This window comes from Streptomyces chattanoogensis, from assembly GCF_001294335.1.
In the GTDB taxonomy this organism is placed as follows: Bacteria; Actinomycetota; Actinomycetes; order Streptomycetales; family Streptomycetaceae; genus Streptomyces; species Streptomyces chattanoogensis.
Genome location: NZ_LGKG01000002.1, coordinates 57016 through 114306 on the forward strand (window position 1 = coordinate 57016; position 57291 = coordinate 114306).

At 68.9% G+C, this 57291-nt stretch carries 53 protein-coding genes and 3 pseudogenes (2 of these 56 cut by a window edge); 33 read left to right on the plus strand and 23 right to left on the minus strand.

Annotation, left to right across the window (positions count from 1 at the left end):
- Positions 1-52 carry the beginning of an SDR family oxidoreductase gene (locus ADL29_RS03560; RefSeq protein ID WP_053922300.1) on the minus strand. Its footprint begins 665 nt before the window's first position, so 52 of the gene's 717 nt are visible here — the first part of the coding sequence; it begins with the start codon at positions 50-52; its stop codon lies beyond the left edge, outside the window.
- 155 nt (positions 53-207) lie between these two features.
- Between ADL29_RS03560 and ADL29_RS03565 the strand changes: the two genes are divergently transcribed.
- Complete coding sequence (locus tag ADL29_RS03565) at positions 208-1254, plus strand: Lrp/AsnC family transcriptional regulator (protein ID WP_053922301.1); 1047 nt, start codon at positions 208-210, stop codon at positions 1252-1254.
- 186 nt (positions 1255-1440) lie between these two features.
- On the opposite strand, the gene ADL29_RS45915 is transcribed toward ADL29_RS03565, so the two are convergent.
- The 3 genes from ADL29_RS45915 to ADL29_RS03575 all read right to left on the minus strand — a co-directional run bounded on the left by ADL29_RS45915 (position 1441) and on the right by ADL29_RS03575 (position 3740).
- Complete coding sequence (locus ADL29_RS45915; protein WP_281181746.1) at positions 1441-1563, minus strand: hypothetical protein; 123 nt, start codon at positions 1561-1563, stop codon at positions 1441-1443.
- Between the two features lie 335 nt (positions 1564-1898).
- Positions 1899-2783: an aldo/keto reductase gene (locus ADL29_RS03570; RefSeq protein ID WP_053922302.1), complete on the minus strand. Its 885-nt coding sequence runs from the start codon at positions 2781-2783 to the stop codon at positions 1899-1901.
- Between the two features lie 15 nt (positions 2784-2798).
- Positions 2799-3740, minus strand: coding sequence for an NAD-dependent epimerase/dehydratase family protein (locus ADL29_RS03575; RefSeq protein ID WP_053922303.1), 942 nt, complete (start codon positions 3738-3740; stop codon positions 2799-2801).
- 70 nt (positions 3741-3810) lie between these two features.
- Here ADL29_RS03575 and ADL29_RS03580 point away from each other — a divergent pair, with 70 nt between their 5' ends.
- The 3 genes and pseudogenes from ADL29_RS03580 to ADL29_RS44850 form a co-directional block, all read left to right on the plus strand.
- Entirely contained in the window at positions 3811-4806 is a 996-nt protein-coding gene (locus ADL29_RS03580) for a LysR family transcriptional regulator (protein ID WP_078970708.1), read from the plus strand.
- Between the two features lie 702 nt (positions 4807-5508).
- A complete protein-coding gene (locus ADL29_RS44845) occupies positions 5509-6234 on the plus strand; it encodes a transposase (protein ID WP_425424194.1) in 726 nt (241 codons plus the stop codon).
- Positions 6117-6875: pseudogene (locus ADL29_RS44850) on the plus strand (ISL3 family transposase); the annotation flags it as partial. The gene ADL29_RS44845 and the pseudogene ADL29_RS44850, both read left to right, overlap by 118 nt.
- On the opposite strand, the gene ADL29_RS03590 reads toward ADL29_RS44850, so the two are convergent.
- From ADL29_RS03590 to ADL29_RS40430, 4 genes and pseudogenes are all read right to left on the minus strand, one after another.
- A complete protein-coding gene (locus ADL29_RS03590; protein WP_053922305.1) occupies positions 6861-7466 on the minus strand; it encodes a hypothetical protein in 606 nt (201 codons plus the stop codon). The pseudogene ADL29_RS44850 and the gene ADL29_RS03590 sit on opposite strands and share 15 nt — an antisense overlap.
- Before the next feature lie 171 nt (positions 7467-7637).
- Positions 7638-9614 (minus strand): hypothetical protein, encoded by a 1977-nt coding sequence (locus ADL29_RS03595; RefSeq protein ID WP_053922306.1) that lies wholly within the window; start codon positions 9612-9614, stop codon positions 7638-7640.
- Between the two features lie 691 nt (positions 9615-10305).
- Positions 10306-10866 carry an SMI1/KNR4 family protein gene (locus tag ADL29_RS03600; protein ID WP_078970709.1) on the minus strand — a complete coding sequence of 187 codons (561 nt, stop codon included), beginning with the start codon at positions 10864-10866 and terminating at the stop codon, positions 10306-10308.
- Positions 10867-10948: 82 nt separating this feature from the next.
- Positions 10949-11086: pseudogene (locus tag ADL29_RS40430) on the minus strand (IS21-like element helper ATPase IstB); the annotation flags it as partial.
- Positions 11087-11348: 262 nt separating this feature from the next.
- Between ADL29_RS40430 and ADL29_RS03605 the strand changes: the two are divergent.
- A complete protein-coding gene (locus ADL29_RS03605; RefSeq protein ID WP_053922391.1) occupies positions 11349-11822 on the plus strand; it encodes a hypothetical protein in 474 nt (157 codons plus the stop codon).
- Positions 11823-12539: 717 nt separating this feature from the next.
- On the opposite strand, the gene eno is transcribed toward ADL29_RS03605, so the two are convergent.
- Positions 12540-13847 (minus strand): phosphopyruvate hydratase, encoded by a 1308-nt coding sequence (gene eno, locus ADL29_RS03610; RefSeq protein ID WP_053922308.1) that lies wholly within the window; start codon positions 13845-13847, stop codon positions 12540-12542.
- Positions 13848-14010: 163 nt separating this feature from the next.
- Here eno and ADL29_RS03615 point away from each other — a divergent pair, with 163 nt between their 5' ends.
- Complete coding sequence (locus ADL29_RS03615; protein ID WP_046930253.1) at positions 14011-14433, plus strand: MarR family winged helix-turn-helix transcriptional regulator; 423 nt, start codon at positions 14011-14013, stop codon at positions 14431-14433.
- 1011 nt (positions 14434-15444) lie between these two features.
- Positions 15445-15573: a hypothetical protein gene (locus ADL29_RS45925; RefSeq protein WP_281181747.1), complete on the plus strand. Its 129-nt coding sequence runs from the start codon at positions 15445-15447 to the stop codon at positions 15571-15573.
- Positions 15574-15678: 105 nt separating this feature from the next.
- On the opposite strand, the gene ADL29_RS03630 is transcribed toward ADL29_RS45925, so the two are convergent.
- Positions 15679-16551 carry a helix-turn-helix transcriptional regulator gene (locus ADL29_RS03630; protein ID WP_053922311.1) on the minus strand — a complete coding sequence of 291 codons (873 nt, stop codon included), beginning with the start codon at positions 16549-16551 and terminating at the stop codon, positions 15679-15681.
- 172 nt (positions 16552-16723) lie between these two features.
- On the opposite strand from ADL29_RS03630, the gene ADL29_RS03635 reads away from it, so the two are divergent.
- A complete protein-coding gene (locus ADL29_RS03635) occupies positions 16724-17641 on the plus strand; it encodes an NAD(P)-dependent oxidoreductase (protein WP_078970710.1) in 918 nt (305 codons plus the stop codon).
- A gap of 870 nt (positions 17642-18511) precedes the next feature.
- Here the strand turns inward: ADL29_RS03635 and ADL29_RS03640 are convergent.
- Entirely contained in the window at positions 18512-19510 is a 999-nt protein-coding gene (locus ADL29_RS03640; protein ID WP_053922313.1) for an NAD(P)H-dependent flavin oxidoreductase, read from the minus strand.
- A gap of 129 nt (positions 19511-19639) precedes the next feature.
- Here ADL29_RS03640 and ADL29_RS03645 point away from each other — a divergent pair, with 129 nt between their 5' ends.
- The 6 genes and pseudogenes from ADL29_RS03645 (at position 19640) to ADL29_RS03660 (ending at position 22985) form a co-directional block, all read left to right on the plus strand.
- On the plus strand, positions 19640-20044 hold the full coding sequence (locus tag ADL29_RS03645) for a winged helix-turn-helix transcriptional regulator (protein ID WP_078970711.1): 405 nt from the start codon (positions 19640-19642) through the stop codon (positions 20042-20044).
- 459 nt (positions 20045-20503) lie between these two features.
- A complete protein-coding gene (locus ADL29_RS03650; RefSeq protein WP_053922392.1) occupies positions 20504-20953 on the plus strand; it encodes a hypothetical protein in 450 nt (149 codons plus the stop codon).
- Between the two features lie 452 nt (positions 20954-21405).
- Positions 21406-21534 carry a hypothetical protein gene (locus tag ADL29_RS45930; protein ID WP_281181748.1) on the plus strand — a complete coding sequence of 43 codons (129 nt, stop codon included), beginning with the start codon at positions 21406-21408 and terminating at the stop codon, positions 21532-21534.
- 197 nt (positions 21535-21731) lie between these two features.
- On the plus strand, positions 21732-22079 hold the full coding sequence (locus ADL29_RS03655; RefSeq protein ID WP_053922393.1) for a DUF1330 domain-containing protein: 348 nt from the start codon (positions 21732-21734) through the stop codon (positions 22077-22079).
- A gap of 132 nt (positions 22080-22211) precedes the next feature.
- Positions 22212-22349 (plus strand): annotated as a pseudogene (locus tag ADL29_RS44860) (IS630 family transposase); the annotation flags it as partial.
- A 159-nt stretch (positions 22350-22508) separates the two neighbouring features.
- Entirely contained in the window at positions 22509-22985 is a 477-nt protein-coding gene (locus tag ADL29_RS03660) for a GNAT family N-acetyltransferase (RefSeq protein ID WP_157878366.1), read from the plus strand.
- A gap of 171 nt (positions 22986-23156) precedes the next feature.
- Here the strand turns inward: ADL29_RS03660 and ADL29_RS03665 are convergent, their stop codons facing one another.
- The 3 genes from ADL29_RS03665 to tap form a co-directional block, all read right to left on the minus strand.
- Positions 23157-23456, minus strand: a complete 300-nt coding sequence (locus tag ADL29_RS03665; RefSeq protein ID WP_157878367.1) for a hypothetical protein — start codon at positions 23454-23456, stop codon at positions 23157-23159.
- Positions 23457-23571: 115 nt separating this feature from the next.
- A complete protein-coding gene (tpg, locus tag ADL29_RS03670; RefSeq protein ID WP_053922317.1) occupies positions 23572-24162 on the minus strand; it encodes a telomere-protecting terminal protein Tpg in 591 nt (196 codons plus the stop codon).
- 3 nt (positions 24163-24165) lie between these two features.
- A complete protein-coding gene (gene tap / locus ADL29_RS03675; protein WP_053922318.1) occupies positions 24166-26370 on the minus strand; it encodes a telomere-associated protein Tap in 2205 nt (734 codons plus the stop codon).
- A 483-nt stretch (positions 26371-26853) separates the two neighbouring features.
- On the opposite strand from tap, the gene ADL29_RS03680 reads away from it, so the two are divergent.
- A complete protein-coding gene (locus ADL29_RS03680; protein ID WP_053922319.1) occupies positions 26854-30006 on the plus strand; it encodes an AfsR/SARP family transcriptional regulator in 3153 nt (1050 codons plus the stop codon).
- Positions 30007-30212: 206 nt separating this feature from the next.
- Entirely contained in the window at positions 30213-30371 is a 159-nt protein-coding gene (locus ADL29_RS43290) for a hypothetical protein (RefSeq protein ID WP_157878368.1), read from the plus strand.
- Here the strand turns inward: ADL29_RS43290 and ADL29_RS03685 are convergent.
- Complete coding sequence (locus ADL29_RS03685) at positions 30346-31572, minus strand: cytochrome P450 (RefSeq protein WP_053922320.1); 1227 nt, start codon at positions 31570-31572, stop codon at positions 30346-30348. The genes ADL29_RS43290 and ADL29_RS03685 overlap by 26 nt on opposite strands.
- A 96-nt stretch (positions 31573-31668) precedes the next feature.
- Entirely contained in the window at positions 31669-31974 is a 306-nt protein-coding gene (locus tag ADL29_RS40445) for a GNAT family N-acetyltransferase (protein ID WP_342671134.1), read from the minus strand.
- 493 nt (positions 31975-32467) lie between these two features.
- Here ADL29_RS40445 and ADL29_RS03695 point away from each other — a divergent pair, with 493 nt between their 5' ends.
- Complete coding sequence (locus ADL29_RS03695; RefSeq protein ID WP_157878369.1) at positions 32468-33745, plus strand: glycosyltransferase; 1278 nt, start codon at positions 32468-32470, stop codon at positions 33743-33745.
- Between the two features lie 234 nt (positions 33746-33979).
- On the opposite strand, the gene ADL29_RS03700 is transcribed toward ADL29_RS03695, so the two are convergent.
- The gene (locus ADL29_RS03700; protein ID WP_211274245.1) at positions 33980-35254 is read right to left on the minus strand and encodes an MFS transporter; all 1275 of its coding nucleotides are present in this window, start codon (positions 35252-35254) and stop codon (positions 33980-33982) included.
- 53 nt (positions 35255-35307) lie between these two features.
- Positions 35308-35820 (minus strand): winged helix-turn-helix domain-containing protein, encoded by a 513-nt coding sequence (locus ADL29_RS03705; protein WP_053922324.1) that lies wholly within the window; start codon positions 35818-35820, stop codon positions 35308-35310.
- 239 nt (positions 35821-36059) lie between these two features.
- Here ADL29_RS03705 and ADL29_RS03710 point away from each other — a divergent pair, with 239 nt between their 5' ends.
- From ADL29_RS03710 to ADL29_RS03740, 7 genes are all read left to right on the plus strand, one after another.
- A complete protein-coding gene (locus ADL29_RS03710; protein WP_053922325.1) occupies positions 36060-36569 on the plus strand; it encodes a DinB family protein in 510 nt (169 codons plus the stop codon).
- Between the two features lie 984 nt (positions 36570-37553).
- Positions 37554-38072, plus strand: a complete 519-nt coding sequence (locus ADL29_RS03715) for an RNA polymerase sigma factor (RefSeq protein WP_157878370.1) — start codon at positions 37554-37556, stop codon at positions 38070-38072.
- Positions 38073-38077: 5 nt separating this feature from the next.
- On the plus strand, positions 38078-39805 hold the full coding sequence (locus ADL29_RS03720; protein ID WP_157878371.1) for an IclR family transcriptional regulator domain-containing protein: 1728 nt from the start codon (positions 38078-38080) through the stop codon (positions 39803-39805).
- Between the two features lie 444 nt (positions 39806-40249).
- Positions 40250-40738, plus strand: a complete 489-nt coding sequence (locus tag ADL29_RS03725) for a hypothetical protein (RefSeq protein WP_053922328.1) — start codon at positions 40250-40252, stop codon at positions 40736-40738.
- Between the two features lie 22 nt (positions 40739-40760).
- Positions 40761-41210, plus strand: coding sequence for a hypothetical protein (locus tag ADL29_RS03730; protein WP_157878372.1), 450 nt, complete (start codon positions 40761-40763; stop codon positions 41208-41210).
- 12 nt (positions 41211-41222) lie between these two features.
- A complete protein-coding gene (cseB, locus tag ADL29_RS03735; protein WP_053922330.1) occupies positions 41223-41897 on the plus strand; it encodes a two-component system response regulator CseB in 675 nt (224 codons plus the stop codon).
- Positions 41898-41899: 2 nt separating this feature from the next.
- The gene (locus tag ADL29_RS03740) at positions 41900-43135 is read left to right on the plus strand and encodes a sensor histidine kinase (protein WP_053922331.1); all 1236 of its coding nucleotides are present in this window, start codon (positions 41900-41902) and stop codon (positions 43133-43135) included.
- 62 nt (positions 43136-43197) lie between these two features.
- Here ADL29_RS03740 and ADL29_RS03745 read toward each other — a convergent pair whose 3' ends face one another.
- The 3 genes from ADL29_RS03745 to ADL29_RS03755 form a co-directional block, all read right to left on the minus strand.
- Positions 43198-44442 carry an MAB_1171c family putative transporter gene (locus ADL29_RS03745; RefSeq protein WP_211274241.1) on the minus strand — a complete coding sequence of 415 codons (1245 nt, stop codon included), beginning with the start codon at positions 44440-44442 and terminating at the stop codon, positions 43198-43200.
- A 27-nt stretch (positions 44443-44469) separates the two neighbouring features.
- The gene (locus ADL29_RS42340; RefSeq protein WP_107094884.1) at positions 44470-45003 is read right to left on the minus strand and encodes a M48 family metalloprotease; all 534 of its coding nucleotides are present in this window, start codon (positions 45001-45003) and stop codon (positions 44470-44472) included.
- A gap of 210 nt (positions 45004-45213) precedes the next feature.
- On the minus strand, positions 45214-45651 hold the full coding sequence (locus ADL29_RS03755; protein WP_053922332.1) for a helix-turn-helix domain-containing protein: 438 nt from the start codon (positions 45649-45651) through the stop codon (positions 45214-45216).
- A gap of 819 nt (positions 45652-46470) precedes the next feature.
- Here ADL29_RS03755 and ADL29_RS03760 point away from each other — a divergent pair.
- Entirely contained in the window at positions 46471-47352 is an 882-nt protein-coding gene (locus tag ADL29_RS03760) for a ParB/RepB/Spo0J family partition protein (protein ID WP_053922333.1), read from the plus strand.
- Between the two features lie 154 nt (positions 47353-47506).
- Here ADL29_RS03760 and ADL29_RS40450 read toward each other — a convergent pair whose 3' ends face one another.
- Positions 47507-48043, minus strand: a complete 537-nt coding sequence (locus ADL29_RS40450) for a CGNR zinc finger domain-containing protein (protein ID WP_078970713.1) — start codon at positions 48041-48043, stop codon at positions 47507-47509.
- Between the two features lie 162 nt (positions 48044-48205).
- Between ADL29_RS40450 and ADL29_RS03765 the strand changes: the two genes are divergently transcribed.
- From ADL29_RS03765 to ADL29_RS03785, 7 genes are all read left to right on the plus strand, one after another.
- Positions 48206-48922 carry an iron-containing redox enzyme family protein gene (locus tag ADL29_RS03765; protein ID WP_209004392.1) on the plus strand — a complete coding sequence of 239 codons (717 nt, stop codon included), beginning with the start codon at positions 48206-48208 and terminating at the stop codon, positions 48920-48922.
- Positions 48923-48962: 40 nt separating this feature from the next.
- Entirely contained in the window at positions 48963-49907 is a 945-nt protein-coding gene (locus tag ADL29_RS03770) for an EamA family transporter (protein WP_053922334.1), read from the plus strand.
- Positions 49908-49945: 38 nt separating this feature from the next.
- A complete protein-coding gene (locus tag ADL29_RS03775) occupies positions 49946-50524 on the plus strand; it encodes a nitroreductase family protein (RefSeq protein ID WP_053922335.1) in 579 nt (192 codons plus the stop codon).
- A 39-nt stretch (positions 50525-50563) separates the two neighbouring features.
- The gene (locus tag ADL29_RS43295) at positions 50564-50782 is read left to right on the plus strand and encodes a hypothetical protein (protein ID WP_157878373.1); all 219 of its coding nucleotides are present in this window, start codon (positions 50564-50566) and stop codon (positions 50780-50782) included.
- Positions 50783-50988: 206 nt separating this feature from the next.
- Positions 50989-51126: a hypothetical protein gene (locus tag ADL29_RS43300; protein ID WP_157878374.1), complete on the plus strand. Its 138-nt coding sequence runs from the start codon at positions 50989-50991 to the stop codon at positions 51124-51126.
- A gap of 257 nt (positions 51127-51383) precedes the next feature.
- Positions 51384-54473, plus strand: coding sequence for a lantibiotic dehydratase (locus ADL29_RS03780; protein WP_169795182.1), 3090 nt, complete (start codon positions 51384-51386; stop codon positions 54471-54473).
- Positions 54470-55885 carry a lanthionine synthetase C family protein gene (locus ADL29_RS03785; RefSeq protein ID WP_053922337.1) on the plus strand — a complete coding sequence of 472 codons (1416 nt, stop codon included), beginning with the start codon at positions 54470-54472 and terminating at the stop codon, positions 55883-55885. Before ADL29_RS03780 ends, ADL29_RS03785 begins: the two co-directional genes overlap by 4 nt.
- Positions 55886-55998: 113 nt before the next feature.
- Here ADL29_RS03785 and ADL29_RS03790 read toward each other — a convergent pair whose 3' ends face one another.
- A complete protein-coding gene (locus ADL29_RS03790; protein ID WP_053922395.1) occupies positions 55999-56472 on the minus strand; it encodes a nuclear transport factor 2 family protein in 474 nt (157 codons plus the stop codon).
- 487 nt (positions 56473-56959) lie between these two features.
- Here ADL29_RS03790 and ADL29_RS42345 point away from each other — a divergent pair, with 487 nt between their 5' ends.
- A protein-coding gene (locus ADL29_RS42345) for an RDD family protein (RefSeq protein WP_157878375.1) crosses the window boundary here: on the plus strand, positions 56960-57291 show its beginning. It continues 337 nt past the right edge of the window; only the first 332 of its 669 coding nucleotides appear in the window; its start codon is at positions 56960-56962; its stop codon lies beyond the right edge, outside the window.

Genomic DNA, 57291 nt, shown 5'->3' on the forward strand with positions numbered 1-57291 from the left:
CCCCGATGATGAGTGCGGTCGGCGTGTGCTGATCTGTGCCGGTCGATGGCATACGGCGTCATCTCCGTTCTTTCGCGGCGAACTCACTTCGTGCACCGGGATGCCGTGGTCAGCGTGCTGCTGTGGCTCTTCAGCAGTGCCTTGCAAGTCTGTTCGCCGCGCTGTTTCCGGAGCGAGTCGAAGAGCCCCCTTTGTAGGATTCCCCTCATGAGAGGCATATCAGTGGGTGAATCCGGCGTTGTGCAACCCGATGATGTGCGAATCATTCGCGCTCTGCAGATCGCTCCGCGGGCTTCATTTGCCTCGATAGCGAACGTGCTCGGCCTCACGGAAGGCTCCGTCAACCGCCGCTACCGGCGCCTGCGCGCCGACGGCGTCGTCCGCGTCGCGGGCATCGTGAATCCAGGCGCGCTGGGCCAGAGCAGGTGGCTGGTACGACTGCGCTGCCGCCCCGGCAGCGTCTCAGCAATCGCCGACGCACTCGCCAAGCGCGATGACGTCAACTGGGTCGCCTTGAGCGCAGCTGGCTGCGAAATTACCTGCGCGACTCAGTCACGGACGCGTGAGCAGCGCGAAGACCTGCTCGGTCAACGGCTGCCGCGCACCGCGGCGGTACTCGACATCAATGCCTTCGCCATGCTCCGTCAGTTCATGGGAGGCCGCGGCCACTACTGGGCCGCTCTGCAAGGCACCCTGTCTCCGGAGCAGGAGGCCATGCTGGGCAGTGAAGGTTCGCCTTTCACTGAAGCCCCAGTGGTCACCCGCGATCCTGTGCGCCTCACCGCAGAGGACGAGAAGATCCTCGGCTCTCTCGCTGCAGACGGTCGCGCCAGTCTCGTCGACCTCGCTGCAGCGGCGGACTCCACTCCAGGGCGGGTATCACGCCGCCTTCACGCTTTGCTCGAGCGTCGCGTCGTCCACATCGACGTCGAGATCGCGGCAGCCGCTCTGGGCTATCACGCTCGGGCGAACCTGTGGCTGCGAGTGCATCCGTCGGCAGTGAAGAGTGTCGGACGCACGCTTGCGCAGGAACCCGAGATCGCCTTTGCTGCGGCCGTGTCCGGGCCCTACAACATCCATGCCGTCGCGCACTGCCGCGACCTCGACGAACTGTTCGAGTTCACGACGGGCCGCATCGGGTCCCTGGCCGACCTGCAGAGCATGGAAGTCTCACCTGTGCTGCAGCACGTCAAGCAGGCTGGCACGCTGCTGTCTGGCGATCGCCTCGTCGACACACGACGTACTCGAGCGTGAACACCTCGGCACACCCGGCCTGAACCGAACATGGCGGCGGCCGCGTGCCCTGCGGGACGTCGGCCTACGTTGCTGACGCCACCATGGTTCACGGTTCGTATCGGCTCCACCCCAGCTGAAGCGGATGTGGGAGAAGGGGGTCGCCATCAAGACCTGAGGCACCATCACACCGGCAGCCAGGAACGGTCACGCCAGCGGGGTGAGCGCGGCGGCCGCATCGCACTCCGTGCCGGCCGAGGCCCCGGGACGGCGCAGCTCGGTCAGCGCCTCGTCCAGGTCCAGTGGGGTGTGGACCGGTACCAACGACACAGCCCCTGTGTGTGTTCGCCGGCCTCGTGAGGCAGGCCACCGGCCCGGCAGCCGACAGCACGGACCGACTCCACTTCCTGGCGGGCACACCGGCACGCTGCAGGGGCGAGTCCACCTGCTGCCCGACGCCCGGGCCCGCCCCTGGCCGTGGCCCGGGCCCTGCGGACCACACCAGGCTGACGGGGCGACAGGGCGACAGGGCGACAGGGCGACAGCCCCATGGTCATCCCCAGGGCGGCAGCGGCAGGCGATGCCGCCGGCTCTCGGTCGGCATGGGCATCGTGACGGCTGCGACAGGTCCCGAGGAGTTCAGCAACGAGGCCGCGGCATTCGGTTCAGCTCGGCAGGGCCGCCTCGAGCTGCGTCAGTTCCGCCGTGCTCAGTTTGAGCTGCACCGCCTGGGCCGAGTCCCGGACGGAGGCCGGGCGGCTGGCTCCGGGTACCGGGATCACCACCGGGGAGCGGGCCAGCAGCCAGGCCAGGGCGATCTGTTGCGGGCTGACGCCCCGTTCGGCGGCGATGCGGTGGAAGGCGGTGCCTGCCGAAGCCGCGCCGGAGGGGCCGTCGAGGGAGCTGCGGGAGATGCCGCCGAGCGGGCTCCAGGGCAGGAAGGCCAGGCCCAGTTCGGTGCTCAGCTGCAGCTCGGGCTCACTGTCGCGGACCGCCGGCGAGTACTGGTTCTGCACGGAGACGAACCCGTCCCCCAGGATCGCGTGCGCCTCGCGGATCTGGGCACAGGTGACGTTGGAGATCCCGGCGGCGCGGATCGTGCCGGCGTCGAGCAGGTCGCGCAGGGCGCCGACGGACTCCGCCCAGGGCACGGCCGGGTCCGGCTTGTGCAGCTGGTACAGGCCGATGGCCTCGACGCCCAGGCGGTTCGCGGAGGCCTCGGCGGCGCGCTTGAGGTGCTCGGGGCTGCCGGTGACGGTCCAGCTGCCGTCGCCGGGGCGGCCGCGGCCGCCTTTGGTGGCGACCAGGACGCCGGAGGTGTCGCCGCCGTAGCGGGCCAGGGCGCGGGCGATCAGGAGCTCGTTGTGGCCTGCCTCGTCGGCGTGCCAGTGGTAGCTGTCGGCGGTGTCGATGAGCGTGACGCCGGCGTCGAGGGCGGCGTGGACGGTGGCGATGGCTTGCTGTTCGTCCGGGCGGTGCTCGATGGACAGTGGCATGGCGCCCAGGCCGATGGCGCTGACGGTGGTGTCGGCGATGGTGCGGTACTGCATGGCGGTTCGTGCTCCTCAGGCGGCGGGGGCGGCGGATGCGGTGAGGGCTTCGGCGACGGCGCCGGGCAGCCAGTCGGCAGTACGGGAGAAGGTGAAACCCAGTTGTTTCGCACGGGTGTTGCTCATGGCGTAGTGGCGGTCGAAGGAGAATGGCGAGGCGGTCCCGCCCTCGGCGACGGTCTGGTAGGCGGGCTCGCGGCCGGTCCCCGCGGCGACGATCGCGGCCAGGTCGCGCACGTCGAGCAGGCCGTCGGAGCAGGCGTTGACCGGACCGGTGAAGTCGGTGGCGGTGGCTGCCCACAGCAGCAGGTCCGCCAGCTCCTCGTGGTGGATGAACACCGTCGGCAGCGCCTCGGCGTGCACGGCGATGTCGTCGCCCTGGGTGATGCGCTCGGTGTAGTGCGCGAGCCGGCCGGTGAACTCCTGCGCGCCGCCGCCCAGCACGTGGGCGCTGCGCACGGAGGCGAACTCGAAGCCGTCAGCCCGGGTGAAGAGGGCCTCCGCCTGGCGCTTGCCTTCGGCGTAGTGCGCCTTGAGGTACGCCTCGTCGTGCCAGGGCAGATCCGTCGACACCAGCCAGGTGGCCGGGTCCACGGTCTCCTCCGGCACCGGGGTGCCCGCCGGCACGGTCGCGAGCGCGGCGGTCGCCGGGTCGTAGACCTCGATCGTGGAGGTCATGACGTAGCGCCGGGTGCGGCCGGCGAAGGCGCGGGCGGCGATCGCGGCCTGCACCGGGGTGTAGCAGACCTGATCGACGACCGCGTCGAAGGTGCGCGAGCCGAGCGCGGCGACGAGAGCGGCCTCGTCGTTGCGATCGACAACGAGGTGCTCGACACCGGTGGGCGGCCGGGCGGAGCCGCGGTTGAGGACAGTTACCTGATGGCCGACCGCCTGCAGGCGCTCGACCAGGAGCTTTCCAAAGTAACGGCTTCCGCCGATGACGCAGATTCTTTGCATGCCCCCAGCCTGGACGCCTACTGTCACCAGCAGAAGTGGCGGCTTACTGGAAGCGTATGAAGGAATACTGTTGATCGACGTGCAACGGCTCCGCGTCCTGCGGGCGGTGGCGGACCACGGCAGCTTCAGCAAGGCGGCCGCGGCTCTCCACCTCACCCCCTCCGCCGTCTCCCAGCACGTAGCGGTGCTCGAACGCAGCCTCGGTGCCCAGGTCGTGGCACGCAGCACGCGCGGGGTCACCCTCACTCAGGCCGGCCGGATCATGGTCGGAGCCGCCGAGTCCGTGGCAGCCGAGCTCGAACGGGCGAAGCAGCAGGTCGAGCGGCTCAGCACGGGGCGCGTACAGCTCACCGTCGCCACCTTCACCAGCGGCGGCAGGCACCTGCTGCCCGGCGCTCTTTCCCGGCTCATGGCAACCCATCCCAGCACCCTGATCCACGTCAGGGAGGGCGAGCCCGAGGACACCTTGCCCCTTGTCCGCCAAGGCGCCGTCGACCTCGCACTCGCCTACCACTTCGATGGCCCGCTGCCTGTCGGGCCGGGCTCGAACTCCGGCCTGCAGTGGACCGCACTCCTGGAAGATCCCCTGCACGTCGTCCTGCCCAAGAAGCATCGACTCGCCGACCGCGAGTCACTCGACATCACCGAACTGGCAGCCGAGCCCTGGGTGCTCGGCTGCCTCAAAACCGAGGCATACCTGCGCCGCTACGCCGAGCGCGCAGGCTTCGAACCGGAAGTGCGCGGTAGCACCACCGACTACTTCTTCGCCCGCTCGCTTGTCGCCGCGGGAATGGGAATCTCCCTGATCCCTTCCATCGCGCTCGTCCCGACTGTGCCGGGTCTGCACGCCGTCCCGATCGAGCCGCCGACTCCGACCCGGCACATCGGCGTTGCCACGATCGGCCGCCGACGCGACCCCTCCCACGTCACGACGTTCATCGAGGCCCTCCGCGAGCAGGCGCTGTATCCATCGGAGATCCCCGAACAACAACTGCCAGCGGCAGCGCAGCCACTGGCAGCCCAGCCACTGGCAGTCCCGCGTGACCAACCGCGCATCCAACTCTGACCGGCCCAGCGACATTCTCGGCTCTCCGGAGGCCCTGGATGGTCGCGAAGATGGAGTCCTGGTTCTCCCGCAGGCGCAGTAGCCGGTGGCGCCCGTCGCGCCCAGGACGCTGATACGGAAGGTGAGACGCTGCCACCCGGCCCGGGATGAGTAGCGGGAGACCCGGCCTTCGCGCTTGGGCAGGATGCGAGTGCCCGAACCCCAGAACGTGGCGTCGGTCTTCCCCTCCCCCACAGGGCGCGGCCGGCCAGAAACGGGCCGATGCCGAACGCGAGGGATTCGGCGGTCTCTTCCACCTGCTTACCGAACTTTGTCTGTGCTGTTGGCCGGGCCCGTTCAGTGTGCGTCCTGACGCCTCTCCCCGGCAGCAGACACCCACCGCAAGAGCTCTGGCCTGCGGCTAGTTTCGAACGAGCGCGCAGGTCAGGGTGTACTTGCCGGAGTGGCAGAAGCGGCACGCGACGCCCGGGCCGGGGTGTGCGGGGTTCGTTGATCTCCAAGAACAGCGTTTGGCGACCGGCTCCGGAGGCAGTTGGTGATCACCTGGCTCACGGATCTCGATGAGAAACGGTTCTGGATCAATTTCTGTGGAGCGCACACTCTGGGTGACTGTTGCTCTTGGTGTCAGCTCTGCGGAGGTCGCCCGAAAACAGCCGTCTACGACCACGACTTGGCTGACAGTGCTGGGCTGTGGACGAGGTCATGCTCCGTCTGGAGGAGTTGCTGTTCCTGTCGGCTCCGGAGGTTGCGGTGGTGTCGGCGTGTGGAGCCTGGTCGAACCGAGTGCACGGCTCCTACCTGCGGTTCCCTGCCGATCTACCCAGCGCGGGACGGTGCGTGGTGCTGGCTCTGCAAGTCCGACGGTTCGCCTGCACGGCTACTTCGTGCAAACGGCGGACGTTCGCCGAACAGATCCCGGGGCTGACCCGCCGATACAGCCGGCGGACCGAACGGCTGCGGTCGGCACTGGCCGAGGTCGGCCTCGCGCTCGCTGGCCGAGCCGGGGCCCGCATCGCAGATGTCTTCGGGATCTCGGTCAGCCGCGGCACTGTGTTGCGGCTGGTCGACGGCCTTCCAGAGCCACAGTCACGGACTCCGCGGGTAGTTGGTGTCGACGAATACGCGATGCGCAAGGGCCGGGTCTACGGGACTGTGCTGGTCGACGTGGAGACCGGCCGGCCAGTGGACCTGCTGCCTGATCGTGAAGCGGCAACGCTCGCAGCCTGGCTCAGCGAACGCCCAGGGATCGAGGTGATCTGCCGCGTCAGGAGCCCGCCAAGGCTGCTCAGGCGGCCGATGGATCGACCACAACACCGTGGCCGACAGGGCACCGGTTCGCCGACCGCACCCGCGAGAAACACGCAATCGTCCACGCACTGCTGGCCAAGGGCCACAGCAGACGAGCCATCGGCCGCCAGCTCCACATGACCCACCGGACGGTCAAACGCCTCGCCGACGCCGCAGCCCCGGAAGACCTCTTTCACGGGCAATGGCAAAACCGACCCACGAAGCTCGACGACTTCAAGCCCTACCTGCACGAACGATGGGCCGAGGGCTGCACGAACGCGTGGACCCTCTGGGAGGAGCTCAAGGCCCACGGATACGCCGGCGGATACGGAACCGTGCGCGCTTATGTCCGCCCCTTCCGCGGGTCTGCACCGACGGACGCTCGCCCACCAACTCCTCGGACGGTCACCAAGTGGATCCTGACCCGCCCCGAGGCTCTCCAGGAGAGTGACCGCCTCAAACTCAAGTCCGTCCTGGTGCACTGTCCTGAACTGGAGGCTCTGACCAGGCATTTCCGTGGCTTCGCGCAGATTCTCACCCAGCTCCAGGGCAATCGGCTCCTCGAATGGATCACGGCGGTCCGCGCCGACGACTTGCCCAGCATGCGCACCTTCGTCAACGGCCTTGAACGTGATCTCGACGCTGTCATCGCGGGTCTCACCCTGCCCTGGAACTCGGGAATCGTCGAAGGCCATGTCAACCGGATCAAAATGATCAAGCGTCAAATGTACGGACGTGCAGGCTTTAACCTCCTGCGTAAACGGGTGCTACTCGCTGGCTGAGCCTCCATCGCCGTTCGCTCGGAGATCGCGAATTTTGAACGTTGCGGGTGAAGGGTGCTGATCGCATCCTTCTCCATGCAATTCATTCGGGAGCAGAGCCCATGCGATGGCCTCTCCTGGAGCGCAGTAAGTGGGATCCAGTTCGAAGGTAGCCAGGGTTCCGTTCGCTACCGGCGCCGTGAACTCTCCCCAGGGCCTGGTAGGCGTCGAACCGGACAGCTCCTGGCGATAGCCACGGCCGTCCAGCCAGACCTCGATGATGGTCCGGACGCTGAGTGCCGCGGCCGCGGCGGGGGCCCACCGCTCCTTGTCGAGCAGGGAATTGAAGAAGCCCGGGAGGGGATTGCCCAGCTCGTCGGCGGTATGACGTCGATTGTCCTCCACCGTGAAGCTGAGGTCAGAGCTGATCTCGACACTGATCCGGCCATGTGTGCCGTCAGCGTGGTGCAGCGCGTCCCACACCACCGTTTGCAGCACCTCAGTGGGGAGCTCAGGACTGTCTCGGCCGACCCGGAAGTACATCGCCGGACGGGCCCGCACGCTCTCTTCGAACGTGACCACCTGGATCTGATCAGCGGTGTAGTGCTCCACTCACCCTCCCCGTCTGCTTTCGTCAGCCAGGCCCGATCATGGCACCCACCACCGTCAAGCAGCACGGTGTCTACCCGACCGGTGGCGTCACTGGCTGTCATCAGTCACAGAAATTGATCCAGAACCGAAACTTCCAGAACCCGGCGCAACCTGCGGAACGTGCCGCCACGCTCAGTGGGGACGCGTCCGCCAGGCCCGGGCGAAGAGTTCGGGAAGGGGCCCGGCGACGGGCCGGGAGTAGACCTTGCGCCCGATGACCCGGACCCCGAGCAGCCCGGCCTTCCAGGTCTCCATCGGAGGGTAGAACTTGTCCCCGCCCGCCCAGTCGCCGGGCAGGAACACCCCCCGCCCGGCCCGGGCCCTGCGGTCGGCGACCACCAGACCGGCCTCGACGAGTCCGGCCGCAACGGCCTTGTGGTGCCCGGGAGTCCACTGGTTGAAGCGGCGGATACGGCGGTCGGTGGGCACGGGCAGGGCCAGCAGCTGCAGATACAACGTGGCGGCGTCCGTATCCAGACCGGTGGCGGCGACCGCCTCCTCGAGCACCTTTGGTGCGGACAGCCGCGGGTCGGTCTCGTAGCCGCCCGGTGGCAGCGACCCCTCGGTGATGCGCTGCACGATCCGCTCGAACTCGGGACCGCGCAGTCGGCGGACCAGCGCCAGATGCGAGTCCTCCGCGTCGACCACGGCCTCCAAGCGCCGCGAGCGCTCGTCGTCCCCATAGCGGCCGGGCCGGAAGTACACGCCGGGCGCCGCGCGCTCACCACGCCGGTCGAACCCTGCCTCGGACACGACGACCAGGCCGTCGTCGAGCGTGGGATGGGCAAGCGGCTCTGCGGCGTCCAAGTAGGGCAGGGCGCCGGGGAAGCCCGGCAGCAGTTCCGCCACGGTGCGGCCGCGCAGGCTGCGGCCGCGGGCGGAGAGCAGCAGCTCCGGGTGGGCCAGGCGTTCCCGCAGCAGCCGTACGGTCTCGGGGACACCCCGGCGTACGGGATCTCCTTCGGGAAGCTCTGCGTACACCCAGTCGACGGCGTCGCAGGCCACGGCGAGCAGCTCCCTGAAGCGGAAACCCTCGTCGCCCTCCCAGCCGCCGCCGCTGATGCTGTTCACCCGCAGCCGGGTGTCCGGGTCGCGGGTCAGCCGCGGCTCGCGCGCGGGATCGGCGAACACAGCGCACACGGCCGCCGGGGCCATCCGCACATCGCTGTGCTCGGCGGCGACGGCGAGCGTCGACTCCGGCACGGCGGGGCGTACGCCCTGTTGCCTGCGCCAGGCTTCGGCGACCCGCTCGGCGAGCGCCAGCTGCCCGCCCTCCTGCCACAGCTGCCCGGGGTCCGCGGGCAGCACGTCGGCCAGCAGATCGAGGCGCTCGGCCACCCGCATGCTCCCCAACTCCCGCTCACCGGCCTCGGCTTCGGACTGCTTGAGCCCCATCACCTTGCGCGCCTCGGCATTGAGGCCCCGGTACCCGTACTTCACATCGGGCATTCCGGCGAGCAGCAGCGCGGCACCGGCCCGGCTCAGCCCGGTCCGCTCGGCGAGCACCGCGGCCGCCGCGCGGTCCCAGGGCGCGGGCCCCTTCTCTCGTACGAGGTGCACGAGGCGCCGCAGCCGGTCAGGTGTGTCCCAACCGGCTGCAGGCACCGGCTCAGTGGCCGTGATCCGACCGGGTGCTGGCGGCTGCGCGGAGCCGGTGCGCAACTCGACGAAACGCTGCCCGTCCCGGCCGGCGCCGATCCCGTGCAGAGCGACCACCGCACCGTCGTGGGTCCGAGCGGCATGCGTGTCCTTGTCGGCGAGTTCGAGGACGCCCGTACGCATCCGGGCGCGAACCTCCGGGTCGGCAAAGGGAGTTTCTGCCCATACGTCCAGCATCGCCAGCTGGACCGCGCGCAGATGGTCCTGCACGTGGAAGGAGCTCGCCCGCAGGGCCACGGCGCCGCACCGGCCGATGAACCGGTACCAGTTCCAACCCCGGTACCGCGCGGGCGCCTCCTCGCCGCTCCCAGTCAAGTAGCCGCCGACCTCGGTGAACGCGGCGAGCGTGCCGGGCATCCAGTGTCCGGCACCTTCGATGAAACCGCTGAGGGCCTGGGTGATCCACTTCTCGTCGAAGGGCTGTGCGGGGCGTATCGGGGTGTGGGGCATGCGGCCATCCTGCCGGATCACGTGCCCGCCTTTCGCCGGTACCCGACGACCGTGTGGCCCGCGAACTGCGCGCGGGTTGGACCGCCAATGAGCAAGGTGCGGAAGGAAAGGAGCTGGGTGCGGCTCTTCTGGAGTGACGAGCCGAACAGTCAAACGCTACACGGACGCCGCCAAGCCGGAAGACCTCTTCACCGGTCAGCGCCAGGCCCGAGCCTCGGTCCTCGACGAGTACAAGACCTCCCTCGATGACCGCTGGAATGAGGGTGGCACGAATGCCTGGAAACTGTGGGAAGAGATCGTCCCGCTCGGCTATCAGGGCAGCTACCAGCGCGTTCGCGCCTACCTCCGCCAGAAGAGCACCTCGCCGCGGCCCGTGATGGCGCGGCCGCCCTCGCCCCGGGTCGTCGCCAGATGGATCCTTCGCCGCCCGGAAACCCTCACCGAAACCGAACACCTCCACCTGAAGAACGTCCGGGCCAACTACCCCGAGATCGCTGCACTCGCCAAGCACATCCAGACCTTCGCGACCATGCTCACCGAGCGCCAAGGCGAGCGGTTCGTTCTCGCCACCGGGATTGGTCACTCCCGAGCCGACCCGGTCACTCAGCGGGGCTGCATCACAGAAGCTGAGCCAGAACCTGAGAAACGACGGCACTGTTGCGTCCACGAACTTCGGACAGCCAGCCTCTCGTCAGAGTGGCTGGCCGTCGAAGGGGTCGCCGGATCCGGGCTTGAACATCGTGCCGAGGTCGTACTGCGCGATCCCGAAAGGTGGAAAATCGGCATCGGCAAGGACGCGGTAGAGGAACTCGGAGGTGGACATGTCGTACCGGTGCCATGCGCCGACGTCATTGGACCGCGCGAGGACGGGGTACTCGCCCGGCCGCTCGGCATCGATCAGCCAGAAGTACTCGTCGGCCCATTCGGTGGAGCCCCACTCAACCAGCCCCTTGCCGCCCGGCGCATAGGTCGCATAGTTCGCATAGGGCTCGACGGCGGAGACGTTTCCGAGGTTGCTGTCCTGGTCGACCGACAGGGAGACCCGCCACTGTGTCAGGAAGTCGAACGCGCGGCCTTCGTCACGCCCCAGAAAGTAGAGGGAATCACTGAAGACGCCGCCGCCGAACACCTCGTAGAGCTCCTTGTAGTCCGCCGGCAGCGGGACCCCCAGCTCTCCCTCGATCGCCGCCCAGTCGACGGAGATCCCGAGCGGCTCCCACCCGGTCAGTTCGATCACTCGCTGAACCCACATACAACAACCTTTTAGCACCGACTTCCGTCCCGATGGCCCTCACCCCCCTCGTCGCTCTGGTCAAGATCGGCAGCTATCGCACTCAGCCGACCTTGGCGGGTTCCTCAGCCCGGGCTCGTGTGCCGGCGAGGCGATAGGAGTCAGTGCCGGTCTCCATGATGGTGCGGTTGAAGGCGAGGCGGTCGACGACGGCCGCGCAGAGCCGGGGGTCGGTGAAGGAAGGCCTTGGTGGACGTCTCGGGTGAGGGCGTCCAGCTCGGGGCAGCCGGCGAGGACGGCCTTGAGCTTCAGGCGCTCGCTCTCCGGCAGGGCGTCGGGGTGCGTCAGGATCCAGCGGTTGCTCGCCGTCGCAGTATTGCCTCGGACCGGCGCTCAGTCGGTGAGATCACCGGTTTCGGACGGTCCACCTGGTGTGCCGCGGTCGACGGGGGCGCAGGAGCTTTGGGCTGGCATGTCGGATGCGGCCAGTAGCCTCAGACACCATGGGCATTCAAATCGATGTCGTGGTGGATTACCCGATCAACGATGAAGTGGAGAGGGTGCTCGGGCTGGCCGAGGCGGTCGGCGAGCCCGTCACTGTCACGTTCATGTGGGAGGGGCGTCAAGAGGCGGAACGCGCGGTGCTGGTGCCTGCGGCCACGCTGGCGCTCTGGGAGCACTGGGCCCCCACCGCCTACCCGATGAGTGGCGCTGGGGACGAGGACCGGGCTGTGGCGGAAGAGCAGGAACTGGCCCACCCAGCGGAATTCGGCGCGTTCACGCTCTTTCGTCGTCGCGTAGGAGGGCGCACGGCGGTTGCCCGCGAAGGCGTGGTGGTCGCCGAGCTCTTGCACCCCGACGAGGCGCACTGGCTCCAGGAGAAGGCCCGCAATGTCCGCCAAGGATTCATGGATCCGAAGCAGAAGGCGGCATTCGAGGAGTTCCTTGCCCGGCAGGCATCCCTCGGTGATCAGTGACGCGCCGACTCATGCGCCGTGGCTTTGTCATTGATCACCGGCTCTGGTCCGGATCGGGCAGCGACACGGTCAGCCACAGCAGAGTGTTCGGGCTGACCGGAGCCCCGAAGACGTCCGTCATCCGGGAGCCGGCCCGGCCTGCAAGGGATAAGACCGACCGGGAGCAGCGTCGATCGCAGCCGTTCGGTCCGCCGACCGAACCGACGCGTGAAGCCCGGCACCTGCTCGGCACCTGTCTTGTGCGGGCAGGACTTCTCCGCGCAGACGAATCGGCGCACCCGTAACGACACCACGACGAAGTTGCCGAACCTCCTCCACACCACCGCCCCGGGCGGCAGGCTGGTCTTCCACGTCTTCGCCGCCCTGGCGGAATTCATCCGGGAGCTGATCGTGGCGGGCACGAACGAGGGCCTGGCCACCGCACGGAACCCTCGGCCGGATCGGTGGCCGACCCACCGTCGTCAACGCCGACAGTCTGCGCGCTGCCCGCGACCTGCCGCCCAACCCCGAGAACGGCATCGAGACGATCGCGGCCCTCCTCGGCGTCAGCCGGGGCGCTCTGTCACCACGCGTCCGACCGCTGGTCTCTCCCATACCTAGACAGTCCGGAAAAGCACAGGTCACACGGGGTGAAGCCCAGGAAGATCTGCCTCCCGGCACGCGAGCGGGCCCCGATCGTGATCGGGGGCCCGCGTGGTCTCTACCTCTGCCTGCTGTTCACGCCCGACGCAGTACGGAGCGGCCCGCGAAGCGCGCAGACTCGCCCAACTCCTCTTCGATGCGGATCAGTTGGTTGTACTTCGCCGTGCGGTCGGAGCGGGAGAGCGAGCCGGTCTTGATCTGACCGCAGCCGGTCGCCACCGCCAGATCCGCGATGGTGGTGTCCTCCGTCTCGCCCGAGCGGTGCGACATGACAGCCGTCCAGCCCGCCTGGTGGGCCGTGGCCACCGCGGCCAGCGCCTCGGTCAGGGTCCCGATCTGATTGACCTTGACCAGGACCGAGTTGCCGACGCCGGTGCGGATGCCCTCGCGCAGCAGCGTCTCGTTGGTGCAGAACACGTCGTCGCCGGTGAGCTGACAGCGGTCGCCGACGCGGGCGGTCAGCTCGCGCCAGCCGTCCAGGTCGTTCTCCGCCATCGGGTCCTCGATGGAGACAACCGGGTAGGCGTCGATGAGCTTGACCAGGTGGTCGGCGTGCTCGGAGGGGGCGCGGCGCACCCCCTCGCCCGCGTAGTCGTACACCCCGTCGCGGAAGAACTCCGACGACGCCGGGTCCATGACCAGGCCGATGTCCGTGCCGGGGCGGTAGCCGGTGCGCTCGATGGCGGTCATCACGAAGTCGAGCGCCTCCTCAGCGGTACGCAGCGCGGGCGCGAAGCCACCCTCGTCGCCGACCCCCGTGGAGTGCCCGGCGGCCAGCAGATCGCGGCGCAGGGTGTGGAAGACCTCGCTGCCCATACGGACGGCTTCGGCGAAGGTGTCCGCGCCCACGGGCGCAATCATGAACTCCTGGAAATCCAGCGGATTGTCGGCGTGGGCACCGCCGTTGACGATGTTCATCATCGGCAGCGGCAGGAGGCGGGCGTCGGCGCCGCCGAGGTAGCGGTAGAGGGGCTGACGGTGAGCCGCCGCGGCGGCCTTGGCGGCGGCGAGGGAGACGCCGAGGATCGCGTTGGCGCCGAGCCGGGACTTCGTGGCGGTGCCGTCGAGGGCGACCAGCGCCGCGTCGAGACCCGTCTGGTCCGCCCCGTCCCGGCCGCGCACGGACGCCGCGATCTCCCCGTTGACGTGGGCCACCGCACGGTCGACACCCTTGCCGTGCCAGCGCGCGGAGTCTCCGTCGCGCAGCTCCACGGCCTCCCGGGCGCCAGTGGAGGCGCCGGAGGGGACAGCCGCACGCCCCAGGGACCCGTCCGCCAGGACGACGTCGACCTCGACGGTGGGGTTGCCCCGGCTGTCGATGATCCGGCGGGCGGTGACGGTCTCGATGGTGGCGTTGACGGTTCCGACTGCCTTTGCGGACATGGGAGTTCCTTCCCGTTGTCGTATGCCGTGGCCCGGCTGCGACAACGCTGGCGCTGAGCCCGACGACACGAAACTCTACAGCAATGCTGCTCAGTTTTGCTGTACAGCATTGCTGCGCAGGTCAGGTTGCACAGCTTTGCTGGCCAACGGGGTAAAGTGCCCTATGCCCACCTCGGAAGCCGCCGCCATCGCCGCCGAACTGCGCACCGCGATGGGCAAGCTCACCCGACGCGTCAAACACGAGGACCGCATCCCGCTGGGCCAGGTCGCCGTGCTCGGCGCACTCGACCGCGACGGCGCCATGACCACCAGCGACCTCGCCGCCGATCAGCGCGTTCGCCCTCAGTCGATGGCCCGGGCGGTGGGGCTGCTCATGGAACAGAACCTGATCACGCGCCGGGCGCACCCCACGGACGGCCGCAAGTCACTGGTCGAGCTGTCGGACGCGGGCCGGGCCGCGCTCGAAGCGGAGCGCGGCCGCAGGGTCGGTTGGCTCGCGCAGGCCATCGAGGCCGAACTCACGGATGAGGAGCGGGCGTTGCTGGCAAGGAGCGCTGCCCTGCTGGAGCGGCTCGCCACACGCTAGACGAGTCATTCCGATGTGATCAGTGGTCGCAGGCCTGGCAATGCCAGAGAGTCTCGCGGTGGGTGCCCTTGCCCGCACGTCCGCTGACCGCCAAGCACCCGAACCGTCGGCCGTGAGGTCAACCCGTTCCGCCATCGCACCCTCGCTCCTATGCGATCCGTGTTGCCGAAGGGTGGATGTGCACCTTCCGATACCGGAAACGGAAGAGCGGCCACTGACACTTCACCTGACACTTCACCTGGCAGGACCACTGACCTTGTCGTGGCAGACGAAGATGCCCTCCGAGGCACGGCACGGCACGGCACGGGCAACTATCTGGCCGTGCTCGATCGCCGTTGGAGCATGACGCACCCAAGCCCCGCACCGCCCCTGGCTCCTCCTGACCGGCCGCACTGCAGCCACGGCAGTACCCCAGAGGATCCGGTCGGTTGCCGCAGCATCCACGTCCCCGGCCACACCACATGCCTCGCCCACCTGATAGACGCCGACCGCGAGGCCTACTTGGCCGGCCTGGCCCCGGCGCCGACATCGACCACCGCGGCACCCCTTTTACCCAACGCCTTCTCCGCGCCCTCTTCGCCGCGCTCCGCGACCCTCACCACCACAAACCCCCGCTTCGGCGACGCCCGTTTCAGCTCGGCGACCTCCCAGGACGCGGGCAGCCAGCCTGGGACCATTGGTGTGCGCCGGGCGGATGGTACTGACCGGGGCGGTGTTCGACGGCCCGATGACCCTCTGGTTCGCCGGGCGCCGCCTGGAATGCTGGCGTGCCCGCTGGTCGTCAACGGCCCAGTTGCGTCTGCGCTACGCCACGGTGGACTTCGCTCACGCGGTCTTCGAACACCCCCTCACGATCGCCGCGGAGGCAGACCCTCTCGTGCTTCCCGAGCCCTGGGCTGGCTCGCTGCCGCCAGGCTCGTCACCATCCTGCTGCTCATAGGCTTCGGACTGCCCCAGGGCTCCCCGGCGCAGCAAGCGACCGGCATCGTACCGCCCCCCGGAGGCGGCACGGTGACCTTCCACATACAAAAGGACGACCCTCGCCTCAAGCACCACCGCGCGGTCGCCACCAGATACGACAGGCTTGCCGGCCGCTGCCAAGCCGCCGTGCGGGTCGCCACCCTCAACGTATGGCTGTGACCAGCACTTTCAAAACACACTCCGGGTCCGTCCGAGGCCCGGGCCGATTGGGGGACCATCAGGAACAAGCCGAGCAGGACGCGGGCGACGAGGACGACAGCCGGGTCAAGTGACTGAGGGCACGGACGGCGCGTCCGTCAGGCTCAGCAGGAGCATGGCGTCGTGGTCCGGGGTGCCGGGCTCGGCCTGGTAGACGATCAGGCGGTGACCCTGGCTGCGGGCCACCGTGTAGGCCTCGTAGCTCAGGTCCATGCGCCCCACCGCCGAGTCCGCGAAGCACTTGCGGCCGTTGGTGCGTGCGCGCACGTCGTAGCGCTGCCAGAGCGTCGCGAAATCCTCGCTCTTGACGGTGAGCTCGCCGATCAGGGCGGTGAGCTCGGGCGCGTCGGGGTGAGCGCCGGCGACGGCCCGCAGATGGGCAACCGTCGCTGCGGCGACCTCTGCCCAGTTGCCGTAGAGGCGACGGGCCCGCGGGTGGAGGAAGGTGTAGCGAGCGGTGTTGCGCTGCCGGGGCGGCCACTCTTCGATGCCGGGCAGCAGCCTCATGCCGGGGGTATTGGCGGCCAGCAGGTCGTTCGACCGGCTGAGGAGGTACGCCGGGCAGGGCGCGACGATGTCCAGCATGCGCAGGACGCCACGGCGCGGCGTGCGGCCCGGAGGCGCGGTATCCGGCGGGGTGCCGGGGCCGGTGGTCGGGGACGCCGCGCGGGCGAGGGCGAACAGGTGCTGTCGCTCATCGTCGTCGAGACGGAGGACACCGGCGATGGCCTCCAGAACCGCGGGGCTCGGCCGGTTCTGCTTGCCCTGCTCCAGGCGCCGGTAGTACTCGATGCTCACCCCGGCCAGGAGCGCCACCTCCTCCCGGCGCAGACCCGCCGTGCGGCGCCGCCCCGTGGTCCTCGGCAGCCCCGCCTCCTGCGGGGACACACGAGCGCGGCGCGCGCGCAGGAACTCTCCCAACCCCGTGATGCTGTTCATGCCTTGAGTATGGCCTCCGGGGCCGTGGTGGTGCGGGCCCCTGCCAGGGCCCCCCTTCGGCGGGTCTGTCTCCCCCGGGGGCGCGCGCCGCAGACTTCTGCCGTACCGAGCAAGCGCCGTACGGCGTCTGCGGAAGAACGAGCGGTAGAACGAATGGACGGGAGAGCCGGAAATGGCGAGCGTTGCAGTGGTGGGCCTGGGCATCATGGGCCGTGGCATGGCCGAGAACCTGCTGCGGGACGGGCACGACGTCGTGGTGTGGAACCGCAGCCCGGAAGCATCCCGCGCCCTGGCGGAAGCAGGGGCCACGGTGGCGGAGAGCCCCGCGGCAGCGGCCGCCCGCGCAGAGGTGGTCTTCGAGGTGACGGCGGACGATGCATCGTCGCGCGAGGTGTGGCTGGGCTCTGACGGCATTGCGGCCGGGGCCGGGGCCACGGCGGTGCTGATCGCCTCGGCGACCCTGTCCGTGGGGTGGGTGGAAGAGCTCGCCCTGGCGTGCGCCGAGCGCGGGTCCGTCTTCTTCGACATGCCGCTCACCGGGGGTGCGGCCGGCGCCAGGACGGGCAACCTGGTGCTGCTCGCCGGCGGCGACCGGGAGAAGCTGCAGGCGCTCGCGCCGGTGCTCGGCTCGATCTCCAAAGAGGTCAAGCACTTCGGGCCCGCCGGGGCAGGCACCCGCTTCAAGCTCGTGCTCAACGCCCTCCAGGCGATTCACCTGGCCGGCTTCGGCGAGGCCCTGCAGCTCGCGGAGGCCGCCGGACTCGACACCGCCCAGGTCGGCGCCGCCCTGCTGGACCGCCCCGGCGGCGTCGTCACCGAGCTGGCCTGGAGCAGCTATCTCACCCCGCCCGAGCCGATCAACTTCTCGGCCGAGTGGGCCCACAAGGACCTGACGTACGCAGCCCACATGGCCGGCCGGCTTCCGCACCCGATGCTCGACGGCGTCCTGTCCCTGTTCTCCGCGGCGCTCGCCGAAGGCTGCGGCAAGGAGGACTGGAGCACGGTCAACCCGACGGCACCGCGCGGTGAGAGAGTGTTCCCCCGGTCGGATCAAGGTGCGGGGGGTGCGGTTTCCGGATCGCCGATTTGAGCCGGCAGGACTCCGGCGTGGCGTGTGCGGGAACTCACCAATGACGAAGGGGAGTTGAGCGAACCGTTCCTGGCGATAGGCAGGTTCGGCCACTGGTTCGCGGTGGAGCCTTCTGCCCTCCGGACACCCTCTTGTTCGGGGGAAGTGGAGTACGTAGCGGCTCTTGGTCCGGGGAAGCCGCCGCACTTCGTCACCCTCCATGTGCGCATCATGCGGGCGATCACGCGGTGCGTCGTGCCCGCGGTGCGTCGTGCCCGCGGTGCGTCGTGCCCGCGGTGCGTCGTGCCCGCGGTGCGTCGTGCCCGCGGTGACGTCATTGCTTGGCGTGTGACCGCGTGAGTCTGGTTCCGACCCTGGTCAGCATCTGGCCGAGGAGGTGGATGGCCAGCGCCCCTGTCGGCACCCTGCGGGTTACACCCGTCCAGTAGGCACGGTGAAGTTCTGAGAGTTGAGAGAGGCTGCAGGAAGGGTGAGTGGGGGGTGGAGAGGGAGGAGAGTGTGGAATTGTGAAGGATGTTGGTTATAGATGGTTTGTGAGGTGGTGTTGGGTGATAGGAGCGTCACCCGGCCAACGTCTTTGTGTCGTTTGCCAGTACGGCGGCCAGACAGGACGGAGGGAGACTTTCTGCCACGACCGCGGCCCGGCGAGCTTCTGAATCCGGAGTGCCGCAGGGCCCTGGCCACGGACGAGATCACATGAGACGGCAATGCCTATTTCGCCGAGGTGTTGCTCTCCGCGGTGGGCACTGCCGTGGTGCTCTGGCAGGGAGCCCCAGAGGCAGCGGGCCACGAGGGCGGTGGTGGGTCCGCCGGCGATCTCGCTGTGCGGCTCGCCGCTGCAGCGACGTGGTGTGCGGGGAGCCGACGGCGTCAGGGGGTCCGCGTCCGCCTCATGAGGGCCGCGGCATCCGCGGCGATGTCCGCCACGATGCGGCCGGCCGGGGCGACGTCGTGGACGAGCCCGGCGCTCTGGCCCGCGTAGAGGGCGAGAGCCTCCAGGTCGCCCGACATGCCGGGCACGGGGACCATGTCGTCGTAACGCGACCAGGCCCGTCCGTCGGCGGTCCGGGCCACCACGGCGCCTTCGCCGGGTCGGTTCGGCGCGACTGGACGGGCCGCGGCCTCCCAGGCGCGGAGCGTGGAGTTGCGCAGCGCACGATGCGGGGCGTTGGGCCAGCCGCCGTCGAAGCACCGGGTGTGCACTGCGTCCTGCGGCGCTGCCTGGATCACGGCTTGACGGTAGACCTCGTGCGTGGCCGCCTCGGATGCCGTCAGGAATCGGGTGCCCAGCCATCCGGCCTGGGCCCCGAGAGCCAGTGCCGCGGCGAGCCCGCGCCCGTCGGCGATGCCGCCGGCCGCGATGACGGGCACCGGGTGCACAGCGTCCACGACCGCGGGCACGAGCGCCATCGTGGTGACCTCCCCGCGGACGTGGCCGCCTGCTTCACACCCTTGGGCCACGATCACGTCCACGCCTGCGGCAGCGGCGCGTTCGGCCTCGGCGACGGAACCGACCGTGTGGAGGTGCAGGGCATCGGCCGAGTGTGTGCGTTCGGCGACGGCTGAGGGGTCGCCCCAGAACGTCGAGATGACCGGCACGCTTTCCGCCAGGCAGGCGTCGAGAAGCTCGTCGACCGGGAAGTCCAGCACCAGGTTCGCGGCGAAGGGCCTCGGTGTCATCCGCCGAACCTGCCGGATCCGGTGCACCGCCTCCTCGGCGGTGACCCAGGTCAGAGCGAGGGTGCCGAGTCCTCCCGCGTTGGCCACCGCAGCCACCAGCTCCGTGGTGACCGCGGACCCGATGGGTGCCTGCACCACGGGTACCTCGATGCCCAGTTGCCGGCACAGAGGTGTGGTCAACGTCGTCATGCTGCCCTCCTCAGGCGAGCTGTTTCGTATCAGGCGAGGTGTTTCGGAATCCGAATCACGCGGCGATGGTAATGTTTCGGAATCCGAAACGCCAGGGGCGTGGGTCTGCAGATGCGCAGGAGGAGCGCGATGGTCACACCGACACCAGGACGGCCGGTGCGTGGCTCGACCACCGGACGCCCTCTCATGGCCGCGCTCGATCTGTTCGGCCGGCGATGGAGCCTGCGCGTGGTGTGGGAACTCCACGAAGGCGCCCTGGGGTTCCGTGCCCTGCGCCGATGCTGCGGCGACATGTCCTCCAGCGTGCTGCGTCAGCGCCTCGTCGAGCTGAACGAGGCACGTCTGGTGCACCAGACCCCCGAGGGCCACTACGCCCTCACCACGCTGGGGCGACAAGCCCACACAGCGCTCCGCCCCCTCGTCGACTGGTCCGCCACCTGGGCCAACGAACTGGCCGAGCACTCCTCTGAGCACCCCTCCGAGCACTCCTCTGACCACGGCGCCGCTGCTGCTGATGCCCCGGATATCCCCTGAGCCCTTGGCCAACGGGCGGCGGTCCGTGATCTGATGGTGGCGGCCTGGGAGACGGGTGCCCGACTCCTACTGGGTCAGCGTGTCCGTCGCGGCGCAGTGCAGTGCCGTCATGACGCGGTCCGCCCACCAGCCCTCCGACGACATCGTCCGCGAAATCACCGACGGCATCGGCACGACCGGAGCACGCCCCGGGACTTTCGGTGAAATCGGCGTTGCCGCCCACCGATCGAGCGCCGCAAGTGGCACTCCCGCGCACGTGGCAAACCTTCTTGGCGCCCGAACTTGGGCTTTCCAGCGGAGGGCAGCGAGCGTTGATACACATTCATGGAAATGCCGAATTGCTCACGCTCCCTACGTGGTTGCAGTGCGAACGACTGGGCTGGCCCACCCACAGCAAGTGAACGAGTTGTTTACAACGTCTAGTTGACAACACCTCACGCGATGCTTCATCTTGATCTCATGCCACTGACTCCCGATCAGCACACGGATCCCTTCACACCCCCGCAGCCGGACCAAGCACGAGCGCACCGCGTGTATGCGTCGTTGTTTCGTATCGCCGAGCGGCACGCGGCCACCGATGAGCAACGTCGCCGGCAGGCTCACCCCTCGCTCGTTGGGCCGCACGAGGCCGTGAGGCTCGTGTCGTTCCTGCTCAGCGGAGCCGCAAAGCTCGATGGCGGCGAACCAGAGGTGGACCAAGCCGACATCACCGCCGCTTTGAGCCTCGTCCCGCTGGTCCGCGGGGAGATGGACGAACTGGAAACCGGACTTCTCCGGATGGCTCGGGGCCGCGGCATGACCTGGCAGGAGATCGCTTTCGGTCTCGGGCTCGGCACTCCGCAAGCCGCCAGGCAGCGATACGAACGACTGGCCAGCCGTGCCGCATCCGACGTCGAAGGCTCTGGGTAAGCGACCTTGTTCGGATCCGCTCACCGGTCCGGGGGGGGCGGCCAGGCGCAGGCAGGCGTCCTCGCGCCTCGCCGCCGCTGAACATCGGGCGCTGCCCGCCCAGATGCCCGAGGAGTGGGCCATCCCGGAAGGCGACCGGGCGGCGCGCCTTGCAAGAGTGGGACTGCCGCGATTGCCGCTCTTCACGCCCAGGCCGCAGGACGGGACCGACCCGTGATGGTGCCCAACCTGGCAGGCGACCACGAGCGCGGTCTGCTCAAGGAAGGACAACGCCTCTACGGCCTGGGCTTTGGGGGTCTACGGCCTGGGCTTTGGGGGCACGGCAAGAACAGCGGCGTCGTCGGCGTGACCCCCGGCAACGGCCGCGTTCGGTGCCTCCTCCCCGCACCGATCACCGTCGACGACCTGCCGGAGGCCCTCAGGCACCACAACGCGGACTGCACAAACCGGCAGTGTCCCTCTTCAGCTCCGCCGTTGCCCAGTCCGTCGAAACCACCTGGCACCGGCCTGCGGCGCTGCAGATCCTGCGGCAGATCGAGGAGCCGCCGGAGGAGTGCGACAGTCGGTCTGGATCGAACTGATCCGAGAGGGCTCTGTCTGACGTGGGGATCCGCGCCGTCACACAACTGCGTTGGCGCAGGCGCGCCGGTCCGTGTGCAGGCAGAGGAGGCAGGTCCGCGGCTGCGGACCGAACCACTTACCTGACAGGTCATCGACCCCGGCGCATCCGCATGCCATGATCGTCGGCACACAGAGGCCGACCGACCGGAAGGACGCCATGCCCGCCTACGCCATAGCACATCTGCAGGAGGCCGCCCCGCACCCGGAGCTCGCCGAGTACATGGAGCGCATCACCGCCACCTTCGAACCGTACGGTGGCCGCTTCCTCGTGCATGCCGCGCAGCACGAGGTGAAGGAGGGCAGCTGGCCCGGGCACGTGGTGGTGATCGGCTTCCCCGGGATCACCGAGGCGCGTGCCTGGTGGGACTCCCCCGCCTATCAGGACATCGCGCCGCTACGCTCACGGCACATCAAGGGCGACATCATCCTGGTCGAAGGCGTCTCCGAGAACTACGACTCGAGCTCCACCGCACAGGCAATGCGGGAAGCCCTGCCCGGTGAGTAAGCCCCGGCGCCGGGCTCAGTAACGCCGAGTCCGCCGTCGGCTCGCGGGAAACCCCCGCCCGTGTGCCGTCTTCACGTCCACGGCGAACTCACCGTCCGGACACAGCCGCCGCACCTGCCGGCAACTGACACCAGCTTCTCCTCGCGCGGCTGCCGGGACCTGCTGATCGCAGTCCACCAGCAGTTCGGCGGCCCGATCGTGCTCCTCCGGGACAACCTCAACGTCCACAAGGCCGCCGGATTACGGGAGTTCGCCGTATCCCGGGACTGGCCAGTACCGCAGCGACCTCAGAGTCGGCTGCCTCGCCGAGATACCGGCCTGGGTTGGCACGAGCACGCCTGAACGTGCGCTGGCCCAGGTCCGAAGTGTGTGGCGACGGCGACGGCGACGGCGACGGCGACGGCGACGGCGACGGCCCAAGATAGCTACATGATCCAGATTCGCGCCGCTTCTCCAGACGACGTTGCCCTGCTCGCAGCCCTCAACCACGTCGTTCATGACTTGCACCAACGACATCGTCCCGACCTGTTCCTTGACTGTCCCGAGAGGGATGCCGTCGAAGCCTTCTTCCGCGCTCAGATAGCCGATCCATCAGTCACCGTGCTCCTCGCCGACGGAACGGAAGGCAAAGCCCTCGGATACGCCCTCGCCCGAGTCAAAAACCGGCCCGGCAGTGCTCTGATGCACTCAGACGTGATCATGTCTCTGGATCAGATCGCCGTAGCCCCCGATGCCGCCCGTAGTGGTATCGGCGCGGGACTGCTCGAAGCCGTACGTGAAGTGGGGCGCGCGGCAGGCTGCCGACGCCTCGTCACGGACGTCTGGTACTTCAACGAGGGCGCGCGTGCGTTCTACGAAGCCGCAGGCTTCAGTCCAATGAACGTGCTCTTGGATCAGCCGCTCTGAGTCGGGGCTTGCCTGGCCCGTACCAGGACCGGGCAAGGGTGACCGAGCGAGTGGACCTCGCCAGAAACCGACCGATCAGACGACAAGGCACTCGCCCCGTTCCCTCAACGCGCCGATGTGCTCGTGGACTTCGGCCCGGAGGCCGGCCGAGTACATCCTTCCCGGAGCTGATCACCTGCCCGTCAGCTCGACGGCCGGGAGGCGGAACAACGCGCGGGCGGCGAGCGGGTGCACCGCGAGGTGGGTACCCGTCTCGTGCTTGGGCTGCACCACATACGCCGGGTGCTGGTGGAGGCCGCCCACGACGATCTCCGTACGCCAGGCATCGCCTCCCGCCGCGTGCTCAGGGATGAGCACGCCGGCGATGGGCCCGTCGAGGGAGACGATCAGCGTGAGATACGGGGACGGCAGCTCGCGGTGGAGGGCGGGCGCCCCATCACGGCCCAGCGACGCGGCCACCGGACCCGCCAAGTCTCATCGATCGCTTGGCTGGTTACGTACCCCCGCCCCCCGACAGACAGTGCGCTCAGCCGGCAACTACGGCCGTCTGGCCCGGCCGGCACACGCCCTGCGACACCCCTCACCTTTAGTACGAGACGTCAATGTAGTCGATGTCGGTGAATTCGACGTCCAGGCCCGTGGCGCGGCGTCCGTGGTCCTGGAAATACGATTCCTTGAGGCCTTCGGCGATGACTTCGTTGAGTGGCTGGTCGCCGATGCCCTGCTGTGCGTCGAAGAGACGGCGGGCGTACTCCGGGGGGAGGTGGACGGTGATCCGGCGTGTGCGGCCGTCGTCGGTGGTGCCGATCGGGGCGGTGTAGCCGAATCGGGCGCGGGTCTCGACGGTGATGCCGGTGCTGGTCGCGGCCTTCTTGCGGGCCCGCTGTCGCACGCGGGGCTGCCAGCGGGTCCGTACGGCGGCCTCGATCCGGTCGGCGATCGCTTTGGGTGGGTGTTTGCGCTCGCCCGTGCGGTAGCGCTCCACGGAGCGCTGGGTGATGCCGAGTTCCCGGGCGACGGCCTTGGTGGTCCTGAGCTGCTTCACCAGGAAGTTGATGCGGCCTTTGAGGGTCTTGGGCGGCTCGTGGGTGAACACCTCCTGGCCGGCGCGTTCGATGGCATCGTTGACCTGGGCGTCGTCGGCGTCCGCGTTGCCCGGACGGATCCGTCGCACCATCGGTTACTCCCCTTCCTCCAGTACGGCGTCGCCGCCCTTGATGTGGCGGGCCGGGTTGTAGCCCTGCTCCATCAGGTCGACCGCCCAGGCAGTCTCCTGGACGCCTTCGACCTTGCACAAACCCGGGGTCGGGCCGAGACGGAAGGAGCCCGGAAGCGGCTTGCCTGAGGTGGTGTAGGGCAGGAAGTCCAGCGGGGAGGGGCCGGGACTGGCGTAGACGACGCAGTCGGACAGTACCGCGAGGGGGAACTGGCCGGTCGCCTTGGCTACGTTGAGCATTTTGCGGTGCATGTTCACGCGTGCCTTGGAGATGACCGCCGCCCGGATGTCGGGGCGCCAGGTGGGGCGTTGCAGGGCCGGCCACCGGTCGCCGTCGCGGTAGTTGCGGCCCTGCGGGCGTTCGCGGAGCTTGCCCACACCGCCCTTGACGGTCGCCTTGATCGCTGCGAGGACGGCCGCCAGGCCCGGGTCGGCCTGCTTGTGGTGCTCCATCGCGGCGAGGAACTGCCGGTCGTCCAGGTCCTTGCGCACGCCCAGGTCGGCCATCGTGTCGACGTAGGCGTTCTTGAGGCGCTCGTGCCAAGGGTCCAGGTAGGCGCCGGTCTCGCGGCGCAGGTACGCCTCGATCGGCCGGACGTCATGGCCGAGCTCGACGGCGTAGGCGACGGTGTGGGTCTGGTACCAGGCCGGGCCCTCGGGGCGCAGGCCGGACGGTGTGAAGGGCGACGGGAGGCGCGGGTCCAGCTCGATGCCGGAGAGGTCCACCAGCCAGGAACCGGGGATCTTCTTGTCGAACACCGGCCGCACGACGCGCTCGGGGCCGGACAGGCCGACGACCAGGCGTGCGGCGGCCGCGAGGAAGGCGGTGTTGATGTCCAGGCCGATGGCGAAGGGCCGCAGGCACTCCTCGTCGGAGAGCAGCCTGGGGTCGCGTACCCACTGGTAGGCCTCCTCATCGAGGAAGCCGCCCTGCCAGGCACTCTCCACGACCACCGGGTGTTCCGGCGTGGCCTCCGGCGGCGCCGGGTCGACGGGGTGCTTGCCCAGGGAGCCGGGCGCGGGGTGGGGGTCCTGGGCCCACTCGCCGGTTGCCGGGTCCTTCAAGGCCCGGGTCGGCGGGCGCAGGGCGGTCATCAGCTCCAGTCCGGTGACGGCGGTGGAGCCACGCGGCGTGATCACCCGCTGGGCGTAGATGCCCAGGACACGGGCGAGTTCGGCCGGCGCCAGGCGTGCGGTGCCGGGCCACATGCGCTCGTCCAGGGCGTCCCAGGGCAGGATCGCCAGCTGCACGCACTGGCGCTGGTTGCCCTTGGCCTTGCGGTAGATCCGCGGCCAGGGCCCGAAACCGCGCTGGGTGAGCTCCCACTTCGCCCTGGTGATCTGCTTGACGACCGGGTGGTCGTCAGGGAGGCGCAGCGAGCGGCGGGCCTCGAGGCCCTCCAGGCGCTCGGGCAGCCCGAACTTCACGGCGGCCGCCTCGGTGAGCACGATCAGCGGGTCGGAGTCCTTGCCGTTGCGGTGCAGCCTGGCGGCGCCGATCCCGGACTCCTTGAGGGTCCAGTCGACCAGCTGCGGGATGGTGGTGGCCGGGCAGTCCAGCACGATGCCGTCCATGCCGTACGCGCTGCCGTCACCGTCCAGCACGGCCAGCGGGCCGTGCGGGAACCGCGCGTCGACGGCAAGGTGCACGGCCGGCCTCTGCTCCGGACGGCGCGACGCCGACGGCTTGGCGGCAGGCCTTGCCGGAGCGGAAACAGGCTGAGCGGAAACAGGCTGAGCGGAAAGAGCGGGAACGGACTGAAAGGGAACAGGCTGAGAGGGAACAGGCTGCTGCGGAGTCTGTGAAGCGGTCACCTCCTGGGACTCCGCAAGCGGCCCTGTGGACACAGACCGCTCCTCAGCGGGCACCCAGGTGAATGTCTCCGAAACCGGAGCAGGAACGGCCTCGGATACGCCGGGTTTGGGGTACTTCGCCGCCCAGCCGTCCAGCAGCCGCCGGTAGGCCGACAGGCGGGGTTCCCTCGGCTCGGAGCGCCCGTTCTCCCAGTTCTTGACCGTCTGCTCGGTCGTCGACATCGCCTTCGCCAGACGGGCCTGGGGGATCCCGGCCGCTTCACGCAGTCGGGCCCGTTCGGCCGGGGGTGGCAGCTGAGGCTCCTCCTCCAGCAGCGCGTCCACTGCCGCAAACAGCTCGTCCTCGGTTGGCACTTGCTTCCACCTCCGCCCCGGACACTAGCAGTTTTTAACCCCCTCTTTTAACCCCTCCTTTTAACCCCCTCGCGCGTTATTGTTTAACCCTTTCATTTAACCCTTTCGAAGGGTGTTCGGGTTTGGTGACGATGGCCTGAAAGCCACCACCCCACCGAAGGCCGCACCGCCGCACCGCTCGGCCGAGCCGCCTCAGGCAAGACCGAGTGACTGCAGGCAAAGCCGAGTGACTGCAGGCAAGGGTTCCGGCCAGCACGCGGACCGTGGTCGCCCGGGGGAGGAGAAGGGCGCCGGGCGACGGCCAGGAGACGGGAGTGTGGGCGGCTGTCAGCTGAAGGTGCGCCGGTAGGTGTGGGACTGACGCCGGCGATCCGCCCCCGTCGCGTACGGCTTCGAGCTCGGTGCACAGCTATCGGCCGGCGAGGCGCGTTGAGGCGCATTGATCCGAAGATGCCTGCCCAACTCCCATGGCAGAATCAGCGGGTGAAGATCGGGATGCTGGGCCCGTTGGAGGTTCGCAGGGACGACGGCGACTTGACCGACGTGCCGGGCGCGCGGCTGCGCGGACTGCTGATCGCCCTCGCGCTCAAGCCGGGTCACGTGGCCCCCAAGGCGTCGCTCGTCGACTGGATCTGGGGGGAGCACCCGCCCGCCGATGCGACGAACGCCCTGCAGCGCCTGGTTTCCCGACTGCGGAAGACGCTGCCGGACGGGGTGGTCGAGGGACAGACGGACGGCTACCGGTTGACGCTGGAGCCCGACGCCGTCGACGCCGTACGGTTCGAACGCCTCGTCACAGCGGGCCAGGCCTGCACCGAGGACAGTTCCCGGCGGGTGCGGCTGCTGCGCGAGGCCCTCGAGCTGTGGCGCGGTGCGGCCATGCAGGACGTCGGTCTGCAGGAGAGCGCCGCGTTGGACGCCGCGGGCATCCGGCTCGAGGGTTTGCGCCTGACCGCCACGGAGGAGCGGTTCGACGCGGAGGTCGCCCTCGGGCGCGGTACGGAGGTGGTCACGGAGCTGACCGACCTGGTGGCTGTGCACCCGCTGCGGGAACGGCTCGTCGCCGCGCTGATACGCGCCCTCGCCGCGGCCGGTCGCGACAGTGAGGCGCTGCTGGTGTACCAGCGCACGAGGGAGGCCCTGGCCGGTGAGCTGGGCGTCGACCCGTCGCCGGAGCTGGCGGCGTTGCATGTGGCGCTGCTGCGAGGCGAGTTGGGGCGGCGTGAGAAGACCCGGAAGACCAACCTGCGCGCCGAGCTGACCACCTTCGTCGGCAGGGGCTCCGATGTCGCCGCGGTCCGCGAGCTGATGGCGGAGCACCGGCTCACCACCGTGATCGGGCCGGGCGGCTCGGGGAAGACCAGGCTGGCCACGGAGACCGCGCGCACGGTGCTCGGCGATCTGCCGGACGGTGCCTGGCTGGTGGAGCTCGCCGCCATCGGCGCGGACGGCGACGTGGCCCAGTCGGCGCTCGCCGGGCTCGGTCTGCGGGACGCCCTGCTCGGCGGGGCCCCGAACGCGGAGCTGACAGACCGGCTCATCGCCGCGATCCGCGAGCGGGAGGCACTGCTGATCCTGGACAACTGCGAGCACGTGATCGAGTCGGCGGCGGTGTTCGCCCACCGGGTGCTCGGGGAGTGCCGGCGGCTGCGGATCCTGGCGACGAGCCGGGAACCGCTCGGCATCACCGGGGAGGCGCTGTGGCAGATCGAGCCGCTGGCTCTGCCGGAGGGGGACGCGGGCCCGGGCGAGATCGAGTCGTCACCCGCCGTCCAGCTGCTGCGGGACCGGGCCGGGGCGGTGCGCCGGGATCTCGCGGTCGACGCCCGGACGCTGGCGACGATGGTGCGCGTCTGCCGGGCGCTGGACGGGATGCCGCTGGCGATCGAGCTGGCCGCGGCCCGGTTGCGCACCATGTCCATCGACCAGCTGGCCCACCGGCTCGACGACCGGTTCCGCCTGCTGACCAGCGGCAGCCGCACCGCGCTGCCGCGGCACAAGACGCTGCGCGCGGTGGTCGACTGGAGCTGGGAGCTGCTCACCGACGCCGAACGGATGGTCCTGCGCAGGCTCTCGGTGTTCTCCGGCGGGGCGAGCCTGGAAGCGGCCGAACGGGTCTGCGCAGGCGGCGCCGTCGAAAGGGAGCAGGTGCTCGAGCTGCTCACCGCGCTGACCGAGAAGTCGCTGCTGCGCGCCGAGGGCGACAGCGCCCCGCGCTACCGCATGCTCGGCACGATCAAGGAGTACGCCGGGCACCGGCTCGCAGAGGCGGGCGAATCGGACCTGGCGCGCCACGCGCATCTCGCCTACTTCACCGAGCTCGCCGAGACCGCGGAGCCACGTCTTCGCCGCGCCGAGCAGCTGGAATGGCTGGCCCTGCTCGGGGCCGAGCACGACAACATCGGTTCCGCGATGCGTGGCGCGCTCGCGGCCGGCGAGGCGCAGGCGGCGATGCGGCTCGCGGCGGGCGCCGGCTGGTACTGGTGGCTCAGCGGCCACAAAACCGAGGGCATGGAGCTGATCACCGCGGCCACCAGGACGCCCGGCGAGGTGACCGACGACTTCCGGGCCACGGTGTACGCCCTGGTCGTGATGTTCGTGACCTCCGGGCCGGGCGACGAACGCCAGGCGGCGGAGTGGATCCACAAGGCGCACCGGTTCGGCCAGCGCAGCCTGCACAGCCGGCGCCGCCACCCGCTGATGGGGTTCGTCGCCCCGCTGGAACGCATGCTGCAGGCGCCGGAAGCGGTCCTGCCCGCGTTCGAACCGCTGCTGGACGACGAGGACCCCTGGGCGCGCGCACTGGCCCGGCTGCACCTGGGCAAGATGCGGATCGTGCTCGGCCAGGGCGGGCGGGACGCGGACGTGTACCTGGAGAGGGCGCTCGCCGAGTTCCGGGCGCTCGGCGAGCGGTTCGGGATCTCGTTCGCCCTGAGCGAGCTGGCGGACCGGATCGCCGTGCGCGGCGAGTTCGCCCGTGCGTGCGAGCACTACGAAGAGGCGATCGCGGTCGTCACCGAGGTCGGTGCCACCGAGGACGTCATCCGCATGCGGTCGCGGCAGGCGCAGCTGTACTGGCTGCTGGGCGACGAGGACGCCTGCGCGGCCGCCACCGCCGAGGCACAGCGGTGCGCGGAGCGGGTCACCTGGCCGGGCGCGCTGGCCCTGCTGGCCCTCTCGAAGGCGGCACTCGCCCGCTGGGGCGGCAACGCCGAGGAAGCGCACCGCCAACTCGGCGTCGCGACGGCCATATTGGGCGACGAAGCGGAGCGCGCGATCATCCGCGCGGTGACACACGACCTGCTCGGCTACCTCGCCGACGATCTCGGCGAGGCTCGGGCGCACCGCGCGGCGGCCTGCGCGGCCGCGTCCGAGGCGGGCCACGCGCCGCTGATCGCGCAGGTGCTCGTCGGGGTCGCGGACCAGGCACTGCGCCGCGACGAGCACGAGCAGGCCGCACGGCTGCTGGCGGCGAGCGCGGACGTGCGCGGGCTGCAGGACCGCTCCCACCCGGACGCGGCTCGGATCGAGCAGACCGCGCGCCGGTGCCTCGGCGACACGCGGTTCGCCGAGGCGGCTCGGGAGGGCACGCGAACCAGCTGGTCTCAGCTGGTCGAGGTCACGCTCGCGTCCTGAGCGTGGGGACCGCCCACACGTACCCGGGAGGCGAACCCGACGCACCGGACGACGGCCGCGACCGCGTCGCCGGTCGACGGGGCGCCCCGCCCGCCAGCAGCCCGTGCAGCGCCTCGATGATCGGGTGAAGGGCTGGTACTCCGCGAACTGCCGCCCGCCGGTCCCCCGTGCCGGCGGGCACCAATTCGCTGCTCAGGAACGGCGGCGTGATCAGCGGCACGGTGGCCATGCCCGCCGCCTCGGCGAACTCCGCGGTCTTCGCGATCGTCGCGGTCGTCGCGGTCGTCGCGGTCGTCGCCGTGTTCGCGGTCGTCGCCGTCTACGCGTCCAGCCCCACTTTTACCGGGCTGTTTCCGTCCAGGTGACCGGCAGTTCGTGGACGCCGTAGATGTTCATGTCGGTCCTGAGTTTCACCTCGCCTGCGGGGATCGCGAGCTGGAGGGTCGGGAAGCGACGCAGCAGTCCGTCGAAACCGGCACGCATCTCGATGCGGGCCAGTTGCTGGCCGAGGCATTGATGGATGCCGTGGCCGAAGGACGTGTGGCCGCGGGCCTTGCGGTGGACGTCCAGGGTGTCGGGGTTGTCGAACCGCTGGGGGTCGCGGTTGGCGGCCAGCAGGGAGACGACTACGGTCGATCCCTTGCGGATTGTCTCGCCGCCGAGTTCGAGGTCCTCCGCGGCGTAGCGGTAGAAGATGTCGGCGATGGACAGGTAGCGCATGAGTTCTTCGACGGCGTCGGGGAGCAGATCCGGGTTGGCGCGCAGTTCGGCGAGCTGATCGGGGTGCTCCAGGAACGCGAAGGTGCCCAGTGCCAGCATGTTGGCCGTGGTCTCGTGGCCGGCGAGCAGCAGCAGGAAGGCGATGCCGGTCAGCTCCTCGATGCTGAGGTCGTCATCGCGGGCCAGGTCGGACAGGATGTCCTCGCCGGGCTCGGCGCGTTTGCGGGTGACCAGTTCGGCGAGGTAGGTGCTTATTGCGCCGTAGGCGGCCATCTTCTCTTCGAACGACTGGTCCTTGACCATGATCTTGGCGGAGTTGACCTGGAAGGTCTCCCGGTCCTCGTAGGGGACACCGAGCAGTTCGCAGATCACCAGCGAGGGCACCGGCAGCGCGAACTCCTTGACCAGGTCGATCGGCGGGGCGAGGCGGGCCATCTCGTCCAGCTGCCGCTCGACGATGTCGCTGATGTGCTCCTCGAGCATTTTCATGCGCTTGACGGTGAAGGCGCCGGTGAGCTTGCGTCGCAGCCGGGTGTGGTCCGGCGGGTCCATGGCGACGAACAAGCCCGGTACCTGCGGGGACGGTTCGGTGAAGACGGGCATGCCGGGGGTCTCGTACGGCAGGTGGAGGACGCCGATGTCCTGGCGCGAGCTGAACCGGGTGTCGGCCATGAGCTGACGGACCGCGTCGTAGCCGGTGACGAGCCAGCCCGCGTGACCGTCGGGGAAGACCATGGGACTGACCGGGCGAGCCTCGCGCAGCCGGGTGATCTGGCTGGGCGGGTCGAAGGGGCCCGCATCGCGCTCCATGGGGAGGCCGTGCGGGACGGGAACCGTGTCACTCATCGGTTTTCCTTTCGTGGCGGTTGTTGCAGCCACCATCACCGACGGGCCTGACATACGACTGACACGGCTCTGACACCGACCATGCCGGAGCGGCGATCAGGCGAGCTCGACGCTGAGCTGGAAGCCGAGCTCGCTGAACCCGAGTCCTGCTGCCACCCTCCTGGAAGCCGGGATCCGGGCCCGCCACTGCGGCAGCAGGTTCCGCTCGAGCGCATGCCGCACCGCGGCGGACCCGGTCGCGCGCGCAAGCCCCTTGCCACGCCAAGCCGTTGCGGTCAGCACGCTCAGGTGCGCCGTCCGGCTCGGCCACGCGCGATAGCCAGCGGCAGCGACCACTTTCCCGTACGCCCGGGCAACGAACGCGGGAGAAGAGCCCCGCCCAGGAGCACGATGCCCGCCCATCCGGGCGGACAGATCCTCGACTCGGGAGAGGCCACGACGTCGACATCACCCAGGGCACCGAAGGAAACCGGCGCGGACGCCAGTTCCTCCCACACGCCCTGAACCCTGACCAGCAAGGGATCTTCCGGCATGTCCTGATCCTGCCAGGCCGCAGGACCGAACGCCCGCTATTCATCGGGCGAGCGCCTTCCACCTCATGCCGGATGGCCTTGAGCACACCACCCGCGACTCCAGTGACCCGAGGAGCAGCCTGCGCAAGGGCGGACCGCGGAACGCGTCCGTACGAAAGAGCCGGGGCGTCACATGCGGGACGCGGCGTCGTTGACCCGGTGACATCCGTTTGCGGCCCGGGAGCGTTCATGCGGTCTGCGCAGTGCGGCGGTGGCGCGGCAGCCGCCGTGCCGTTGCCTGGCGCTGCAGACGGCTCGGCGTGGCCGGGCCCTGGCTGATCGGCCGGTTCGGGAAGAGGGGTGCTGTGGTGAAGGTTTTGCTGGTGACCCATGGATCACGGGGCGACGTCCAGCCGTTTGTGGCGCTGGCCCGCGGTCTGATGGGGGCCGGGCACGAAGCGACGTTGATCGGGCCGTGTGCTTTCGCGGAGTTGGCCGGCCCGGCCGGGGTGCCCTACGTTCCGCTGGTGGACGGGCCGCTGGAACTCCGCGCCGATCCTGTGGTGATCAGGGCCAATGAGGACCGTCGCGGGCTTCGGGGCGTGGTGCGCGGGGTGCGGTGGTTCACGCGCCACCGGCCGCACTGCCGAAAGGTCCTGGACGACCTGATGACCAAGGTCAAAGGGCAGCCCCGCCCGGATGTCGTGGTGTTCGCGCCCTGGGTGCCGGCGCATCACTTCGCCGAGTGGCTGAACGTGCCTGCTGTGCCGGTGTGTTTCCAGCCCGGATGGGTTCCCACACCCGACTTCGTCAATCCGCTGGCGTCCGGGGGGCTGCCCTCTTCGATGAGCCGGGCCTCCTACGCCCTCGCCGAACTGCCCGTTCGCCTGCTGTACGGCTCGGCGGTGTCGCGTCTGCGACGGGAATCGCTGGGGTTGTCACCTCGCGGGAGCAAGCGCAGCATTCTCTCCCGGCCCGACGGAACGCCCGCCACCGTACTGCAGGCATTCGACCCCTGCGTACTGCCCGGCACTCCCCGCTATCCCCCCACCACGCACACCACAGGCTTCTGGCACCTGCCGACTTCCGGCGAATGGCACCTGCCCACGCGCCTCCGCGCCTTCCTCGACGCGGGCCCCAGACCGGTCTACATCGGATTCGGGAGCGCGACCGTCAGCAGGCCTGCCCACAAAAGCAAAGCCATTCTCGCGGCCGTACGCCAGGCAAGAGTCCGCGCCGTCATCTCCACCGGCTGGGGCCGCGTTCTCACCCCCGAAGGGGAACACGGCCCAGACACCGAAAACGTCTTCTTCATCGACCAGATTCCGCATGACAAGCTCTTCCCTCACATGGCTGCCATCGTCCACCACGGCAGCGCCGGCACCACCGCAACAGCCCTGAGAGCGGGCCGCCCCCAAGTCATCTGCCCTTTCACCTTCGACCAGCCGTTCTGGGGCCGGAGCATGCACGCCCTCGGTGTCGCGCCGGCACCTTTGGCCCAGTACCGCCTCACCGCGGGCCGCCTGGCCGAGGCGCTGCTCCGCGCGGTCAACGACCGCGAATTGGCCCAACGCGCTGAGCAGCTCGCACTCCGTACCGCCGACCGGGACGGAGTGGGCAATGCCGTCGAGGTGCTGGAAGCCGTTGTGAAGTCCTTCTAGAGGCTGGCTATGTGCGCCCCGGTTCGGTACACGGGCTTCGGGTTCGTAGGGCGGCTTCGGGTCTCCTCCCCGGCTGCGCGGCACCGTGTCGTCAGGGCGTCACGTCGCCGGGCGAGCCTTCAGTCGGCTTACGCACGGCTCGGCACGACGTCACAGCGCCATGGGCGTGGAGGACATGAATGTAGGGGCAGGAGGGAACAGACAGCTTTCGTTGTCCCTGCCAGTCGCGGTCGGTCAGGTGGTGAGGTCGCTGCCGGCCACCCGGTCACCTGCCCCAAGGCGCTGTTCCCGGCCACTGCGCAAGCGGTCCATCTCCCGCCACTCCGGCCGCAGTCCGGCAAGGTTCGTCGTGAGGAAGTACGCGGCCCCGCCGGCCAGCAGCACGGGCACGAGCCCGAAGGAGGCCACCGCCGCGCCGGCGATCAGTCCGCCGAGGGGGATACCAGCCCAGGCCAGCGAGTCGCCCAGCGCGTTGACCCGCCCCAGCAGCCGACGGGGCACCCGCTCGAAGGAGACCGCTCCCAGGATCGGGTTGAGGAAACCCGCCCCGAACCCGCTGATGGCGAACACGGCAACCACCGCCCACATCGGCGCGTGGGAGGCCAGGATCAGGAACCTCGGGGCCCCGGCGAGCAGGAACCCGCTGAAGAACACCAGCCGTCTCCGCATTCTGTGCGCGACCCCCGCAGCCACCAGGCTCCCGGCGATCGCCGCAACTCCCCCCACACTGCTGTTCACGCCGATGACGGCAGGCCCGTTGCCGGACTCTTTGGCCCACACAGGCACGAGCACCGTGGTGAACGCCGCCTCCAGCAGGTTGGTGATCCCGACCATGACGATGATGGTGAGGAGCAGCGGCTCGCTGCGCAGGAACGTGAAACCTTCGCCGAACCGCCGCCAGTAGCCCGGCTCCGGCCCGTCGTGTGGCGACGGGGCTTCCTCGGCTGCCCGTCCCATACCGCGGGGCAGCGTCAACGCGATGATCACCGATCCGAGCGCGAAGCATCCGGCGTTGAGGACAAGGCCCGTCAGGGGGCCGAGGAGCGCCACCATGGAACCGCCGACAGCAGGACCGATGGCGGAGGCGAGCCGCTCGGTCATGCCGGACAGACCGGTGGCTCGCTCCAGCGGTACCCGGCTGCGCTCGGCCGCCTCCGGGACCATGATTTCCTTGGCCAGGTCACCGGGGCCACGTACCGCACCGATCAATGCGACCAGCGCCAGCAGCAGCGGCAGGGACAACACGTCCAGGGCGTGGAGGAGGGGAACCGTACCGGCGGCGGTCGCGCTGGCAAGGTCGGTGGACCAGGAGATGGCCCGGGGGCCGACCCGGTCCACCAGTGGCCCGGTGAGTGCCTTGACCATGACGTAGGGGGCCATCTCGCAGAAGGCCACCAGTCCGGTCTGGGTGGCGCTGCCGGTGGTGGCGAGCACGAACCAGGGTAGGGCGATGGCCGAGATCCGGGTGCCGGTCAACGACACGGCCATCGCCGCGAGTAAGCCGATCATCGGCCGTAAGGTCCGCCTGTCGGATACCTCGCCGGCGCCCGCGATGTCTTCCGTCACGACGTCTCCGATCCTGTCACTTCGCCAGGGCCGGCATGGCCCGAAGACACGGAGAGTGCCCGCAGCTCGGGCAGGATGTGCGTGATGGCAGAGACCCGTTCGGCGCCTTCGGGAGCCTCGGCTGCTTCCCCGGGCGTGACCCGCCGGTAGCGGGTGACGACTGCCCTCAGCTCCTCGCGAAGAGCCGCAGCCTCCGGCGCGGCCTCAGGTTCCCGCGCGGCCAGGTCGGGGTCGTTGAAGCACGTTGACTGGTGGACCGAACGCCACCAACGCTCCCGAGCGTTGGCGCGCTCCGCATCCTCCTCGACGAAACCTGCCGCACCCAGCTGGCGCAGATGGTAGCTGGCCGTACCGGGATTGACACCCAGCCGCCCGGCGAGCCGGGTGGCCGTCGACGGGCCGTACTTCCGCAGCAGCCCGACCAGCTGCCCACGCACTGGGTGCGCCAAGGCACGCAGCCCCTTCGCATCCAGGACGGCGGCACCCCTCTCCGTGTCCCGACGTGCCAACTCTCCCTCGAATCAGTCACGTTGGGCATCCTAGAACGCCAACAACCCTTAACAAACGCTTGTTCGCGAAGGAGTGGTTGCCATGCGGGCGCGGTGCTTGCCTCTTTGCCGATCCTTGCCGTGGCTGGACCCAATGGTGACAGTGAGGTCTGAGGTCCGCGGCGTACGGTCCTCGTCCGGGGACGGTGGGTGAGGTGGATACTGGCCCTCCACGCAGGCACGGACGAGGAGCGCGACCAGTGGCCGACGACAATCGCATAGGACCGCCCAGCTTTGGCAGCGAACGCGAGATGTTGCGGGCCTTCCTCGACTACCACCGTGCGACCCTCGCCATGAAGTGCGAAGGGCTTACCGACGAGGAGCTGCGGCAACAGTCGATGCCGCCGTCGACGCTCTCGCTGCTCGGCCTGGTGCGGCACATGGCAGAGGTGGAGCGTGCCTGGTTCCGTCGCGTGTTCGAGGACAACGATGCGCCCATGGTCTGGTCCGACAAGATCGACTTCCAGGCGGCGTACGACGCCGGCGCTTCGACCAGGGACGAGGCGTTCGCAGCCTGGGAGAACGAGGTAGAGAGGTCGCGCCGCATCGAACGGGAGGCTGAATCCCTGGACTTGGCCGGATATCAGCCCAGATGGGGCGAGCAGGTATCGCTGCGCATGGTGATGGTGCATGTGCTGCTGGAGTACGGCCGCCACAACGGTCACGCGGACTTTCTGCGTGAGGGCGTCGATGGGACCGTGGGCGCCTGAGTCCGCACGGCCTCCTCCCCCCAAATGCTGACCGCTTCGAGAGAAGTGGTGGCGCACCTGGAAGACGGGAGTCCAACGCCGGTGTGAGAAACCAGTGTCGCCTCGGCCTCATCTGTGGCAACCGGCAGTGGAGTGGCAGTCGGCGTACTGCTGACTTCGGCTCGGCCGAGACCGACGCGCCTCCCATCAGCACCTGAACCGCCACTGCGGCCAACTCCCAAGCCGGTGTTGCCCGTCCCTCCCCCGCACGCCGGTAGGTGCCTAGGTTGTAGGGGGACCTCACAGCACGGTGCAGGTTCGGCTCGCCGCTGTGCTCGGAGACCTGTCGTCCGGAGTGCCCTCCTCTGAAGTTCCGTGGCCTGAAGTTCCGTGGTCTGAAGTGCCATTGCCTGGAAGGCCAAGCCATTGCCTGGTGGACCATTGCCTGGTCGGCCCGCCATGGCCCGTGCGAGAACGCGACGCGGCGAGGATTCACCCACCCGGGTGAACGTGGGGACGGTGGGGGGAGAAGTGCGCCTCAGGATTCGTCAGGGGGGCGAGGACGCGCACCGCGTCCGTGTCCGATAGATGGAGAGCCACTTACATGACGCCGTCCTTGGAGTGGACCGAACACCTCCCGGCCGCCGTGAGCGCGGTGCACGCGCTGGGCGCCCTGGTACGACACCTGTATGGGGACCGCGGCCCTGTCGGAGGGAAGGCCCGTCGGTCCCGAGCGGCCGAGGGACCGCGGGACTGCGAGTGCCGTTGCCGGTGTGTTGCCGGCGTTCCGACCGTGCGGGTGGATGTCGCGGCGGAGGTGGCGGCAGTGGCGGAAGTGGCAGAGGTACCGGTCACGGTGCGCGTCGCGGTCGTCGCCGGCCCCGCCGGGAGCTGCGCGACGGCAGGTGAGGAGCCGGGCCCGTGGTAGACGACGGTCTGTCCGGGGAGGCGGTCGCAGGGGGCGGGGACGTGGCGCAGCGGCTACTGGGCTGCTACCCGGCCTTCATGGAGGCGCAGCCTTACGCGCTGCGGCGGGCGTTTCGGTCGCTGTCGCTGGCTGCGTGTCAGGACGTCGCGCAGGAGGCCTATCTGCAGGTGGGGGTGAAGGCGGCCGCCGGGGATCTGGCGCCGGATACGAATGTGATGGCGTACCTGCGGCTGGCGGCCCGCAATCTCGCCGTCGACCGGTGTCGCGAGCAGCAGCGGGGCAGACAGCTGGTGCTGACGGGCGGCGATGCATCGGATCATGTGCCGGATCCGCGGGCGTTGGCGGATGAGGACCGGGCCGTTCTGCAGGAGTTGGTCATCCCGGCGATCGAGGAAATGCCGGCAAGCCTGCGGCGGCAGGTGGTGGCCCTGCAGAGCCGGGGGCGGAGCGATGTGGAGATCGCGACCGAGCTCGGCATACCCGCGCATCGTCTCCACAACCTGCGAAACAAGGCGGTTGCACATCTAAGACGCAATCTCGCTGGGCATATTCGGGACGGGCACCGGAAGAAGAAGCACGGGGAGAGGGACAGGTGACGGATGTGAGCAGGTACGACGACCACCGCGACGGGGCGGTGTGCCCGGAGCCGGTGGTCCCGGCCGGGCTCGCGGAACTGCTGGCCCACCTGGCCGGCCCGCCTGACTTCTGGGACCGGCCGGGCGGGGACTTCGGCCCCCTGACCGCCGTGTATGCACTGACCGTTGAGGAGCGGGCGCACGCCAACTCGCTGTACCGGCTGGGTTCGAAGGCCCTGAGCCGTGACGAACTGCTGCCGGCCGCCGACTGGCTGGGCGCGGCCGCCGAGGCCGGGCACCCCGGGGCACTGTTCCGGATGGCCGCCCTCACCGTGCGTGCGGGGGGCCACGGGTGTGAGAGCGTGCGGTTCCTCGTCGCGGAGGCTGCCCGGCACGGACACGGCGACGCACGCGCGCTGCTGACGGCGCAGGCGGGCCGCATGGTGACCGGCCAACCCGCATACCCGGTGATCGAGGATCCACGGTTCTTCGACGAAGTCCGCAAAGGGATGGGCCTGTCCCGGGAGCGACAACTGTTCGCAGGTGCCGACGGGGCCGACGTCTGCGAACCGGCCCGACACACCGGGACCGGGGGACAAGAGGCGTCAGAGCTGCCCCGGCTCGTCCGGGTGCCCGCACCCAGGCTGGACCAGATTCGCGGCCCGGGACTGTGGTTGCAGCGGGCGATGCCTGGGCCGGAGGCCGACTCCCCCGTGATCCACCACCCCCAGCTCACCACCGTGTCCGGCACGGCACGCCCTGGTGACGGTCTGCTGCTGCCCCTCCCCCCTGACCAGCCCAGGCTGACACCCAGCGCTCCACCAGACGGCAGGGACGGGCACGAGCCCTGGTGGTCTGCCAATGCGTTGCGACCGGCGATGCTGACCGACATGGCCCGCAGCACTCCCGCGCGCACAGACACCCCCGAGCAGTGGAAGGCCGCTGCCAGAGCCCTGGACGTCCTCTATCTCGTCGACGCAGCCGACGGGATCAGCACCCGTACCCTGACCCGCCGCAGCGGGCTTCCGCTCGCAGCAGTTGCCTGGCTGCTGCACTGGCTGCGTGGCCAGCACCTTGTCTCCACCGTGGCCGGCGCCCACTTCCCCGGCCCGCTCATGAAGATGACCCGCCACCCCGAACAGCGTGCCGAGCTCCTCCAGCAGACCCTCACCGGCCTGCGCGACCACATCGGCGCCGCCGTCTATGTCAGCGGCTACCACCATGGTGACGTCACGGTCCTCCAGTCCGCGTACGGGCCCGAGGCGCCTGCGGTGAAGGAATGGGTCGACTTCCGCGACGCGGCCCACGCCAGCGCCGTCGGCAAGAGCCTGCTGGCCCAACTCGACTTCGACGGCCGTATGAACCATCTCGCCCGTTACCGGCCGGTCAAGCTCACCGACCGCACCATCACCAACCCGCGCGCCCTCTTCGAAGCCCTCGACGGACATGGTCCCCAGGCGGCCCAGTTCGATCTGCTGGAGTACTCCCACCTCGAGGTCTGTGCCGCCTTTCCGCTCGGCATCCCCGGGCGGGCCGCCTGCGTGGCCCTGTCCCTGCCCGCCGGACAGCGCCACCGCCTGCTGCCCGCCGCCCGCGCTCTGAGCGAACGCTCCGCAGGACTGCTTCTGACCCTCCTGCTGACGGACGAAGCTGCCGCCGGCCGCCGGCCCCCGCCGGCCGAGGAAGGAGCCGACCACACCACCAGCACCTGGGCAGCCCACGCTCTGCCCCGGATACCCGCAAGCCAACTCTGAGCAGCTCCTCCCGTTCCGGGCGCACCTGGGACGGGAGGGAGCGGGGCCCATTGCCATGCCGGCCGCTCAGCCGCAGGCCAGCCGCAGGCCAGCCGCGGGTCCGCCGCGGGTCAGCGTGGTGGGGAACACCGGTGGCCTGCCAGTGCTGCCGTGTCCGAGCCACCAACACCCTGCGTTTGCGGAGGTGCTGGCCGGCATATGTCTGTTGTGTAACAGCCACCGATGGCTGTCTGTTACATGCCCGACAGGCCACCGAGAACCGTCGCTCATAGCTTCTTACGCACCGGCCGATCCACGGACCCGCAGGTACACAGGATCCGCAGGTACACAGATCCCCGGTTCCGCGGACCGGCAGAGCCACACACCGACACACCCGCGCGTCCACACACCCGCACACCCACACATCCACACACCCACACATCCACACCAACCGGAGCGAGAACCATGGCCAGCACCCCCCACCCGACCCGCCGCAAGAAGACCGTCGTAGGAGCCGCCGCTCTGGCGGCCGGAGCCGCCGTGCTCGGCGTCTTCGCGACCGCGCAGGCGGCGGATGCCACGCCCACCGCGCGCCACACGGCGCACGCCGCGCGCACCCCCTACGTCATCAACCACTACGGCGAGGAGAACGCGGACAAGGGCCACGCCGAGCGCAGCCCCAAGAATCTGGTGCTCTCCGAGTTCACCTCGATCGGCAGTGTCCACTGGAAGCAGTGGGGCACGAAGAAGGCGGTGGGCACCGGAAAGGTCACCGGGAGCTGGTGCCTGGACACCTGCCTCGACAAGCCGCTGAAGGCGACCGTCACGCTCTCGGACCCCAAGAACGTGCACGGCAGGCAGGTCTTCTCCTCCTTCACCCTGAAGCTCGCGGGGAAGCCCGGCCCGTACGATGTCGAGGACCTGCACGGCAAGCGTCCGCTCGCCACCAGCTGACGGAAAAGACTCCCGGTTCACGATGAACAAGCCCATGGCCGCGGCCACCGCCTTCCTGCTGGCGCTGACGGCCGTGGGCACCACCGGGTGCGGCGGACCCGAACGACCGCACGTCGAGGGGCCGGCTCCCCGCCCCACCGAGGTCTCCGGCCCGGTCTATGTCTCCGACACCATGGGCCACCCGTTGAGCCGCCCCACCTCATTCGGCCTCACCGAGTTCAGCTCGCTCTTCGAACTGCACTGGCGCTCGTGGGGCGGCCCGAAAGCCGTCGCCACCGGACGGCTGACCGGCAACTGGTGCATCCCCCATTGCCCCGAGCGCGGCTACCCGGCCACCGTCGAACTCTCCCGCCTGGAGCGCCAGGAGAACGTCTCCTACTACACCCGCGCCACCGTACGGTCCGCCCACCTCCCGCCCGCCGACACGGGTGAGGACCTGAGCAACGTCCGGCTGCCCACCCCCGAGCCCTAGGAACCGCCAGCAATGACCGATGTGCTGCTCGTGGAGGACGACCCGCTGCTGCGGGAAGCCACCCAGCTGTCCCTGGAGCGTTACGGATACCAGGTGCGCACGGCGTCCGACGGGCTCGCCGGGCTGGCGCAGTTCCGCGGCCGGGCGCCCGATGTCGCCGTCGTGGACGTGATGCTGCCCCGCCTCGACGGGGTCAGCCTGGTGCGCCGGATCCGGGAGGAGAGCCGGATGCCGGTGCTGATGATCTCCGCGCGCAGCGACCCGGTGGATGTGGTCCTCGGCCTCGAGGCGGGCGCCGACGACTACCTCACCAAGCCGTACGACATCCCCGTCCTCGTCGCCCGTATCCGCTCGGCGCTGCGCCGGGCCGCGGACTTCGCCCGTGCCGATCCGCCGGGGGAAGAGCCGCTGCGCTTCGGCGACCTCACGGTCGACACCGCCTCCATGGAGGTCCACCGGGAGGGCCGGCTGCTCGACCTCACCCCCACCGAACGCAAACTGGTGCTGGAATTCGCCGCCCAGCCAGGGGTGGCGCTCTCCCGCACCACCCTCCTGGAGCGGGTGTGGGACTACGGCTGGGACGGCGACTCCCGCGTCCTGGACGTCCATGTGCAGCGGCTGCGCGCCAAGATCGGCCGCGATCGCATCGTGACCGTCCGCGGCTTCGGCTACAAGCTCGCGCCCTGACCATGGGACTGCGTACCAAGACCGCCCTGGTCATCGCCGGCACCGCGGCCATCGTCGCCGCCCTCATCGGCCTCCTGGTGCATCAGCGCACCGCCGACAACCAGCGGCGGGAGGCCGCTCGCGCCGTCGACGCCCGGCTTGTCGAGGCGGTGAGTGCGTACGCCTCCGGAGTCGACAGCGGCGCCCTGATCAATCCGTCCGACCTGCCGGCCGACCTGCGCAAGACCGTCACCCACCGCCCGGTACGGGCCACCTACCTCGAGGAAGCCGCGGGCGCCAAGGCTCCGGTGATCTGGGCCGCCACCCGCACCGGCCGCGACATCATCGCGATCCGGCGTTCCTACGCCCCGCAGGCCCGCGCGCTCGCCGACCTCGACCGGGTGCTGCTCGGTTCGGGGGCGACCGTCACCGCGCTCGGCTGTGTTCTGGGGATCGTCGCGGCGGCCGGCGTGGGGCGTCGTATCGCCGCCTCCGTACGTACCGCGCAGCGGATTGCGGACGGCGACCTGACCGACCGGGTACGGCCCAAGGGCAAGGACGAGATCGCCCGGCTGGGCGCCGCCGTCAACACCATGGCCGACGCGCTGAGCGCCCGGCTGGAGGCCGAACGACGGGTCACCGCCGACATCGCCCATGAACTCCGTACCCCGGTGGCCGGCCTGGTGACCGCCGTCGGGCTGCTGCCGCCCGGCCGGCCGGCCGAGCTGGTCAGCAGCGGCGTGGACACGCTCCGCAGCCTGGTGGAGGACGTCCTGGAGGTGGCCCGGCTGGATGTGCCGGGCGTCGAGCAGGCGCAGCGCGAGGCGGTACGGCTGAGCGACCTGGCACACCGGGCCGCCGCCCTGGCAGGCGGGGACGCCGTGGTGGAGGTCCGCGATGACGACGAAGCAGTCGTGGAGACCGACCCCCGCCGCGTCGAACGCATCCTGACCAACCTGGTCACCAATGCCGGACGGCACGGCGCCCCGCCCCTGACACTGGAGGTCAGCGGCTCCTCGGTACGGGTGCGCGACCACGGCCCCGGTTTCCCCGCCGAACTCCTGTCCCAGGGCCCGCAACGTTTCCGCACCGGGGCCCGCGAACGCGGCGCAGGCATCGGTCTGGGCCTGACCATCGTCGCCGGCCAGGCACGGGTGCTCGGCGCCCGGGTGACGTACGAGAACCTGCCGGAGGGCGGGGCGCAGGCGACGCTGGACCTCGGTCCCGGATTGCCGGCATCCGTGCCGGGGCGTGCCTGACAGGGTTGTGGCGCTGGAGTCGTTGAGCCCCTGCCCCTACCCCTCAGCTCAACTGCGCCGACTCAACGACGGACCGCCGCGGCCCCCGTTTGTCGCCCTTCTTGCTGTCCGCCACTCCCCTGCTTCGCGAAGGCTGAATAGGCGCGGGCGATGCCGACCAATCGGCAGACTTCGCCGGCATAGTCCACATCTGACGGTACGAAGGAGCTGACGGACAGGGGTTCTTGGGGTGGCTGGACGTTGCGCACCTTGGCCTCGAGCGCCGCCACGATCAGAGCCGCCTCAGCGGCAGCCCCCTGCATGCCTGGCAAGTCTGCCTGCCCGTGTGACGGGGGGCCGGTGCCGGCGACCGTCGGATACATGTAGGGGCGCAGTGCCAGGAGTCCGTCCTGGATCTCGATGACACGCCGGTAGAGGCGGTAGTTGATGTCGTACGGAATGAATCGGGAAAGCGCCGAGGTTTCCTGGGGGCTCAGTACAATACTGGGATTCGCGGCGCAGAGGTCACTCCACAGACGATGCATCTGCCGATACGCAAGGAAATTTGTCACGCGGCGTCGTACGCCGGAAACACTCGGTCCCCACGACGGCATGGTGAGCCCCGCCGCGAGGAAGGTGATGCCGATGCCGTTGGCTATGGGAGTGAGAGCCTCCCAGTCGAGCGGCGAAACGTTTAATTGCACCGCGATGACGACCGAGGCCCGGTTGAGACAGTAGACGAGACAGGCGGTTGCACCGATCGTCGTGAAGGACAGTCCGCGCCATAGCCAGGTGCGACCCGATACTCTTCCGTACCGGCGACAGAGGCGGATGATTTCTATCATGCTCGCACCGAATGCCGCGACGTACACCAGTAAATAGGACGCCGTAACGGGGTGGTGAGCGTTCTGCAGCAGATAGTGCGGCGTTCTTCCCCCGGCCCCCTCATTGCCGATCCACCAGAGGGTCACCATGAGAGCTCCGCACAAGACGGCGCCGAGGAGCCGCACCCGTACCTTGGGGATCGCCTGGGCTGCCGGGTAGACCCAGTAGACGATGGTGATCAGGATGGCGGCGCTGGAGAGGACCCCGCCCATCACGTGGATACCCAGGGCACCCAGGTTGGGGACACCGAAGAAGGCATCGACATGGGCCGACACTGCCGGAGTGGACAGGGCGAAGGAGACGCCCTTGCAGAAGAACGCCACCAGGAGGGCGAAAAGCGCTGGGTCCCATTTTCGCCTGCGCAGGTCGAGCAGTTTATAGAAGAACGACAGCACGCAGATGGCGGAGCATGCCGGGAACACGACACTTTTCAATCCCAGCACATTTCTCCTCGACGTGATTCTTTTGGGTCACAGCGACTTCTCGATACGGGCCACGGCTTCCGCATCGGCCGAGGGAATTTCCCATCTGCTCTCCACTGGAGGGCGAGTTACCCGCTCCAGCAGCAGGGAGGCCATGATTTCCGCTTCTTGTTCTTCCTCGGTCGAATAGCTGGTGCGACCGAGTGCGTCGCGCACCCGCTGCGGATCGAGGTGCGGGAACACGGAGAAGAGGCCGGACGCGCCGAGCCGCTCCGCGGTCCCCTTGTGATTGCAGAGCATATGAGCGAGCTCATGGGCAATGATGTGATCTTGGTGCAGTCTGCTGGTGCTGGCTTCGAAGATGACAATGTCGGCCGTCTCTATCGCCACCCATATTCCGCATGGGTGAGACGACCCCATGACCACCGGCACCAGGTGAAGCGCACGGCCCCGTTCGCGGCTCAGATGCTCGCACAGCGTCACGATGTCACAGCATTCGGGCAGTTCGAGCTGCGCCAGTAAGCCTTTGGCGCTGCGGCGCAGCCGCCTCAGCGTTCTCTTGATGCCGTGACGATCAGTCACGAGTTCCGGGCGCTTCCGGAGTATGGGGTGTTCCGGGATGCTGTCTGGAGAAAGGCGTTGTCCTCATCGAATCCCACTCGCCGCATTCGACCGCCACAGCAGCGTAACCTCGGACCGGAAGAGCGAAGAGCCACATTTGAGCCAGGGAGTGACGTGATCCAGCGGCACACCACGGTGGTGCACGAGCCATGGGTCGGGGTGGTCCAGGAGCTATGACGCCTCAGGGGGCGTCCGGGACAGGCCTTCCAACTTACGGACCAGTTCGATGACTTCACCGATCGAGCGCAGACTCTCGGGCGACAGACCTGCCGTTCTGAGGGCGACATGCTGAACACCGGACTCCCTCAAGGCCACGAGGAGGCTGAGCTCGCCGTTCACCGTCGACGTCACCTGATCATCGAAGAAGTAGGCCGGCGGTACCCCGAAAAACTTGGCGAGCCCCTCCAGATGCCTCAGTGTGGGGTTATCCCGCTGCCCTTTGCGGAGCAGCCAGATGTAGCTCGCGGAGATCGGCACTCCATCCGCCGTGATGGTGCGGGCGACTTCGTCAGTGCTGTACTGACCGCGGCCCGGAGGAATCACGCTCTCAAACAGGTGATTCAGCTTGTCGGCCAGCGTCTTGCCGCACCCACCAGTGGTGCCGTTCAAAGCCGCACCTCCTTCCGGTGGAACCTACTCGCCTTCTGTTCGGCAAGTCGATACCCGTAACAGCCAATCGCGGATACCGGGTGGCGCACTGCGACCCGGACCGGTCGGCGGGCCCCCGTCGGTGAGCGGCCCTGTCCGGCCCCCACGGCATCCCCTGCCCTGGCAGGAAGCATGGCACTTCCTCCCGAACCGAGTCGACGGCAACCTTCGGACCGCACGATCGGCACACACTCCTGTAGCATGATCAAATATGCTCTCTGTTACAGCAGTTGACACGATCACAGGGTGAAAATAGCATCGCCGATCGTTGACTTTCCGACCGAGACGAACCTTCCCGCCTGTGGATCTCTTCCGCTTAGCGCTGTGACTTGCTGTCAAGGCTCTCCCCTCATAAGCCCTCGTGGAGTTCCGACGAAAGTGCGTGGATACCCGACATATGAGGGCCGCCACCCCTAGCTGAAACGGCATGCATGTGACCGCATCAGCGCTCGGGCCTTGTGCGAGGACACCGCCGCCGCGGCGCACGACCTGACCGGAACCGCGCACGACAAGGGGATGCTCGATGACTTTCCAGTCGCACGGTCCATCATTTCTGAGGCATTGGCGTGCCGCGGTCGGCGGGGCAGCCTGGCTCCAGCTCCCCGCGCGGGCAGTCGGGAGGCCTGAGTGATGGCCTATCGCTCCGGTGGAATCTCCCCGGAATGCGGGGGTGATCCGGGTTCCTGCGGGGGCACCGGTGAATTACTCGGCGCGCCGGGGGCGACGGTGCCCATCTCGGCCCTGCTCCCGTCCGACTCACCTCGGTCGGGAGGCGAAAGCATGGAGCATGTACAGCTGCTGGCCGAGACGGCCACCGAATTGCCGCCCATCGTCGTCAGACGGTCGACGATGCGTGTGATCGACGGCATGCACCGGCTGCGTGCCGCCGAACTCAACAATGAAGACCGTGTACGGGTGAGGTTCTTCGACGGCACGCAGGAAGCCGCCTTTGTCGAGGCCGTCAAGCTGAACACGGCGCATGGACTCCCGCTCAGCCGGGCCGACCGGGTCAGTGCGGTCACCCGTATCATCGCGTCCCATCCCCAGTGGTCCGACCGGCGCATTGCCGAGGCCACCGGCCTGGCGGCGAGCAGTGTGGCGGCTGTGCGGTCCCGTTCAACTGCGTCGGCCGAGCAGTTGAAAAAGCGGGTGGGCCGCGACGGGCGGGCCCGTCCCCTGGACGCCGCCGAAGGACGCGTACGGGCCAGTCAGGTGATTGCGGCCCATCCGGGCAGCACCCTGAGGGAAATCGCCGAGCAAGCCGGGATCAGTGTCGCCACGGCCAAAGACGTACGGGACCGGATACGCACGGGGCAGGATCCGCTGCCCTGCCGGCAACGAGGCACCACGAAGCGAGCGGAACAGACCGGCAACCCAGTCGGCATGCCGACCAGCCACGGCAGTGGATCTGCGGAATTCTCGCCGTTCGATCTCCGCGCTGCCTGGGAACGCCTGCTGCGGGATCCCGCTATGCGCACCGATTCGGGCCGCGCCATTCTGCAACTGTTACGCAGCCATGCCGTCCGCGATGAGGAGACATGGCACAGGCTGGCGGCCGGCGTGCCGGAGCACCGGGCCACGACGATGGCCCGGGCCGCGAAGATGTGCGCGGAGCACTGGCTGCGTTTCGCTCAGCAGCTCGAGGCTGTCCACGTCGATTGATGACGCGGCAACAGGACCGGATCGCGTACGGATCCTTCGTGGATGCGGTCGGGCTGTGTCCCGCGTGATGTCCGGCGCGCAGGCGAAGGCTGTATTCCTTCGTCCTGCGCGCACTTGTGGTCTTTGGTCTTTCCACGCGGTAGTCCGGGCTTTCTTATGTGACCGCGTGTGGTGTGGCAGAGCCGGTGGCCCGGTGCCGCGCCACCGCATCGTTGTTGGCGCATCTGACCGAGCAGTAGGCCCGTCGTCCGTTGCGAGAGGTGTCCACGAATGCCCGGTGGCACGTGGCGCGTGCGCATCGTCCCAGTCTCCCCGGCCCCGCGGAACAGACGACGTACGAGAGACCTGCCGCGGTAACCGCCTTGATGTGTGCTGCCGGGTCGGCTCCTACGGCGCTGTAGTGCATATGAGGATTGCCGTCGTGCAAGGAGATGTAGGGCCGGCTCGCGGCCTCCGCCAATAACTTGTTGATCTCCGCACAACGCTGCTCCAGCGGCTGATTGCCGAAGCAGGCACCGACCCGTCGGCTCCACTCCCAGATCTCCGCCGTCTGGGCAGGCGTGAGAACGCATTCCACGATGCCGTGTGCTTCCAGGAGCGGCTTCAGTTCATGGGGCTCCCACAGCGACGCACTGTTGGCCAACTCCGCTGCCAGGCGGGCGGATTCACCGCCGTAATGGTTGAAGTGCATAGGGGTATTACAACATCGTGATCTCAGGTCGTCGAGCTATTCCCTGCACTGGCTGATAGCCGGCGTCCTGGCGCGTGCAGAAGACAGCCGACCAGAGTAGGTGTCAAAGAGCACATGTCCGTTCTCACTCAGGAACACGACCGTACTTCCATCGAAAAGTCGGTGGAGAATCTGGCCGCATCGGTGCACAAGAGCGAGGCGCTGAACAACGATTTCTATGACCGGTGGATGGGCGGGCCGCTGTCCTTCGGCGAGGTCAGCGTGTTCGCCGAGCAGTACCTGGCACGCACCGTGAACACCAGCGTCATGGTGGCTCTGTCCGTACTCAACACGGAAGACCTCGACGCACGTGTGGAGTGCGTCAAGAACCTGTACTCCGAGTACGGAAACGGTGATCCGTCCAAGGCTCACCTGGTTCTGCTGGAATCCTTCCTCGCCGACCTGCTGACGCGCCTGAAGGGCGAACAGGTCACTGCGGCGGAGGTCCGCGCTGTCCCTGCTCTCCCCACGACAACGGCCTTCAGCTCCGGGCAGCGTGCGCTGTTCGAGTCCGATGACCAGCGCACGGTACAAGGCGCTCTGCTGGCGCAGGAAAATCTGGCCTACTCGATGCTCACGCGGCTCTACGAGGGCGTGCGCAACTACAAGAGCGTCTACGCGACCGACGACGAATTCCACGAGGCATGTGAGTACTTCTACGTGCACATCGGCGAGGCCGAGAAGGACCACAAGATCCAGGCGGCGATTTCAGCGGCCGCGGTCTGCCGTGACGAGGACGACCTGGCGGTGGTCACCGAGGGCTTCACGCGGTTTGTGGACCTTACCGCCGACTACTGGCGCGGTGTTGCCGCAGAGATGACACGGCGGAAGACGGCCTGACGGTCAACTTCGCCGGACGGCTGGAGAATTCGGAGCGACGTTGAAGGTCGACAAGGTGCATCGCAGCAGAAGGCTTGCCCCCTTACTCGTACTGGCCCAGATCAGCAGTCTGCAGGTGGGGGCGGCCGTGGCCAAGGGAGCCTATGCCGAGGTCGGGGCCACCGCATTGGCCGGTATGCGTCTGCTGTTCTCCGCCGTCATCATGTGGGCGCTCGTCCGCCCGAACCTGCGCGCGGTCGCGGCACACAAGTGGCGTGCCGCGGCCGCGCTCGGGGTGGTTTTCGCCGGAATGAACGTCGCATACTTCACGGCGATCACCTACCTGCCCATAGGCATCGCCTCGACGGTGGAGCTGCTCGGTCCGCTGGCAGTGGCGCTCGCCATGTCCCGGCACATGACGGACGCCGTCTGCGCATTGGCGGCGGTGGCGGGAGTAGTGCTGCTTGCCGCTCCTGGAGCATCGCTGCCGGTGGCAGGCCTGCTGCTGGGAGGGCTGGCAGCCGCCTGCCGGGCCTCCTACGTGCTTCTGAACCGCACAGTGGGACGTCTTTTCGATGACTGGAGCGGTCTCACCATCGCGCTGACCATTGGCGCCTGCCTGCTTGTCCCGGTGGCAGCGGTGACACAGGGCGCCGCCGTCGTGCGCCATCCGGCGGTGCTGGGCACCGGGCTTCTCGTGGCGCTGCTCTCATCGCTCATTCCGTACTCGCTGGACATGACCGCACTGCGCCGCATGGACGCACGTGCCTTCGGGATTCTGCTCTCACTGAGCCCTGCGGTGGGCGCCGGTGTCGGGTTCGCGCTGCTGCACGAGCACATCACCGTGCAGCAGGGCTGTGCGATCGCCCTGATCGTCGCTGCCAGTGCCTGGTCGGTCCGAGCCGCCGGCCGCCGGCCGGAGCGTCGGGACCGCAGGGGCGCCCCCGCACGGCCCGACGGGGCTGTCTCGCAGCCTCGAGCGGGACAGACAGGCTCGGTGGAGTAACAACAGGAAACTATCGGGTGTGTGGCAAGGGAGATGGCATGGATGTCACCACGGCAATGCTGACCCGCCGAAGCGAGCAGCTGTTGCTCGATCCGGCGCCCGACGACAACGAGTTCACCTATCTGTTGAAGGTGGCAGCCGCCGCACCGGACCACGGACGCCTGCGTCCCTGGCGTTGGGTGCTGGTACGGGGCGATGATCGCGATGCCTTGGGCGCCTGCTTCGCCGAGGAAGCCCAGGAGGGCAGGCAGGCTCAGGTCACCTCCAAGGTGCAGCGGGCCCCCTTGCTCGCCTCCTTGGTCTTCTCCCCCGTCCAGGGGCACAAGGTGCCCGAGTGGGAACAACTTGCCGCGACGAGTGGGATGGCCCACGCCTTGATGCTGCTCCTGCACGCCCGGGGCTTCGGCAGCATCTGGCGCACGGGCACACTGGTGCACTCCCCGCGGGCCCGCCGGCTTCTGGACCTCGCGGACGGCGAGGACCTCCTGGGCTGGCTCTATATCGGTACCCCGGTGCCTGACGCCGCCAGGAAGCGTCGCGAGCTGTGCGACGTCTCGGGCCGGCTCACCACCTTGTCCGCTCTGACCAGCGCGGGATCCGGCAGCGGGCGGATGTAACGGTTGTCCTGAAGTAGACAATTACATCAGGCTGGCTCCATGCTTCCCGAATTAACGGACGCCACCCCGGAACTGTGCCCTGTCTGCGCGACCGTGCTCGGAGGCGGTGCAGCATGGATCCTGCTGTCCCGCCATCTCACGTCCAAGGGTGAGATCGAGTACTGCCTGTCCACCTGCGGGTGCCTGGTCGTCCTGCTCAATGGAGCACTGCTCAAGGCCGCCCCGGGGCGATCCGCCGTGCACTCATCGGGTGCGTGAGCGGGGAATTTTGCGACCCACTCAGACTTTCCCCTCCGTCGCTATTCGCACCTCGGCGAGCGCCTTGACCGCCCGGAATTCTTCACTTAGCGTCCTACCGTCCGATCGCCGAATACGAATTCCTCTGGCAACACCATGCGCAGCACCACAGAGGAATTCGGCATCAGCGAACTCGAAGCCGAAAACGCTCATATGGGAGGTCAGACATGCACGATGTCACCACCGAGGATGAGTTCGACCTCGATCTGGATGTGGAGATCGTGAAGCACCGGACCGACATATCGGAGACCGCGGCGGTCACCGGAACCTGCTGGGTCACGTGCCCGATGTGTCTGCAGCAGTGATGTAGCAGCAGTGCCGGGTGGCGCATGCGGCCCCACCCGGCACTGCGGCCGACCGAACGGAATGAATTCCCGGATGCGAAAGAATGGGGTTCCCTGTGGTGACCCAGGACGACAAGGATTCGGAATTCACGTGTTCCGGACCGGTCCTGTTGCGTGCCGCCGCATTGCCCTCGCCCTCGGCACGCGATGCATATCCGGGAGCCTCGGCGGAAGCTGCCGCTCCGTGGCCGGTCCGCGGCGCGGACGACGATTCAGGGATGCGGGCCTACATAGCCGGCCTGGCGTCCGTACCCGCATTCATGGATGCCGTGTCTCTTGCCAGTCCCAGCCTCGCCGACGATGCGCGGCGCATAAGGGAAGGCCATCCGGTGCGGTCCAAGGTACTGCGGCGGGCGACTGCCGCGCTGACCAAGTACCACCTGCGCATGGTCCAGCGGCCCACTCCGTTCGGGTTGTTCGCCGGTGTCGCCCTCGCCGAGCTCGGCGCCCGTCCCGGTCTGGACGTCGGACGTGACCACCGCAGCGTGAGCCGGCCGGACGCCGCCTGGCTGCACACGGTCCTCGAAACGCTCCTGACCGTGCGGCCGGTGCTTCGGCGCACGCGTCTGGTGGCCAACACCCTGCACACCGTGCGCGATGGCCGGCTCGTCCTCGTCGATGTCCACACCAGCTCCGGCAGCGAGGAACTGGCTCCCTCTGTCCGTTGCACCTCGGTGGTCCGCGTGATCATGAGAGCGGCGCGCGAGCCCGTGGCCTGGAACGATCTGCTGCGAGAGATAGGTGACCGGTTCCCGCACGCCACCGGCGAAATTGTCGAGCGGTGCTTCGAGCAGCTCGTCAAGGGTCACTTTCTGCTCACCGACCTCGCGCCGCCGCCCGACTGCGGCACCCCTCTCCCCCACGTCTTGCACCGGCTCGAGGGACTCGACCACCCACTGGTCGACGAACTTCGCGGGATCCAGGGGTCGTTGTCCGCACTCGACTCGGCGTCGACGGCGCATCGCCATGCCGCACTGACCACGGCCACGGACCGCATGAAGGCTGTCGCCACAGCCGACCACCTCCTCCAGGCCGACCTGGCCTTCGACGCTCGTCTCACCCTTCCTGTCGACGTCGGGGACGAGGCGGCACGTGCTGCCACCGCCTTGTGGCGGATCGCCCCCAGCTCCCCTGGCAGCGAGTGGATGCGTGCGTACCACGCGCGTTTCCTCGAGCGGTACGGAACGGGACGGCCGGTCCCCGTACTGGAGCTGCTGGACGACGCGCGCGGCCTCGGACTGCCGGACGTCGCGGAGGAGAGCCACGGCTGCCGGAAAACTGCCTCCGGTGATCGGGGCCGGGATCGGGAACGGGGTGAGGTACGGGACCGGGATGGGGACCGGGATCCGGCTCGGGACCGACTGCTCGGCGAACTGCTCTGGGACGCCATGCACCGGGGCGCAGACGAGATCGTCCTCGATGACCGGATCATCGGTCAGTTGCCCCACGAGGGGCGCGGGCGAGCCCCGTCGTCCGCTGACATGGGCGCCGAAGTGGTGGCGGAGAGCTGGGAGTCACTGTGTGCCGGTGACTTCCGCCTGGTACTGGGGCTGAGCCCGGTCTCTCCGCTGGCCACGGCGTCCTTCGGGCGCTTTGCTCCCGCGCTCGGGGAGTCGGCGACGGCCCGTGTCCAGCGCCTGGTCGAGCGGGGCCGAGCGGCTGCCGATGGCAGCGAACTGCCGGTCACGGTCGCGTTCCGCCCCACCGTGGCACGCACTGCCAATGTCACTGCCGTTCCCCAGTGGCTGGCGCACCGGATCCCCCTCGGAGTGGGTCCCGCCTCGGCGGCAACCACACAGGACCTGTGTCTGGACAACCTGGCAGTCCGAGCAACCATGGATCGTCTGGAGCTCGAGCACACGCTCACCGGGCAGCGGCTACGCCCCTTGTCGTACTCCATGCTCAACCCTCTCAGCGGACACTTCCCGCATGTGGCGCGGTTCCTGACCGAGTTGGGCAGACAGCACGAGCAGTCCTACGGGGCCTGGAGCTGGGGGTCTTGGGCGACGGCGCCCGCACTGCCCCGGGTCAGGTACGGCCGGTCCGTGCTGTGCCCCGCACACTGGACACCGGACGCAGCACTGTCCGCCGCGGCAGTCGGACGCGACGACGCAGCGTGGGCCCCTCAGGTACATCAGTGGCAGCAGCGACGGCGCGTTCCACGGAACGTTCTGCTCTGCAGGGGCGACCACCGCATTGCAGTGGACCTCGACAACCCGCTGCATCTCATGCTCTTCCGCGACGAGCTGCGCCGTATGCCCGGACTCAAGGTGATGGAGCGCTTCGGCGGGGCTGCGTCGAACGACTGGTTCCGTGGCCCGGACGGGCCGCATGCCTGCGAACTCGTCTTCCCCGTCTTCAGACGCACCGGCGCTCGGCGGCATGCGACACCACGCAGCGGACCGGACCTCGACGACACCACGGCCACCGCGCGCAAGGCAACACAGGGCATGCACGGCACACCGGGCGCCGCGCCCCGCCACCTGCCTGGCGGACAATGGCTGTACGCGAAGCTCTATGTGCCCGAACACCATCAGCCTGCGGTACTCGCCCGCCATCTCGGCCGGCTCACCGGCCCGGCTCTGGCCTCCATCGCCGGAATCGACACCTGGTTCTTTCTCCGCTACGCCGACCCGGCCCCCCATCTGCGACTGCGGTTCCACGGCAAACCCGAGGCGCTGTGGTCGGAACTGCTGCCCGCGCTGCGGACGTGGACGGAGGAACTGACCGACGCTGGGCTCCTGTCGCGCCTCACTCTGGACACATACGAGCCTGAGGTCCACCGATACGGCGGGCCGGCGGCCCTCGCTCACGCCGAACACTTCTTCCACGCCGACAGCATCGTGGTGCTGGGCCAGCTCTCCCAGCCACTGCATCGGCGGGCGGAACTGCGCCCCGTCTCACTGGCCGCACTGGGCATCCTCGACATCCTGTCCCATCTGTGCACGGCCTCCGAAGCGCTGCAGCTCCTCGGCGGCGAGCCGGTCCTGGCCCTGCGCGGCACGGTGCAGCGGTCCGAGAAACAGGCACTGAGCGCGCTGCTCGACGAGCGCGGCAGGGCTCAACCGCCGGCCATCGGCACCGGTTGGGAGGCACGCCGGACGGCTCTCCGCGGGCTTCGTGACGCCTTGCGCCGCCGTGCCGTGGGCGAGGGAGGGTCGGCAGGTCTGCCGGCGGTTGCGCAGAGCCTCGCCCACATGCACTGCAACCGGTTCCTCGGCCTCGACAGGGATGCGGAAATGCTCGCCCATGCGACAGCCCGCGAGGCGCTTGCCCTGCGGCTCAACAGAATGCGACACGGCCGATGAAGCACACGCGGACGGTGAAGCACACCCCGTTGCAGGCCGGCAACGGACCGAGCAGCTCCGCCGATCTCGCAGACACCGGCCTTGACGGCCAAGTGCTGTACGCGGTCCACGCGGTCGCCGAGCGGCTGCGTACACCGGAGGACGTCGCACGTCGCACCCGGCAGGCACGTGAGCAGCTCCCCGCGCACGTCCCCCTGCCGCCGTGGCAGCCCGCACAACTGTGGCTCGGGCACACCGGGATCGCCCTGCTCTACACCCGCCTGGCCCATGACGACAGCACGTGGGCCAGGACAGCACACGCCCACCTGTCGGCGGCGCTCGCCTCCGCGAGTGAGGACACCATCGGAGACCTCCTGCTGTCGGCCTCTCTCCATGCCCAGGCACATGACGGATACTCTCGCCTGCTGCAGCGCGCCGCCCCGGTGCATGCCTCCGCGGTACGGGCTTCGCTCGACGCACTCACCACGCACCTGCGCACCAAAGGACCCGGCCTCGCCTACCCGGAATACGATCTCCTCTACGGCCTGACCAGCGCAGGACGCCGTCTGATGACCGGCGCCGCCATCGGCAGCGGAGAGTGCGCAGCCGTCTTGCATGACGTCCTGCGCTTCCTGACCTCGATGGCACGTCCCGTACAGGCACACGGGAGCACGGTCCCGGGCTGGTGGAGCGACCCGGAGCTGCCGCTGGTCCCGGAAGCGGACAAGGCAGCCTATCCGCGCGGGGACTTCAACCTCGGTATCGCCCACGGCATCTGCGGCCCCCTGTCGCTCCTTGCCGTGGCGCACCAGGCCGGATACCGCGTCCCTCACATGCAGGACGCCCTGCGCGCCATGGCCGACTGGGTGCTGAGCAAGCGCCTCACCGATGAGCGGGGCGTGCACTGGCCGGGCCGCGTGGCGTTCGAGGAAGAGACCGGCCGCATCCCACCCGCTGCGATGCCGTCCCGCCCCCGGACCGGCTGGTGTTACGGGACTGCGGGAGTGGCGCGATCCCTCTATCTGGCCGGGCGGGCACTGAACGCACCGACGCTGACAGAGGCCGCTGTGGAGGCAATGCGGTCCCTCTTCCGCGGGCCGTACGGACGAACGGAGATGCCGGACGCCACGTTCTGCCACGGGCGAGCCGGGATCCTCCAGGCAGCCGTGCGCATGGCGTCGGACACCGGGGACCCAGAACTGTGGCAAGCCGCCGGTCGGCTGGCCCACGAACTTGCCCAGGACTTCGACCCCAAGACCGCGTTCGGCTACCGCTTCCCTCTGCTTCCGACCCCAGGCGCCCCCGGAGTCGATGAGCCCGGGCTGCTGCAGGGCGCCGCGGGAGTGGCGCTGGCGCTGATCTCCTATGCCGATGCCAGGCGCGGCAACCTCCCGGACACCTGCACCTGGGACACGGCTCTCCTCATGGGCTGAGGACGAGGAATGCCTGTACGGAACGATGCACCACCGACGCCATGCCGGCCGGTTGCCGTCACCTCTCCACAGTCAAGAGGGAACCTGGGCGCTCATGGCTCAGCACCTCCACGTCACGACTGGCCAGAGTCCGCGAGACGCTCGGTCGTTCCGCCGAAGGGCAGGAACGTGGTCCTGGTGGCAAGGAGCCACCTGCCGTCGACGTTGCGGAAGGTGTCCTCGTAGTGCCCCACGTTCGCGGGAAGCCTGACGGGCACCATGCCGCCTGCGTAGCCGTCGACCCGGTACGTCGCGAAGTACGTCGTTGCGGTGGCGGCGGTTGGCGAGTCCACGGTGACCAGGATGTTCGTGCACATGCGGCGGGACAGACGGTCTGCGGGCCGGGACCCGAAGTAGGCACGCAGAGCGTCGCGGCCCTCTATACGACGATCGTCGGCGGGCCATTCCCAGACCCCGTCCGGCGTGAACAGGTCCGCCACCGAGCTCGGGTCGCCCAGGTCGAGCCGACGGACGAACTCGATGATCAGCCGCTCACAGGCCCGCTCGGCAACCAGACGTTCCATGGGATCAAGAGTGTCAGCAACCATCATCAACTCTTATCAGACCCGCGGAGGGAACTGAAAGGCTTTCCCAGGCATCCCTCAACACGTGTGCCGTGCCTACCCGTTCAGGTCTCCCGTTCCGCGCAGGCCGATGTCCTTAAAGCGACACTCCGGTCACAGCCGATCTCGAGAAGCCTCATCGACGAAACCCCCTGCCCTGAAGCACCCGGGATATCGGGCACCCTCCCGGCGGCGCATTGCCGCACAAGACTCACCCGCTGTCCCCCATGCCGCCCGCATGCGGCCCCATGTCGCCACCGAGCCGTACCGCACCTCACGCCCAGGCCGGCCGCGGCTCACCGGTCACCTGCCGGAATGGGCGCGACTGAGGCCCCTCGGCGGTCAGTGGGACCAACGACCCAAGAAAATCACCGACGTCCGATACGGCTTCTCCCTGTACGGCTTCCCCTCGCCCGCTACATACCGACACGCGTGTGACGCCGCAGCCTGAGACATGGAAAAATCCGCACCCATGTACGACCAGCCCCTGCCGCATCAGGCACCTCAGCAGCAGCCGCAGAACCATCAGCCTCAGCACCCGTATCAGCAGCACCCGCAGAACCATCAGCACCCGTACCAGCAGCCGACGCCTCAGCAGGTTCCGCCGCCCCACCAGCATTACGCACCGCAGCACTCCCAGCCATACGCACAGCAACACCCGTATCAGCACCCCTACCAGCAGCCGTCTCCGCAGCAGGCAATGGCCCCACGTATCCCCCAGCCCGCCAACGACATGCGCCGCATCGGGGCAGTCACCCTGGACGGCCTGCTGACCCTGATCGCCGCCTTCGTGGCCCTTCGTGT

Coding starts and splice junctions, on each gene's coding strand:
- ADL29_RS03565 (WP_053922301.1), top strand. CDS start 208: ATGAGAGGCATATCAGTGGGTGAATCCGGCGTTGTGCAACCCGATGAT.
- ADL29_RS03570 (WP_053922302.1), bottom strand. CDS start 2,783: ATGCAGTACCGCACCATCGCCGACACCACCGTCAGCGCCATCGGCCTG.
- ADL29_RS03575 (WP_053922303.1), bottom strand. CDS start 3,740: ATGCAAAGAATCTGCGTCATCGGCGGAAGCCGTTACTTTGGAAAGCTC.
- ADL29_RS44845 (WP_425424194.1), top strand. CDS start 5,509: ATGCTCCGTCTGGAGGAGTTGCTGTTCCTGTCGGCTCCGGAGGTTGCG.
- ADL29_RS03595 (WP_053922306.1), bottom strand. CDS start 9,614: ATGCCCCACACCCCGATACGCCCCGCACAGCCCTTCGACGAGAAGTGG.
- ADL29_RS03600 (WP_078970709.1), bottom strand. CDS start 10,866: ATGTGGGTTCAGCGAGTGATCGAACTGACCGGGTGGGAGCCGCTCGGG.
- ADL29_RS03605 (WP_053922391.1), top strand. CDS start 11,349: ATGGGCATTCAAATCGATGTCGTGGTGGATTACCCGATCAACGATGAA.
- eno (WP_053922308.1), bottom strand. CDS start 13,847: ATGTCCGCAAAGGCAGTCGGAACCGTCAACGCCACCATCGAGACCGTC.
- ADL29_RS03615 (WP_046930253.1), top strand. CDS start 14,011: ATGCCCACCTCGGAAGCCGCCGCCATCGCCGCCGAACTGCGCACCGCG.
- ADL29_RS03630 (WP_053922311.1), bottom strand. CDS start 16,551: ATGAACAGCATCACGGGGTTGGGAGAGTTCCTGCGCGCGCGCCGCGCT.
- ADL29_RS03635 (WP_078970710.1), top strand. CDS start 16,724: ATGGCGAGCGTTGCAGTGGTGGGCCTGGGCATCATGGGCCGTGGCATG.
- ADL29_RS03640 (WP_053922313.1), bottom strand. CDS start 19,510: ATGACGACGTTGACCACACCTCTGTGCCGGCAACTGGGCATCGAGGTA.
- ADL29_RS03645 (WP_078970711.1), top strand. CDS start 19,640: ATGGTCACACCGACACCAGGACGGCCGGTGCGTGGCTCGACCACCGGA.
- ADL29_RS03650 (WP_053922392.1), top strand. CDS start 20,504: ATGCCACTGACTCCCGATCAGCACACGGATCCCTTCACACCCCCGCAG.
- ADL29_RS03655 (WP_053922393.1), top strand. CDS start 21,732: ATGCCCGCCTACGCCATAGCACATCTGCAGGAGGCCGCCCCGCACCCG.
- ADL29_RS03660 (WP_157878366.1), top strand. CDS start 22,509: ATGATCCAGATTCGCGCCGCTTCTCCAGACGACGTTGCCCTGCTCGCA.
- tpg (WP_053922317.1), bottom strand. CDS start 24,162: ATGGTGCGACGGATCCGTCCGGGCAACGCGGACGCCGACGACGCCCAG.
- ADL29_RS03685 (WP_053922320.1), bottom strand. CDS start 31,572: ATGAGTGACACGGTTCCCGTCCCGCACGGCCTCCCCATGGAGCGCGAT.
- ADL29_RS40445 (WP_342671134.1), bottom strand. CDS start 31,974: ATGGGCGGGCATCGTGCTCCTGGGCGGGGCTCTTCTCCCGCGTTCGTT.
- ADL29_RS03700 (WP_211274245.1), bottom strand. CDS start 35,254: ATGATCGGCTTACTCGCGGCGATGGCCGTGTCGTTGACCGGCACCCGG.
- ADL29_RS03715 (WP_157878370.1), top strand. CDS start 37,554: ATGGAGGCGCAGCCTTACGCGCTGCGGCGGGCGTTTCGGTCGCTGTCG.
- ADL29_RS03725 (WP_053922328.1), top strand. CDS start 40,250: ATGGCCAGCACCCCCCACCCGACCCGCCGCAAGAAGACCGTCGTAGGA.
- ADL29_RS03730 (WP_157878372.1), top strand. CDS start 40,761: ATGAACAAGCCCATGGCCGCGGCCACCGCCTTCCTGCTGGCGCTGACG.
- cseB (WP_053922330.1), top strand. CDS start 41,223: ATGACCGATGTGCTGCTCGTGGAGGACGACCCGCTGCTGCGGGAAGCC.
- ADL29_RS03740 (WP_053922331.1), top strand. CDS start 41,900: ATGGGACTGCGTACCAAGACCGCCCTGGTCATCGCCGGCACCGCGGCC.
- ADL29_RS03760 (WP_053922333.1), top strand. CDS start 46,471: ATGGAGCATGTACAGCTGCTGGCCGAGACGGCCACCGAATTGCCGCCC.
- ADL29_RS40450 (WP_078970713.1), bottom strand. CDS start 48,043: ATGCACTTCAACCATTACGGCGGTGAATCCGCCCGCCTGGCAGCGGAG.
- ADL29_RS03775 (WP_053922335.1), top strand. CDS start 49,946: ATGGATGTCACCACGGCAATGCTGACCCGCCGAAGCGAGCAGCTGTTG.
- ADL29_RS43295 (WP_157878373.1), top strand. CDS start 50,564: ATGCTTCCCGAATTAACGGACGCCACCCCGGAACTGTGCCCTGTCTGC.
- ADL29_RS43300 (WP_157878374.1), top strand. CDS start 50,989: ATGCACGATGTCACCACCGAGGATGAGTTCGACCTCGATCTGGATGTG.
- ADL29_RS03780 (WP_169795182.1), top strand. CDS start 51,384: ATGCGGGCCTACATAGCCGGCCTGGCGTCCGTACCCGCATTCATGGAT.
- ADL29_RS03785 (WP_053922337.1), top strand. CDS start 54,470: ATGAAGCACACGCGGACGGTGAAGCACACCCCGTTGCAGGCCGGCAAC.
- ADL29_RS03790 (WP_053922395.1), bottom strand. CDS start 56,472: ATGGTTGCTGACACTCTTGATCCCATGGAACGTCTGGTTGCCGAGCGG.